This window comes from Nocardioides fonticola (genome assembly GCF_039536805.1).
Classification (GTDB): domain Bacteria; phylum Actinomycetota; class Actinomycetes; order Propionibacteriales; family Nocardioidaceae; genus Nocardioides; species Nocardioides fonticola.
In genome coordinates this window covers 70,598-111,188 of sequence record NZ_BAAAZH010000014.1, presented here as the reverse complement: position 1 = coordinate 111,188, position 40,591 = coordinate 70,598, and the positions used below count along the sequence as shown (strand labels likewise).

At 72.7% G+C, this 40,591-nt stretch carries 40 protein-coding genes and 2 tRNA genes; 8 read left to right on the top strand and 34 right to left on the bottom strand.

Features of this window, described 5'->3' with window-relative positions; genetic code table 11:
* Positions 1-47: 47 nt before the first annotated feature.
* The 5 genes from ettA to ABD671_RS11160 form a co-directional block, all read right to left on the bottom strand.
* Entirely contained in the window at positions 48-1,730 is a 1,683-nt protein-coding gene (ettA, locus tag ABD671_RS11180) for an energy-dependent translational throttle protein EttA (protein WP_344733442.1), read from the bottom strand.
* A 58-nt stretch (positions 1,731-1,788) separates the two neighbouring features.
* Positions 1,789-2,250: a single-stranded DNA-binding protein gene (locus ABD671_RS11175; protein WP_344733441.1), complete on the bottom strand. Its 462-nt coding sequence runs from the start codon at positions 2,248-2,250 to the stop codon at positions 1,789-1,791.
* A gap of 158 nt (positions 2,251-2,408) precedes the next feature.
* Positions 2,409-4,010: a GTPase gene (locus ABD671_RS11170; protein ID WP_344733440.1), complete on the bottom strand. Its 1,602-nt coding sequence runs from the start codon at positions 4,008-4,010 to the stop codon at positions 2,409-2,411.
* 89 nt (positions 4,011-4,099) lie between these two features.
* Positions 4,100-5,815 carry a dynamin family protein gene (locus tag ABD671_RS11165; RefSeq protein WP_344733439.1) on the bottom strand — a complete coding sequence of 572 codons (1,716 nt, stop codon included), beginning with the start codon at positions 5,813-5,815 and terminating at the stop codon, positions 4,100-4,102.
* Positions 5,812-6,933, bottom strand: coding sequence for a PrsW family intramembrane metalloprotease (locus tag ABD671_RS11160; protein ID WP_344733438.1), 1,122 nt, complete (start codon positions 6,931-6,933; stop codon positions 5,812-5,814). The genes ABD671_RS11165 and ABD671_RS11160 overlap by 4 nt, the downstream gene beginning before the upstream one ends.
* A 105-nt stretch (positions 6,934-7,038) precedes the next feature.
* Between ABD671_RS11160 and ABD671_RS11155 the strand changes: the two genes are divergently transcribed.
* Positions 7,039-8,457, top strand: a complete 1,419-nt coding sequence (locus tag ABD671_RS11155; protein ID WP_344733437.1) for an aminopeptidase P family protein — start codon at positions 7,039-7,041, stop codon at positions 8,455-8,457.
* Positions 8,458-8,513: 56 nt separating this feature from the next.
* Here the strand turns inward: ABD671_RS11155 and ABD671_RS11150 are convergent, their stop codons facing one another.
* Positions 8,514-8,810, bottom strand: a complete 297-nt coding sequence (locus ABD671_RS11150) for a hypothetical protein (protein ID WP_344733436.1) — start codon at positions 8,808-8,810, stop codon at positions 8,514-8,516.
* Positions 8,811-9,072: 262 nt separating this feature from the next.
* Between ABD671_RS11150 and ABD671_RS11145 the strand changes: the two genes are divergently transcribed.
* Positions 9,073-9,146 (top strand) — tRNA-Arg (locus ABD671_RS11145).
* Between the two features lie 93 nt (positions 9,147-9,239).
* On the opposite strand, the gene ABD671_RS11140 is transcribed toward ABD671_RS11145, so the two are convergent.
* From ABD671_RS11140 to ABD671_RS11060, 17 genes are all read right to left on the bottom strand, one after another.
* Positions 9,240-9,395 (bottom strand): hypothetical protein, encoded by a 156-nt coding sequence (locus tag ABD671_RS11140; protein WP_344733435.1) that lies wholly within the window; start codon positions 9,393-9,395, stop codon positions 9,240-9,242.
* A 74-nt stretch (positions 9,396-9,469) separates the two neighbouring features.
* Complete coding sequence (locus tag ABD671_RS11135; RefSeq protein ID WP_344733434.1) at positions 9,470-9,787, bottom strand: hypothetical protein; 318 nt, start codon at positions 9,785-9,787, stop codon at positions 9,470-9,472.
* 333 nt (positions 9,788-10,120) lie between these two features.
* On the bottom strand, positions 10,121-10,873 hold the full coding sequence (locus tag ABD671_RS11130; protein ID WP_344733433.1) for a hypothetical protein: 753 nt from the start codon (positions 10,871-10,873) through the stop codon (positions 10,121-10,123).
* Between the two features lie 166 nt (positions 10,874-11,039).
* Positions 11,040-12,101 (bottom strand): LLM class F420-dependent oxidoreductase, encoded by a 1,062-nt coding sequence (locus tag ABD671_RS11125; RefSeq protein WP_344733432.1) that lies wholly within the window; start codon positions 12,099-12,101, stop codon positions 11,040-11,042.
* Between the two features lie 34 nt (positions 12,102-12,135).
* The gene (locus ABD671_RS11120) at positions 12,136-12,621 is read right to left on the bottom strand and encodes a hypothetical protein (RefSeq protein ID WP_344733431.1); all 486 of its coding nucleotides are present in this window, start codon (positions 12,619-12,621) and stop codon (positions 12,136-12,138) included.
* Positions 12,618-13,145, bottom strand: coding sequence for a hypothetical protein (locus ABD671_RS11115; protein WP_344733430.1), 528 nt, complete (start codon positions 13,143-13,145; stop codon positions 12,618-12,620). Before ABD671_RS11115 ends, ABD671_RS11120 begins: the two co-directional genes overlap by 4 nt.
* Positions 13,106-14,446 (bottom strand): MCE family protein, encoded by a 1,341-nt coding sequence (locus ABD671_RS11110; protein WP_344733429.1) that lies wholly within the window; start codon positions 14,444-14,446, stop codon positions 13,106-13,108. The genes ABD671_RS11115 and ABD671_RS11110 overlap by 40 nt, the downstream gene beginning before the upstream one ends.
* The gene (locus tag ABD671_RS11105) at positions 14,443-15,696 is read right to left on the bottom strand and encodes an MCE family protein (protein ID WP_344733428.1); all 1,254 of its coding nucleotides are present in this window, start codon (positions 15,694-15,696) and stop codon (positions 14,443-14,445) included. The genes ABD671_RS11110 and ABD671_RS11105 overlap by 4 nt, the downstream gene beginning before the upstream one ends.
* Entirely contained in the window at positions 15,696-16,811 is a 1,116-nt protein-coding gene (locus ABD671_RS11100; protein ID WP_344733427.1) for an MCE family protein, read from the bottom strand. The genes ABD671_RS11105 and ABD671_RS11100 overlap by 1 nt, the downstream gene beginning before the upstream one ends.
* The gene (locus ABD671_RS11095) at positions 16,808-17,803 is read right to left on the bottom strand and encodes an MCE family protein (RefSeq protein WP_344733425.1); all 996 of its coding nucleotides are present in this window, start codon (positions 17,801-17,803) and stop codon (positions 16,808-16,810) included. The genes ABD671_RS11100 and ABD671_RS11095 overlap by 4 nt, the downstream gene beginning before the upstream one ends.
* Positions 17,800-18,861 (bottom strand): MCE family protein, encoded by a 1,062-nt coding sequence (locus ABD671_RS11090; RefSeq protein ID WP_344733424.1) that lies wholly within the window; start codon positions 18,859-18,861, stop codon positions 17,800-17,802. The genes ABD671_RS11095 and ABD671_RS11090 overlap by 4 nt, the downstream gene beginning before the upstream one ends.
* Positions 18,858-20,063 (bottom strand): MCE family protein, encoded by a 1,206-nt coding sequence (locus tag ABD671_RS11085; RefSeq protein WP_344733423.1) that lies wholly within the window; start codon positions 20,061-20,063, stop codon positions 18,858-18,860. Before ABD671_RS11085 ends, ABD671_RS11090 begins: the two co-directional genes overlap by 4 nt.
* Before the next feature lie 5 nt (positions 20,064-20,068).
* Complete coding sequence (locus ABD671_RS11080) at positions 20,069-20,908, bottom strand: MlaE family ABC transporter permease (RefSeq protein WP_344733422.1); 840 nt, start codon at positions 20,906-20,908, stop codon at positions 20,069-20,071.
* 1 nt (position 20,909) lies between these two features.
* The gene (locus ABD671_RS11075) at positions 20,910-21,773 is read right to left on the bottom strand and encodes an MlaE family ABC transporter permease (RefSeq protein WP_344733421.1); all 864 of its coding nucleotides are present in this window, start codon (positions 21,771-21,773) and stop codon (positions 20,910-20,912) included.
* Positions 21,774-21,898: 125 nt separating this feature from the next.
* Entirely contained in the window at positions 21,899-23,302 is a 1,404-nt protein-coding gene (locus tag ABD671_RS11070) for an aldehyde dehydrogenase family protein (RefSeq protein ID WP_344733420.1), read from the bottom strand.
* 19 nt (positions 23,303-23,321) lie between these two features.
* Positions 23,322-24,617 carry a cytochrome P450 gene (locus tag ABD671_RS11065; RefSeq protein WP_344733419.1) on the bottom strand — a complete coding sequence of 432 codons (1,296 nt, stop codon included), beginning with the start codon at positions 24,615-24,617 and terminating at the stop codon, positions 23,322-23,324.
* Between the two features lie 10 nt (positions 24,618-24,627).
* Entirely contained in the window at positions 24,628-25,029 is a 402-nt protein-coding gene (locus ABD671_RS11060) for an SCP2 sterol-binding domain-containing protein (protein WP_344733418.1), read from the bottom strand.
* Positions 25,030-25,254: 225 nt separating this feature from the next.
* Here ABD671_RS11060 and ABD671_RS11055 point away from each other — a divergent pair, with 225 nt between their 5' ends.
* Complete coding sequence (locus ABD671_RS11055) at positions 25,255-25,869, top strand: TetR/AcrR family transcriptional regulator (protein ID WP_344733417.1); 615 nt, start codon at positions 25,255-25,257, stop codon at positions 25,867-25,869.
* 62 nt (positions 25,870-25,931) lie between these two features.
* Positions 25,932-26,183, top strand: coding sequence for a DUF3263 domain-containing protein (locus tag ABD671_RS11050; protein WP_344733416.1), 252 nt, complete (start codon positions 25,932-25,934; stop codon positions 26,181-26,183).
* 16 nt (positions 26,184-26,199) lie between these two features.
* On the opposite strand, the gene ABD671_RS11045 is transcribed toward ABD671_RS11050, so the two are convergent.
* Together ABD671_RS11045 and ABD671_RS11040 are read right to left on the bottom strand one after the other, a co-directional pair.
* A complete protein-coding gene (locus ABD671_RS11045) occupies positions 26,200-27,225 on the bottom strand; it encodes an adenosine deaminase (RefSeq protein ID WP_344733415.1) in 1,026 nt (341 codons plus the stop codon).
* 13 nt (positions 27,226-27,238) lie between these two features.
* Positions 27,239-27,916 carry a DsbA family protein gene (locus tag ABD671_RS11040; RefSeq protein WP_344733414.1) on the bottom strand — a complete coding sequence of 226 codons (678 nt, stop codon included), beginning with the start codon at positions 27,914-27,916 and terminating at the stop codon, positions 27,239-27,241.
* 94 nt (positions 27,917-28,010) lie between these two features.
* On the opposite strand from ABD671_RS11040, the gene orn reads away from it, so the two are divergent.
* Together orn and ABD671_RS11030 are read left to right on the top strand one after the other, a co-directional pair.
* Positions 28,011-28,649: an oligoribonuclease gene (gene orn, locus ABD671_RS11035; RefSeq protein WP_344733413.1), complete on the top strand. Its 639-nt coding sequence runs from the start codon at positions 28,011-28,013 to the stop codon at positions 28,647-28,649.
* A 47-nt stretch (positions 28,650-28,696) separates the two neighbouring features.
* Positions 28,697-28,769 (top strand) — tRNA-His (locus ABD671_RS11030).
* Between the two features lie 166 nt (positions 28,770-28,935).
* On the opposite strand, the gene ABD671_RS11025 is transcribed toward ABD671_RS11030, so the two are convergent.
* Together ABD671_RS11025 and ABD671_RS11020 are read right to left on the bottom strand one after the other, a co-directional pair.
* Positions 28,936-30,594 (bottom strand): hypothetical protein, encoded by a 1,659-nt coding sequence (locus tag ABD671_RS11025; protein WP_344733412.1) that lies wholly within the window; start codon positions 30,592-30,594, stop codon positions 28,936-28,938.
* A 656-nt stretch (positions 30,595-31,250) separates the two neighbouring features.
* Positions 31,251-32,243, bottom strand: a complete 993-nt coding sequence (locus tag ABD671_RS11020) for a Rossmann-fold NAD(P)-binding domain-containing protein (RefSeq protein ID WP_344733411.1) — start codon at positions 32,241-32,243, stop codon at positions 31,251-31,253.
* A gap of 43 nt (positions 32,244-32,286) precedes the next feature.
* On the opposite strand from ABD671_RS11020, the gene ABD671_RS11015 reads away from it, so the two are divergent.
* On the top strand, positions 32,287-33,021 hold the full coding sequence (locus ABD671_RS11015) for an SGNH/GDSL hydrolase family protein (RefSeq protein ID WP_344733410.1): 735 nt from the start codon (positions 32,287-32,289) through the stop codon (positions 33,019-33,021).
* A 55-nt stretch (positions 33,022-33,076) separates the two neighbouring features.
* Positions 33,077-33,496, top strand: a complete 420-nt coding sequence (gene msrB, locus ABD671_RS11010) for a peptide-methionine (R)-S-oxide reductase MsrB (RefSeq protein WP_344733409.1) — start codon at positions 33,077-33,079, stop codon at positions 33,494-33,496.
* A 28-nt stretch (positions 33,497-33,524) separates the two neighbouring features.
* Here the strand turns inward: msrB and hemQ are convergent, their stop codons facing one another.
* The 7 genes from hemQ to sfnG form a co-directional block, all read right to left on the bottom strand.
* On the bottom strand, positions 33,525-34,235 hold the full coding sequence (gene hemQ / locus ABD671_RS11005; protein WP_344733408.1) for a hydrogen peroxide-dependent heme synthase: 711 nt from the start codon (positions 34,233-34,235) through the stop codon (positions 33,525-33,527).
* 65 nt (positions 34,236-34,300) lie between these two features.
* Entirely contained in the window at positions 34,301-35,767 is a 1,467-nt protein-coding gene (gene hemG / locus ABD671_RS11000; RefSeq protein WP_344733407.1) for a protoporphyrinogen oxidase, read from the bottom strand.
* Positions 35,768-35,872: 105 nt separating this feature from the next.
* The gene (locus tag ABD671_RS10995) at positions 35,873-36,394 is read right to left on the bottom strand and encodes a flavin reductase family protein (protein WP_344733406.1); all 522 of its coding nucleotides are present in this window, start codon (positions 36,392-36,394) and stop codon (positions 35,873-35,875) included.
* Positions 36,391-36,927: an NAD(P)H-dependent oxidoreductase gene (locus ABD671_RS10990; protein WP_344733405.1), complete on the bottom strand. Its 537-nt coding sequence runs from the start codon at positions 36,925-36,927 to the stop codon at positions 36,391-36,393. Before ABD671_RS10990 ends, ABD671_RS10995 begins: the two co-directional genes overlap by 4 nt.
* Positions 36,924-38,078 carry an LLM class flavin-dependent oxidoreductase gene (locus ABD671_RS10985; protein WP_344733404.1) on the bottom strand — a complete coding sequence of 385 codons (1,155 nt, stop codon included), beginning with the start codon at positions 38,076-38,078 and terminating at the stop codon, positions 36,924-36,926. Before ABD671_RS10985 ends, ABD671_RS10990 begins: the two co-directional genes overlap by 4 nt.
* Positions 38,079-38,089: 11 nt before the next feature.
* The gene (locus ABD671_RS10980) at positions 38,090-39,304 is read right to left on the bottom strand and encodes an SfnB family sulfur acquisition oxidoreductase (protein ID WP_344733403.1); all 1,215 of its coding nucleotides are present in this window, start codon (positions 39,302-39,304) and stop codon (positions 38,090-38,092) included.
* Positions 39,304-40,425: a dimethylsulfone monooxygenase SfnG gene (sfnG, locus tag ABD671_RS10975; protein WP_344733402.1), complete on the bottom strand. Its 1,122-nt coding sequence runs from the start codon at positions 40,423-40,425 to the stop codon at positions 39,304-39,306. Before sfnG ends, ABD671_RS10980 begins: the two co-directional genes overlap by 1 nt.
* Positions 40,426-40,591 lie beyond the last annotated feature (166 nt).

Sequence of the window (40,591 nt, the reverse complement as noted above, 5' to 3'; positions counted from 1 at the left end):
CCGTCGTGCTGTCAGGGGCCGAGCCTGGACAGCCGAGCCCGGACGGATCAGTCGCGGGTGAGCCGGCGGTGCGTGACGCGGTGCGGGCGGGCGGCGTCGGGGCCGAGGCGCTCGATCTTGTTCTCCTCGTAGGAGGCGAAGTTGCCCTCGAACCAGAACCACTGGCCCTCCTGCTCCTCGGTGCCCTCCCAGGCCAGGATGTGGGTGGCGATGCGGTCGAGGAACCACCGGTCGTGGGAGGTCACGACGGCACAGCCCGGGAAGTCGAGCAGGGCGTCCTCGAGGGAGGACAGGGTCTCGACGTCGAGGTCGTTGGTGGGCTCGTCGAGCAGCAGCACGTTGCCACCCTGCTTGAGAGTCAGGGCGAGGTTGAGACGGTTGCGCTCACCGCCGGAGAGGACGCCGGCCTTCTTCTGCTGGTCGGGCCCCTTGAAGCCGAAGGAGGCGACGTAGGCGCGGGAGTTCATCTCGAAGTTCGCGACCTTGATGAAGTCCAGGCCGTCGGAGACGACCTCCCAGACGTTCTTGTTCGGGTCGATGCCGCCACGGCTCTGGTCGACGTAGGACAGCTTGACCGTCTGGCCCACGGTCAGCGAGCCCGAATCGGGCGTCTCGCCGCCGGTGATCATGCGGAACAGAGTGGTCTTGCCGACGCCGTTGGGACCGACGACGCCGACGATGCCGGCGCGCGGCAGCGTGAAGGAGATGTCGTTCCACAGCACGCGGTCCTCGAACCCCTTGGTGAGGTGGGAGGCCTCGAGGACGACGTCGCCCAGCCGCGGGCCCGGCGGGATGTTGATGTCGGCGGTGTCGATCTTGCGGGCCTTGTCGGCCTCGGCCGCGAGCTCCTCGTAGCGGGCCAGACGCGACTTGCTCTTGGTCTGGCGCGCCTTGGCGTTCGAGCGCACCCACTCGAGTTCCTTCTCGAGCATCTTGGCGCGCTTGGCGTCCTTCTGACCCTCGATCTTGAGGCGTTCCTTCTTGGTCTCCAGGTAGGTGGAGTAGTTGCCCTCGTAGGGGTGGGTCTTGCCCCGGTCGAGCTCGAGGATCCACTCGGCGACGTTGTCGAGGAAGTACCGGTCGTGGGTGATCGCCAGGACGGCGCCCGGGTAGGTCTTCAGGTGGCCCTCCAGCCACTGCACCGACTCGGCGTCGAGGTGGTTGGTGGGCTCGTCGAGGAGCAGCAGGTCGGGCTGCTGGAGCAGCAGCTTGCACAGCGCGACCCGCCGGCGCTCACCACCGGAGAGGTTGTCGACCAGGGTGTCGGGGGGCGGGCAGCGCAGGGCGTCCATGGCCTGGTCGAGCCGGCTGTCGAGATCCCACGCGTTGGCGTTGTCGAGATCGGTCTGCAGGTCGCCCATCTCGGCCATGAGGGCGTCGAAGTCGGCGTCGGGGTCGCCCATCGCCTCGGAGACCTCGTTGAAGCGCTTCAGCTTGGCCACGATGTCGCCGACGGCCTCCTGGACGTTCTCCAGAACCGTCTTCCCCTCGGTCAGCGGCGGCTCCTGCTGGAGCATGCCGACGGTGGCCTCGGGGTCGAGGATCGCATCGCCGTTGTTGGCCTGGTCGATCCCGGCCATGATCTTCAGCAGCGAGGACTTGCCGGTGCCGTTGGGGCCGACCACGCCGATCTTCGCCCCGTGCAGGAACGAGAGGGTGACGTTGTCGAGGACGACCTTGTCGCCGTGGGCCTTGCGCACGTTGCGCAGGGTGAAGACATATTCCGCCATGGCACCCGAGCCTAGTCGGCGACACCCCCGATGACCTGATCGGGGCGGCGCCGCGACCTCAGGCGACGCCGGCGCGCTGCTCGGGTTCCGACACCTCGCCCGTGGCCGTCTCCCCCGGGGCGGATCCGGACTCCGGGGCCGCGGCCTCGACGCGCTCGGGGCGCGGAGCGCGGGAGAAGGCGCTGCGGCCGCGGGTGAGGTCGTGGCCCAGGTGCAGCGCGTCGACCTCGAGGGTGGTGGTCTCGACGCCGGCGTTGGTGGTCCAGGTGCGCACCGACAGGCGGCCGTGCACGAGCACGGGGTCGCCGCGGCGCAGCGAGAGCGCCGCGTTCTCGGCCAGCCCGCGCCAGGCCTGCACGGTGTACCACTGCGTCTCGCCGTCGACCCACTCCTCCGAGCGCCTCGAGAAGCGCCGCGGCGCGGTCGCGACCCGGAAGGAGGCGACGGGGACGCCGCCCGCCTGCCGCATCGTCACATCGCTTCCCAGCCATCCGGTGAAGGTCACCGTGGTCTCGTTCATCTCACTGTTCCTCCTCACTCGCCGGCACCGCGCCGGCGACGTGAGCAGCCTTCCGCGGACGGCGGATGCCCGACAGGCACCATCGAGGATCTGGGGACGACGCGGCCGTGGCCCGCCCTGTGGAGGATCCGCGGCCGGGACCACCCGGCCAGGAGGAGTCAGCGGCGGGCGCGTTCGAGCCCCGCGCGGACGCCGGCCCGCACCTCGAGCTCGGCCTGGAGGGGCGCCACCACCCGGGCGTGGGCCACCTCGCGCACCGCGGCCCGCAGCGCCCGGTCGGCGGTCTCGGCGGTCTCGGTGGCCGCGGACGCCGCGCGTCCGCGGGCGATGATCGCCAGGAGGACGCCGAGCACCAGCCCGGCTCCGGCCAGCGCATAGCCGAGCGGCTCGGACGCCGCGACGGCCCAGGCGATACCGCCGACGGCGGCGAGCAGGAGCAGCCACTGGAGCAGCATCACGCCGCGCGCCCAGCCCGGCACCGTGCGGGCCCCGAGGTCGACGCCGGCGACAGCACGATCGAGCTGCTCGCCCAACGTGTCGAGCGGGGCCAGGCCGATGCGGCGCAGCGACTCCTGCCAGCCGGTGCCCAGACCACGGCCGGCGTCGTCGACGAGCGCGCGGACCTCGGCGTCGAGGCGTCCGCGCTCGAGGCCGACGGCGCTCGGCGCGGACCGGTCGGCCCCGGCCAGGGCACGGCCCGCCGAGCCGAGGTCGAGGTCGAGTCCCTTGAGCGGGTCGGGACGCAGCCGCCCCAGCCAGGCCAGGGGCGGCCAGCCCACGGCGCGGCGGATGCGGCCCAGCGAGGACCGCTCGACGGCGTCGACGATGACCGGGATGCCCGCGGCGTCGGCGAGCGCGGCGTCGAAGGTCGTGATGCGGGCGGTGTTGAGCCCGGCCGCGTCGGCAGCGCCGTCGAGGGCGACGAGGTCGTCGGCGAGCGCGCGCAGATCGGCCTCGACGCGGTCGCGGGTGAGCTGCTTGTCGGCGACACGCCGCTCGATGCGGGCCCGCAGCTCGTCGAGTCCGAGGCCGTGACGGGCGCTGACCCCGAGCACCGGCACCTCGGTCAGGCCGTCGGCGTCGAGGAGCCGGCGGACGTCGTCGAGCATCGACTGGCGGCGGTCCTCGGCGACGGTGTCGATGTGGTTGAGCACCACGAGCATGATGTCGGCGTGCGAGCGCATCGGCGCGAGATAGCGGTCGTGGATCGCCGCGTCGGCGTACTTCTGCGGGTCGAGCACCCAGATGATCATGTCGGCGAGCCCGACGAGCCGGTCGACCTCGAGGTGGTGGGCGACCTCGGTGGAGTCGTGGTCGGGCAGGTCGAGCAGGACGACGCCGTCCATCGAGTTCGACTCCCGGCGGGTATCGAGCATGGAGTCGCGGGTGGTCTGGTGGCGCGGCGGGATGCCGAGCCACTCCAGCAGCTCGGCGGCACCGTCGGCACCCCACACGCAGGCCGTGGCCCACGAGGTGGTCGGACGCCGGACGCCGACGGCGGAGAGCTCGAGCCCGGTGAGGGCGTTGAAGGTCGAGGACTTGCCCGAGCCGGTCGCGCCCGCGATGGCGACGACGGTGTGGTCGGAGGAGAGCCGCATGCGGCCCGCAGCGCGCGAGACGACCGTCGCGGCCCGGTCGAGGTCGGCGTCGGCGAGCCGGCCGCGGGCGCCGTCGACGGCGGCCGCGAGACCCTCGATGCGACCCGCGAGATCGGTGCCGCGGGTGACCAGGGAGGTGGTCGCCTCCTGCAGGGACGTCATCGCTCTCTTCCTTCACCGACGGGCACGGGCAGGGCCACCATAGTGGGCGCGCACCGCGGGCCCCATGCCGGCAGGCCCGGCCGACCGGCTCAGGCGCCGCGCTGGGATTCGGCGAAGCGGGCGTCGTCGACGCGTCGGGCGGCCTCGCGCAGCGCCTCGGCCGCACCGTCGGGGACGGCGTCGGCGCCGAGCAGGCCCGTGAAGCGCTCGCTCTCGGCGTCGAGCAGGCCGAGCACGTGCTCGTGGAGGGACGCGGTGGCCGAGCGCACCATGGCGGTGACCTCGGCCTCGCCGAAGACGGCGTCGAGCAGCTGGCGACCGAGCGCCGCGCTCTCGTGCTGGGAGGCCCCGGCGATCACCTGGACCATGAGGGAGACCGCGAGACCGCCGGCGCCGAAGGCGAGGTAGCGGGCCGAGCGCTTGTCGGCGCCGTCGGCGCGCACCAGCGCCCCGACCTCCTCCTGCCAGGCGCGGACGGCGCGCTCGGCGCGTCGCCGCAGGTCGCGGGAGGCGCGGCCGAGGTCGGGGCCGGCCTGGGCGAGCAGCGCGGGGCCGCCGGGCAGCTCGGCCCAGCGGGTCGCCACGGCACCGGCGGCGCGTTCGGCGTGCTCGAGGACCAGCAGTTCGATGGCGGACTCGACGGCGACGACGACCCGCTCGGCCTGCTGCGGCTTGCCCTTGACGGCGTTGACGACGCGATCGCGCAGCCAGCTGACCTTCTGGTCGAGGCTGCGCAGGAGGTCGCCGGTGCCGACGAAGTCCTGCCAGCGGGCGAGCACCTCGCCGCGTAGGAGCCGTCCGTCGACCAGCCCGGCGGCGGTGTCGTCGCGGTCGGCGGCGTACCCCTCGACGACGGCCTCGCGCAGCCCGGCCGCGACCCGCTGCTGGGCGCCGAGCGCCTCGACGAGCGGGTAGGTGTGATGGGTCATCGACCGGATGGCGCCGTCGAGGGTCTGCTTGACGACGACCGCGCGGCCGCCGCTGTCGGCGGCGAGGGAGTCGATCCACCCGCGCACGTCGGCGACGTGGCCCGGCGGGAGCAGCCCGTCGTCGTCGATGGGGCCCTCGTGGACCACGAAGATCGGGGAGTCCTTCAGGCCGCGGGAGGCCAGCATGCGGGCCAAGTGGGTGGAGACGGTCTCGACCGCCTCAGCCGGGGTGCGGTCGAGGATGACCGCCACCGCGGTGGCCCGGTCGGCGGCGCCCCGCAGGTGCTGCCAGGGCACCTGGTCGGCGTAGCGGGCCGCGGAGGTGACGAAGAGCCACAGGTCGGCCGCGGCCAGCAGCTGGGCGGCGAGCTCGCGGTTGCGCTGCTCGACGGAGTCGACGTCGGGCGCGTCGACGAGCGCCAGCCCCTGCGGCATCCGCTCGGAGGCGACCAGCTGGAGCGCGGTGGGGTCGTCGGTGGCCTCCTCCACGCGACGCAGGTCGGGCAGGAGGCGGTCCTGGCCGAACCAGTGGGCGTCGTCGGGGTGGTGCACGAGGACGGCGGAGCGGGTGGTCGGACGCAGGACGCCGGGCGTGGTCACCCGCTCCCCCACCAGCGAGTTCACCAGGGTGGACTTGCCGGCGCCGGTGGACCCGCCGACGACGGCCACCAGCGGCGCCTCGATCGTCATGACCCGCGGGATGACGTAGTCCTCGAGCTGGTCGATCATCTGGCGGCGCGAGGCCCGCAGGTCCTCCACGCCCTCGACGTCGAAGGGCAGGTCGGCGGCCTGGAGCGCGCCGCGCAGGCGCACCAGGGCGGTGAGCATCTGGGCGTCCTGGGCGCTCGAGGACCCGCCGTCGTTGCTGGCTGTCATCGAGTGGGGACCACCTGTCCGGGAAAGGCGATGGAGGGCCGGACGACGCCGATCCGGGCGACGTACTCCTGGCCCCGTCGGGCGAAGTCGGGCGGGGGCGTGCCGCGCAGGTAGCGATGATGCAGGAATCCGAGCTCGATCGCAGCTTGTTGGTAGTTCCGCATGGCGCGTTCAGCGGCCGGGCCGCCTGCGAGGCGGGCGTGGCGCCGAGCCAGACGGCGGGCTCGCAGGTCGACGACCCAGCCGATGTCGGTGGCCGGGATGAGGCCGCGCGCGGCGGCGTCCTGGAGGGCCGCGGCGAGCATCCGGCGCTCGGAGCGGCGCGCCCAGAGGCCGAGCGCGGCCATCCCGACCAGGGCGGGCGCCATCAGCACGAGGTAGACCGCGACGAAGCCGCCGGTGCCGAAGATCGTCGACCCGTTCCACAGGCCGTGCGCGAGGACGGCGAGCAGGTACCCGCCGAGGGGTGCGACGGCGCGCACGAGCGGGGAGCGCGACCCGACCGCGAGACCGACCCCCACGCCGGTGAACGCGGTGAAGAGGGGATGGGCGAAGGGGCTGAAGAGGCACCGCATGACGAAGGTCGCCGTCAGGGCGTCGGTGCCGCCGGGGCCTGTGCCGTCGGTGCCGTTGTAGGCCGCGGCCAGGTAGAGGATGTTCTCCACGAAGGCGAAGCCGACGCCCACCATGCCCGCGTAGACGATGCCGTCGAGGACGCCGTCCAGCTCGGCGCGGCGCCACCACAGCAGCAGGACGAGGAAGAGACCCTTGGAGGCCTCCTCGGTGATCGGGGCGACGATCGCGAGCGACTGGTCATCGGTGAAGCGCAGCACCATGCCGCCGACGCCCTGGATGAGCAGCGCGGCGGCGGTGGCGACGAAGCCGCCCCACAGCAGCGCCGCGGCCAGCAGGCCGCGAGGCTCGGGTTCGTAGCGGTCGAGCCACAGGTAGCAGGCGACGACGGGTCCGACGGGCAGCGCGGCCAGCGCGGTGGCCAGCACCAGCGATCCAGGAGCGCCCGAGAGGGCGATGATGAGCAGGATCGGCAGGGCCCCGAGGACGACGGCGACCGTCACCGTGACCGTGAAGGCACGGCTGGAGAGACGGCCTGCGGACATGCCCCGACCCTAGCGGGGGATGCGCTCCCAGCCGTGCATCGCGGCCGCGACGCCGACCCCGACAGGGGAGGCGCCAGCGCCCGGTCGCGCGCGTAAGGTGGCGCCATGAGCGAGCAGACCGCAGCCGACCAGCCGCGCACCGAGTCCCACGACCCGGCCGTCCCGGCCGCCTACGCCGCCTTCATGCGCGAGGGCTGGGGCGATCGCGAGCTCGACCTGCCGCGCAGCAGCGTGGCCGAGCCGGCCGCCCGGCGCCGGGCCGCGCTGGCCGCCCTGTTCCCCGGTGAGCGCCTCGTGCTGCCCGCCGGCGGATTCAAGGTGCGCGCCAACGACACCGACTACCGGTTCCGGCCCGACACCGCCCACACCTACTACGCGGGCAACCAGACCTCCGACGCCGTCCTCGTCGTCCACGACGACCAGCACGTGCTCTACGCGCGTCCGCGCGCCTCGCGGGAAACCGACGAGTTCTTCCGCGACCGCCAGTACGGCGAGCTGTGGGCCGGACGCCGTCCCAGCGCCCACGAGATCTCCTCCGCGCTCGGGCTCGAGGTGCGCCACATCGACCAGTTGGCCGACGACCTGCGGGCGTCGTCCCCGAAGACGCGGGTGCACCGCGGTGTCTCGGCGGCCGTCGACGCGCTCGTCGAGGGCGACGCCAGCCTCGATGCCGATCTCGCCCGGGTGGTGTCCGAGCAGCGGCTGATCAAGGACGCCTGGGAGATCGCCCAGTTGGAGGAGGCGTGCGCGATCACCGCGGCCGGTTTCGAGGACTGCGTGCGCGAGTGGCCGCGGGTGCTCGAGTACGGCGAGCGCTGGATCGAGGGCACGTTCTTCCGCCGCGCCCGCACCCAGGGCAACGACATCGGCTACGACTCCATCGTCGCGGGCGGGGCCCACGCCACCACCCTGCACTGGATCGAGAACTCCGGTCCGATCACGCCCGGCCAGCTCGTGCTGCTCGACATGGGCGTGGAGAACCGGCAGCTCTACACCGCCGACATCACCCGCACCATCCCGGTCGACGGCCGCTTCACCGACCTCCAGCGGCGTCTCTACGAGCTGGTGCTCGCCGCGCAGGAGGCCGGCATCGCGGCGGTGCGGCCCGGCGTCCCGTTCGCCTCGGTGCACGAGGCGTCGATGACGGTGCTCGCGCACGGGCTCGAGGACATGGGCCTGCTGCCCGTCTCGGCGGAGGAGGCGCTCGACCCCGAGAGCAAGGTCTACGCCCGCTGGACCCTGCACGGCACGAGCCACATGCTCGGCATGGACGTGCACGACTGCGGGCAGGCCGCACCGGAGTCCTACGCCAAGGGCGAGCTCGCCGAGGGCATGGTGCTCACGGTCGAGCCGGGCCTGTACTTCCAGGCCGACGACCTGCTCGTGCCGGAGGAGCTGCGGGGCATCGGCATCCGCATCGAGGACGACGTGCAGGTCACCGCCGACGGTGCCCGCAACCTCTCCGCCGCCCTCCCGCGCACGGTCGCGGACATCGAGGAGTGGATGGGGCGCCTGATCGGCTGAGCCGCCTGTCGCGTGCGACTGCGCGCGCCGCCTGACGGGTGGGCAGGCCGGTCGACTCAGTCGACCCGGCGGACCGCCTCGGTCGTGCCTGCGAGCTTCTCGATCGCCGCGAGCTCGCGGAGCATGTCGACGACGTCGCCGGTGCGGATGCGCTCCCCCGGGCCGGCCGGCGGCAGGTCGGCGCGCGGTGCGGCGGGATCGCGGCGCCCGGCCCCGAGGGCACTGAGCAGGTCGATCAGTTCGCCCTGCACCTCGTCGACCACATCGGCGGCGAGGGCGGCGAACTCGGCGTCCCGCGCGGCTGCGGCCGCCGAGACGTCCGCCCCGGCGAGGGGTGCGGCAGCTGAATCCATGACTGAATCTCCTCCCGTCGACCGCTCTCCCCAGCGGTCGACCGCGGGCCGGACCCACCGGGGGGCGGTGTCTGGTGACCCGCTGTCGAGAGTACGGGCGTGAACCGTTACCGACCAGTACTCCGTGACCCAGGTCACGGCGGAGTCCAGACCAGCACCGATCGGTGCTTGCGCGAGAACCATTTCATCTGCTGGGCCCGACGCCGATCCCACCCCTGGGATACCGGGCCGATATCCTGCCTGCGGCCCTCCGGGGCCGCCCGCCTCCGTAGCTCAGCTGGATAGAGCAGCGGCCTTCTAATCCGCCGGTCGCAGGTTCGAATCCTGCCGGGGGCGCCCTCCGCGAGGCCCACGTGGGCCTCCGCGGCAGCCCTACGGCGACTCCACGGCGACTCCGCGGCGAGGTCCGCCGAAGGGCCGTGCTCGACGTCAGCTCAGCGACGTGACGATGTCCCGGGGCGCCGGCTCGAGGAGCATCGGGCCGTCGTCGTCACGACCGGCGCCCATGATCATCCCGAGCAGGAGCCCGAGGGGCAGTTGCGCGGCCAGCCAGCCGACCAGCGCCGTCTCCCATCCGTTGCTCATGCCTCCAGGGTGCACCGCTGCTCCCCGGTCCAGACAAGCCCGGAGGCAGGATTCTCATCGAACTCACCGAGTGTTCAGCGATGGGACGCCCGGCGGGCCACCGCCAGCCACGCGAGCCACACCAACGGTTGGCCCACGAAGATCGCCACGAGTCCGGCGGGCACCGAGCCCTCGAATCCCGCCACCCCGAAGGCGTCGAGGCCGAGGAAGGCCACCACGACCAGGGCGATCGAGGCGCCGACGGCCAGTGCCATCGTCACCAGGGTGAGCAGGGCCGCGCCCGTGGACGGGACGGCGGCGTCATCGAGGACGTCGTGGACGTCGCGCCGTCCGGCCGGGGGGGCGACGTGACGGTCGGCGTGCTCGGGGGTGGGTCGCGGGGAGCCGCTCATGAGCAGGTTCACGACCGGGCCGCCCGGCGTCGGGCCGCGCAGCGCAGGGGGAGGGACGACATGCGGATCTCATCTCGTGTCGGGGGGTCGAGTGAGGCTCTACCACCGTGACACCCCTGTGACCGGGACGAAATGCCCTGGTCGTAAGTTGAGGCGCCCGCTGGCGATCTTGCGTGTTCCTTGAGGTTAACTTGAGGTGGAGGGAGGGTGGTACGGACCACCCGGACGCCCGTCCGGATGCCTCCCGAGGGCACCCGGACGGACGGCCGAGAAGGCGGTCGGCCCGCGATCGATGGCTCGATCGACCAGTCGACCAGGCTCGACCAGGGTCGATCAGGGGGCGACGTAGTCCGAGGAGTCGCCGGTGATGACCACGTAGAAGGCCTTGCGCGTGGTCGACGTGGTGACGCTGCCGTCGCTGTTGCGCGGGCTCACCACGAAGTGGGTCGCGGTGTTGGTGCCGGTCGGGGCGCAGTTGGTCGGGATGGTGACCGGAGCGCCGGTGTAGTTGCAGCGGCTGGCGGTGATCTCGCCGGAGAACTCCGGGTTGGCGTCGGCACCGGCGGCGCGGCCGTTGGTGATGCCGTCGCCGTTGAGGTCGATCGTGTTCTCCAGCACCAGCTGCGTGAGGATGCCGTTGTTGGAGAGGTCCTCGTTCGCGTTGATGTAGACGTTGCCGTTGGCGCGCAGCGAGTTGTCGGCGGCCGGCGGGGTCGCGGTGTTGGCCAGGGTCGGGTACGCCGCGGTCACCGTGAAGCCGCCGGACTGGGCGATGATCGAGCCGTCGGTGCCGATGAGGGCCCAGCGGCCGACGCCGGCCGGACCACGGTCGCCGGCGGGTCCCGCCGGGCCGGCCGGGCCGGTCTCGCCCTGGGGGCCCTGCTCGCCGGCCGGGATTTCGCCCTTGGCGAAGTCCTTGGCCAGCAGCGAACGGTTCTTGACGTCCTCGGAGGTGATGGAGTTGTTGCGGATGTCCTCGCCGCCGATGAGGCCGGCGGCGTAGGAGGTGCCGGTCGAGGCGACGACGAGCGCGAGCACCGAGACCGCGAGGGCGGGGCTGGGGCGTCGGACGGAGGGGAGCTTCATCTGGGGAATCCTTTTCGCAGTGGTCCCCCCTGCTCCGATGCGGGTGGCTGTGGTTCGACACCGCCCGCCGATCGGATGGCGCAATCCTTGGTCGAATCTCAGATTGCCCTCAGATTCGATCCCCGCCCCGGCCTCACTCCGGCCTCACTCCGGCCTCACCCCGGCCTCACCCGAGCTCGGCGGCGAGCTCCGCGAGGGTCGCGACGTCGCGCACCCGGCCCTCGTGGCTCGAGGCGAGCAGGACGGCGTTGACGGTGGTCACCCCGGCCTTCGCGAAGGCGGCGAGCCGCTGCGCCACGTGCTCGCGCGAGCCGACCAGCGAGACCCCCTGCACCAGTTCGGCCGGCAGCGCGGCCGCCGCCTGCGCCTTCTCCCCCGCCAGGTAGAGGTCCTGCACGCGGGCCGCCTCCTCGGGGAAGCCGAAGCGCACCGCGAGGTCGTTGTAGAAGTTCTTCCCCCGCGCACCCATGCCGCCGATGTAGAGGGCCAGCTGATCGCGCATGAGCGCATCGGCGGCCGCGAGCTCCTCGGCGTCCTCGCTGATGAGCACCTTGATGTCGGCCATGATGTCGAGCGGCCCGAGCTCGGGCGCCCGCTTCGCGGCGCCGGCGGCGAGCGCCTCACCGAAGGCCTCCTCGGCGCGCTCGGGGAAGAAGAAGATCGGCTCCCAGCCCTCGAAGAGCTCGGCGGCCAGCTCGACGTTCTTGGGTCCGAGGGCGGCCAACTGCATCGGGATGCGGTCGCGCACCGGGTGGTTGATGAGCTTCAGCGGCTTGCCCAGGCCCGAACCGCCACGCTCGGGGGTGAGCGGGACGTCGAAGAAGCGGCCGTGGAAGTCGACCTTCTCCCGGCGCCACACCTGACGGCAGATCTCGACGACCTCGCGGGTGCGCGCGAGCGGCGCCTGGTAGGGCAGACCGTGGAACCCCTCGACCACCTGCGGCCCCGACGCACCGACCCCGAGCACGAACCGGCCCTCGGAGACGTAGTCGAGACCGGCGGCGGTCATGGCGAGCAGCGCGGGTGTGCGCGAGTAGATGTTGAGGATCGAGGTGCACAGCTCGACGCGCGAGGTGCGGGCCGCGATGAAGCCGAGCTGGGAGACGGCGTCGAAGGAGTAGGCCTCCGGTAGCAGGACGATCCCGAGACCCGCGGCCTCGAACTCCTGCAACTGGGCGACGGTGTCGCGGAAGCCGCCGGCGTAGGCGAGCTGCATGCCGATCTTCATGGGTGCCCTTCCTGGAACGGTCTGGTGGGGTGCCTCAGACCGGATCGAGACCGGCGATCAGCCAGTCGTCGCCGACCCGCTGCATCGTGGCCTCCACCCGCGACTGCGAGGTGTCGGGCTCGCGACCGCGTGCGGTGGTGGTCTGGGTGAGGAACGCGAGGACGACGACGCGGTCGGCGTCCCCCCGGACCACCGCGAGCGCATCGACCACGGCGGTCGTGCTCACCTTGCCCGACCGAGCGTTCGGTCGGACGACCGTCTCAAGAACGCGACGGTAGTCGTCGCGGAAGGGACCGGTGGCCGAGGCGACCGCCGCGGCCAGATCGGCGTCGAGGTCGTCGGCGGCGTAGCTGAGCAGCACCGGCAGCCGCTTCGCCGCCTGCGCCATGGCCGCGGCCCGCGCGTCCTCGACGCGGTCGCGCTCGCGCGACCGCAGGGTCCACACGACGTCGCCCGCCACCACACCGAGCAGGAGGACGACCAGGAGCGCCGCCAGGAGACGACCGCCGCGGCCCCTCACGCGACGAACTCCAGATGCGAGACCAGCCATCGACCGCCGACCCGCTCGACATCGACCCGTACCCGGTACTGCCGCGGCTCGGCGCCGTCGGTGCGGTCGTTGTGGACCGTGCCCTCGGCGGCCACGAGCACCCGGGCGCGGTCGCCCGCGAAGGAGACGACCCCGGCCGAGGTGATCTCCCCGGTGGTGGTCACTCCCCCGCTGCGCAGCGCCGAGCGGAAGGTGTCGGCCTGCGACTGGAGGTCGGCGCGGAACCCGCGCGTCGCGCCGTCGAGCAGCCGGTCGAGGTCGTCCTGGGAGGAGTCGGCGCTCACCGTGATCAGCGCCTCCACCTCCGCCGAGGCCGCCCGCATCGCCGCCGCCCGGTCGGCGTCCCGCGTGTCGGCGTCCTGGAGGTGGCGCCACTCGCGCACGCCGTAGCCGAGGGCGAGCACCAGGACGAGGCCGAGGACGGCGAGCAGCGGACCGCCCCGGCGGGGCGAGCTCAGGACAGACCCAGCGGGTGCGTCAGGAGCATGGTCCACGGGTCCCCCTTCCGCGGCGCGTCGTCGTCGGAGCTGCCCAGCAGGCCGGCGGCGTCGAGGAAGGAGCCGTCGAGGGCCTGCACCAGCGCGTCGAGCCCGGCCCCGCCCGCCTCCGTGCCGCCCAGGCGGACGGCGCGGCCGTAGCTCAGTCCGCAGGAGGCCGGCGACGGCCCCCGGGCGGAGCTGTTCGGGCACGGGCTGTTGCGGGCACCGCGCACGCCCTCGGGGGCGTCGGGTGCGAGCTCGCAGTAGGCCGGGCCGGTGGCCGTCGGCGAGAGGTCGGTCGGGGCGCGCCGCTGGTCGACCGGCCGGAAGCCCGCGATGCAGCTGCCGGGGTTGTTGAACTGTGCGCGCAGGTCGAGGCGGGCGTCGCCGACGTCACGCCGCGGCCACAACGCCTCCTGCGTCTTGGCCACGAGCGCCGGATAGGTGACCAGCAGCTGGCGCACGTTGACCGAGTAGTCGTCGAGCGCCTTCGTGGTGGTCGAGAGGTTGGCCAGCAGCACCGGAAGCGTCGGTTGGACGCCGCGCAGTGCGCCGTCGAGGGAGTCGACCGAGCCCGCGCCGGTCGTGAGCAACGCCGAGAGATCGCCGTTGCGGGCCGCCAGCTCGCGGGTGAAGGACGCCAGCGCCCGCGCATAGGCCCGGGTGTTGCCGGCCAACGCCTGCTGGGTCGCCAGCGCCGGCTCGGCGGCCGCGATGAGGCTGCGGGTCTGCTCGATGCGCTGCGCGGCGGCGTCGAGGAAGGTGCCGGAGGCGTCGACCAGCCGGGTGACGTCGTCGGAGGAGCCGCCCAGACCCGCATCGACCTGGTCGAGCACCCGGCGGGTGGCACCGGTGGGCACCGAGTCCAGCAGCCGGTCGAGCCGGCCCAGCAGCGGCGTGATCTGGGGCATCTCGACGGTCTGCGCGCGCGGGACGACGGCGCCGTCGCCGAGGTAGGGACCCTGGTCGTCGGAGGGCACGAGGTCGATGTACTGCTCGCCGATCGCGCTGGTGCTGTGCAGCTGCACCGAGACGTCGCGCGGCACGCGGGCGTCGTCCTCCAGCTGCATGCGCACCCGGACGCCGTCCGGGGAGAGGTCGAGGGCGGTGACCCGGCCGACCGTGACGCCGCGGTAGGTGACGTTCGCCTGCGGATAGAGCCCGCTGGCGTCGGCGAAGTCGGCGCTGATGTCGTAGTGGCCGATGCCGACGCGCGCCGGCAGCCGCCCGTAGACGACGCCGACGAACGCCAGCGCCACGAGCGAGAGCACGGTGAAGACGGCCAGCTGCACGCGGACCATGCGGGTGAGGATCATCGGCAGCCTCCCAGGAGCGAGCCGAGCAGGCCGCAGGTCCCGGTGCCCGAGCCGGATCCCGAGCCGGACCCCGAGCCCTTGCCCGAGCCGCCACCAGGGGTCGAGCCGCCCAGCAGCGAGCCGAGGGCTCCGAGCAGCGTGGAGAGCACCGGCGGGTCGGGCGGCGTCGTGGCCTCGGGGACGCCGGAGAGCTGCGGCGTGGTGTCGCCGCGATCGGGGTCGTGGGAGCCGAGGAACTCCTCGGCCAGCGCCTTGCTCGAGATGTCGATCGTGGCGAACAGGTTGGCGTAGTCGCCCTTGAGCGCCTCCCCCGAGGTCATGATCGGGAACGGCACCGAGACCAGCAGCTTCAGGGCGTCGGGCAGCTGGTCGGCCACGGTGCTGAGCTGGGCGACCGCCGGGCGCAGGTCGGCCAGCTCGCCGACGAGGGCGTCCTGGTTGACCGCGATGAGGCGCGAGGCCTGCACGCTCGCCTCGCCGGTGCGGGTGATGGCCTCGACGAGCCGGTCGCGCTGCCGGTTGAGCGTGCGCAGGCCGGGCGTGACCCGGTCGACCGCGCGGGCGAGCTCGGTGCTGCCGTCGGCCAGCCGCGAGGAGAGCGCGTCGAGCGACTCCAGGGTCGCGATCAGCTGGTCGCGGTTGTCGTCGAGGGTGCCGAGCAGCTCGTTCAGCTGGGCGACGACGTCGCGGGTGTCGGGCACCCGCTGGTCGAGGGTGCGGTTGAGCTCGGTGGTGATGGTGCTCAGCTGCGAGAGGCCGCCGTTGTTGAGCAGCAGCGACGCCGCGCCCAGCACCTGCTCGGTCTCGGGGTAGTCGCCGGTCTGCGAGACCGGGACGACGGCGTCGGCGGCGAGCCGACCCTGCGGACGGGCCGGATCGTCGACCTCGACGTACTGGGCGCCCAGCAGGGTCTTCTGGCCGATCGCGAAGGTGGCGTTGGCCGGGATCGGGACGTCCTTCTTCAACCGCAGCGTGACCACGGCCTGCCAGTCCCTCACCTCGATCGCGGCGACCGTGCCGACGGTGACGTCGTCGTAGAGCACCGTGGAGTTCGGCACCAGGTTCTCGACCTGGTCGAAGGTGACGGTGACGCTGTAGCCGTCGGAGCCCACCGCGGTCTGACCGGGCAGCGTGTTGTCGTTGGGCTGGAGACGGCAGCCGGCGAGGCCCGTGGCGAGACTCGTGGCGAGCACCGTGGCCAGGGCGGCCGATCGGACGCCGCCGCCCGCGCGTCGTGCGGAGGTGCGCATCAGCTCCCGCCTCCCTGCTTGCTGGCCGCCGAGCCGGGCACGGAGCCCAGGCCCAGCACCTCCAGGAGCGGCCGGATGGCCTTCGAGCACATCGCGCTGCTGCCCCCCGCGCCGAGGATGAGACCGCACACGAGGTCGGCGGTGCTGTCGATGTTGCCGAGCGCCAACCGCCCGGTCAGGGCGTGGTTGTCGACCGCGAGGAACAGGTCGATGACCGCGCCCGGCCCGAGGTGGAGGATCTGGGCGATCGTGTAGACCTTCTCGGCCAGCGTCGTCGACAGCCCGGCCGCGTCGCGCACCGTGCGGGCCAGCCGTTCGTCGTGGCGCTCGGCGAGGTCGCCGACCGACCGCAGGGCCGAGCCGAGTTCGCGGACGGCGGCGGTTAGCTGCGTGCGGTTGTCGTCGAGCAGCCGGGAGGCGGAGTCGAGGGTCGTGGTGAACCCCCGGACGGCGCCGTCGTAATGCACGAGGTTGCGGGTGAAGCTGTCGAGGCTGTCGATGGTGGTGAACAGGTCGCTCGAGCCGTCCGAGAGCGTGGCGGCCGCGGCCTGGAGCTGGCGGATCGAGGACCGCAGCTGCTCGGCACCGCCGCGCCCGAGGTTGGCGTCGACCGTGCGGATCGCCTCGGCCAGCGCGCCCTTGCGGCCCACGGGCCCGTCGGGGCCGAGCGCCGTGCTGAGGTCGGTGAGCTCCTTCTTGACCTCGTCGAAGGAGACCGGGACGGCGGTGCGGTCGGTGTCGAGCGTCGCCCCGTCGGCCAGGCGGTCGCCGCCGGTGTAGGCGGGTGCCAGCTGGACGAAACGGCCCGAGACCAGGCTGGGCGCGACGATCGCGGCCTTCACATCGGCCGGGATCGGCCGGTCGCCGTCGACCGACAGTTCGACGCGCACCTTGTCGCCCTCGGGCTCGACGGCGGTGACGTCGCCGACCTTCACCCCGAGCACCCGCACCTGGTCGCCGACGTAGAGGCCGGTGGTGCCGGTGAAGTACGCGGTGATGCGGGTGCGGTCGTCGTGCTGCCACCAGGCGAGGCCGGCGGCGAGCACGGCCAGCACGAGGGCGGGCACCAGGAGGCGGCGCAGACCGGCCGCGGGCCGGGTCAGGATGCGGTTCATCGGGCACCTCCGTCCTGGAGCGCCGAGAGGTAGGGCGTGAGGCTCGAGGGCGCCGTCAGGTTCTGGATGTAGGCGTCGAAGTACGGACCGGTCGAGACCGCCTCGCCGAAGGCGGTGGCGTAGTTGCGGACGCCGTCCAGCGCCGCCTGGAGGTCGGCCTTGTTGCGTTGCAGCACGGTGATCACCCGATCGAGGTTGTCGAGGGCCGGGCCCAGCACGTCGGTGTTCTCCTCGGCCAGCGAGCGGACCGAGCGCGAGACCCGGGTCGCGTCGACGAGCAGGGACTCGACGACCTGGCGACGGGCGGTGAGCTCGCCCAGCAGCTGCTGACCCGACTGGAGCAGGTCGGCCACCTGGCCGTTGCGGCTCGCGAGCACCTCCGAGACCCGGCTCGCCCGCGCCAGCAGGCGGCGCAGCGTGGTGTCGTTCTCGGCCAGGACGGCGGAGAGCCGGCTCACGCCCTCGAGGGCCGGACGCACCTCGGCGGGGGTGTCGGCGAAGGTGTCGGAGACCTGCTGGAGGGAGGCCGCGAGCTGGTCGACGTCGATGTCGGCCGTGGTGGTCGTCAGCTGGTTCAGCGCGCTGGTGACGTCGTAGGGGGACGACGTCCGCTCGCGCGGGATGACGCCCCCGACGTCACCGGAGCCCGCCGGCACGAGTTCGAGCGCGGCCTGGCCGAGCAGGGTGACGGTGACGATGCGGGCGCGGGTGCGGTCGCCGAGCTTCAGCCCCTCGTCGTGCAGGGTCAGGCCGATGTGCACGGTGTCGCCCACGATGCGCAGGTCGTCGACCTTCCCGACGGTCGCGCCGGAGACGACGACGTCGTCGCCGGCCTGGAGGCCGCCCGCCTCGGGGAAGACGGCCTCGAGGTGCCGGCCGCCGTTGATGAGCGGCAGGGAACCGACGTTGATGCTCGCGAGCACCACGAGCACGATCACCAGGGTGCCGACGAGGCCGAGCACCGGGGTCGGGAGTCGGAAGCGGGGCCTCATCGCTGACACCTCTCGAGCGAGCTCTTCACCCAGGGGGTCTCGACGGTCAGGCCGCTGAGGTCGACGACCCGCAGCTTCACCCCGCAGATGAAGAAGTTGAAGAAGTTGCCGTAGGCGGCGGTCTGCATGACGCGGCGGAAGTGCACCGGCAGCGTCTTGAGCACCGTCTGGAGCTCCGCGGACTCACCGGCCAGGCGTCCGGCGCCGACGCCGAGGTCCTTCAGCACCGGCGCCAGGTTCGGCCGGACGCCGTCGACGAGGGTGGTGCCGCGCTTGGCCAGCACGTCGATGCGATCGGCGGCGTCGAGCAGGTCGGTGTCGCGCTTCGCCAGGCCGGAGACGAGCTCGTCGAGCTGGTCGATGAGCGCCCCGACGGCGTCCCGACGGCTATCGAGAGTGCCGAGCACCGTGTCGAGGTTGGTGACGACGTCGGTGATGAGCTGCTCGCGGTCGGCGAGGGCCGGGGTCACCGAGGCGATGGTGCCGACCAGCTGGGTGACGGCGCTGCGCTGGCCCTGGAGCACCTCGACGAGCTGACCCGAGAGCCGGTTGATCTGGTCGGGGTTGAGGCCCGCGAAGAGGGGCTTGAAGCCGTTGAGCAGGGTGTCGAGGTCGAGCGCGGACGCCGTCCGGTCGACGGGGATGGTGCCGCCGGGCTTCAGGGCCGGCGCGTCCGCGTCGGGCCGGTCGAGCTCGACGTACCGGTCGCCGATGAGGTTGCGGTACCGCACGGCGGCGGTGGTGGAGGTGTTGAGGTCGATGTCGTCGTCGAGGTCGAAGGTGACCCGCACGGTGGCGTCGGGCTGCACCTCGACGTCGGTCACCTCCCCCACCGGCACCGAGGCCACCCGCACCTGGTCGCCGGTCTGGAGGCCGGAGACGTTGGCGAACGTGGCGTGGTACTCCCGGCGGGCGCCGGGACGGATGTCGCCGACGACCACCACGAGGTAGGCGGTGACGACCCCGGCGAGCACGAGGAAGACGAGGAGCTTGACCAGGTCGGCCCGCTGCCGGCGCACCACCGGCGAGGGCCCCACCGGCGTCCCCCGGCGCTTCATCGGCCCGCCCCCGAGGGCAGGAAGTTCAGCACGCCGTCGAGGGCGCCGAACAGGGTCGTCGCGAGATCGCCGGTCGGGGTCTGGGGGCCGTCGGCGTACGGGTCGGTGCCCGACACGAAGTGGGGGTTGGGCGGGTCCTGCTCGTCGGCGCCGAGAACCGGGAGGCCGTAGCAGTTGGGACCGCGGTCGTCGCCCATGATCGGGAGGTCCTTGGCGTAGGAGTAGGCCGGCATGCCGGGCTGGATGCGGGTGAAGGTGGTGACGCCCGGGTTGAGGCCGCCGACGACCTTCTCCAGCTTCTCGTTGTTGAACACCACGCCCTTGATCACGCACGGCAGCTCGGGTGAGTACCGGTTGAGCAGCGCGGCGGTGGAGGAGAACTGGTCGAGGGCCGTGCGCAGGTCGCGGGCGTTCACCCGCACCGTCTGCTCGGCGGTGCCGGAGAACGAGCGCAGGTTCACCAGGAACGCCTGGAGGGAGGCCTCCTGGGCCGAGAGGGTGTCGGCGGTCGTGGCGGCGGCATCGCCGGCGTCGAGCAGGTCGGGGACGGCGTCGGCGTAGACGTCGGCGACCTGCTGGGCACGCGGCAGGTCGCGGGCCAGGGTCGGCAGCGCCGGGTTGAACGCCTTGAGGTAGCGGTCGAGCTGGGTGACCAGATCGCCGATCGCCTCGCCGCGCCCGTTGAGGGTGGTGGCGAGGGCCGAGAGCGCCGCGCTCACCTGCGCGGGCCGCGCGGCGTCGAGCACCTCGGTCAGGTGGGTGAAGGTCTGGTTGATCTCGACGGTGACCTTGTCGGCGCGGATCACGTCGCCGCCGGTGAGCCGGGCGGCGTCCGCACGGGCCGGCGCGGTCAGCTGGACGTACTTGGCCCCGAAGGCCGTCGGCGGCACGATCTGGGCGGTGACGTCGGCCGGCACGTTCGCGAGCTGGTCGCGGTCGATCGCCACCTCGATGCGGGCGCCGTCGCCGACCTTGCGGATGCTCTCGACGGTGCCGATCTCGACGCCGCGGAGCTTGACCGGCGTCCCGGAGTCGAGGGTCAGGCCGGCGCGATCGGATTCGATCGTCACCGCGACGGTGTCGGCGAAGGACCGCCGGTAGAGCGCGACGGTGAGCGCCACCAGCAGCGCGAGGATCAGCAGGAAGGTCAGCCCGTAGGCGAACTCGCGGCCGGCGCGGGATCGGGAGGAGAGCGCGGACACCGGCGTCACCCCGAGATGTGCACCGACGGCCCGCCCCACACGGCGAGTCCGAAGGCGAGGTCGAGGAGCATGATCGCGATGAGCGAGGTGCGCACGGCGCTGCCGACGGCGCGGCCGACGCCGGCGGGTCCGCCGGAGGCGTGGAAGCCGCGGTAGCAGCACACCGAGGTGACGACGAGCGCCATCAGCACCGTCTTCAGCAGGGCGAGCAGGAGGTCGCCGGGGATGAGGAACGTCGAGAAGTAGTGCTCGTAGATGCCCGGCGCCTGGCCGTAGCCGACGGTGACGACCAGCTTGGTGGCCAGGAAGCACATGATGACGGCGACCGCGAACAACGGGACGACGGCGATCAGCCCGGCCAGCACCCGGGTGCTGACGAGGTAGGCCACCGGCGGCACGGCCATCACCTCGAGCGCGTCGATCTCCTCGGCCACGCGCATCGCGCCGATCTGGGCGGTGAAGCCGGCGCCGACGGTGGCGGTGAGCGCGATACCGGCGACGATCGGCGCGACCTCGCGGGTGTTGAAGTAGGCGGAGAAGAAGCCCGAGAGCGAGGAGACGCCGATGTTGCCGAAGGTCGTGTAGGCCTGGAGGCCGACCTCGATGCCGGAGGCCGCGGTGAGGAACCCGATGACCAGCACGGTGCCGCCGATGAGGGCGAGGGCGCCGGAGCCGAGGCTCACCTCGGCCAGCAGCCGCACGACCTCCTTGGGGTAGCGGCGGACGACCCGCGGGAACTCCGCGTAGGAGCGGGCGTGGAAGACCAGTTGGCCGCCGAGGCGGCTGATCGCTCGGACCGGGCTGGTGAGGGCCGACGCGACAGCGCCGGGGCTGACCGCGGCCATGTCAGTTGCCTGCCTTGAGGTTGAGGAACACGGTCGAGATGACGCTGTTGGCCGCGAAGAGCAGCATGAAGGCGAAGACGACGGTCTGGTTGACCGCCTCCCCCACGCCCTTGGGGCCGCCCTTCGCGTTGAGGCCGAGGTAGCAGGCGGTGAGTCCGGCGAGCATGCCGAAGACGGCTGCCTTGACCTCGGAGGCCAGGAAGTCGCTGAGGCCGACCAGGAGGGTCAGGTCGGAGAGGAACAGGCCGGGCGTCGCGCCCTGGAGGACGACGGAGAAGAAGTAGCCGCCCGCCAGTCCCACGATCGAGACGACGCCGTTGAGGGCGACCGCGACGACCGTGGAGGCCACCACCCGCGGGACGACGAGGCGCTCGATGGGGTCGATGCCGAGGGTGACCATGGCGTCGATCTCCTCGCGGATCTTGCGCGAACCGAGGTCGGCGCAGATCGCGGTCGCCCCGGCACCCGCCACGACGAGCACGCTGACGATGGGCCCGATCTCGCGGACGACGGCGACGGCCGCCCCGGCTCCGGCGAGGTCGATCGCGCCGATCTGGATGAGCAGCTGGTTGACCTGGAAGATGATGATCACGCACAGCGGGATCGAGACCAGCATGGCGGGCAGCAGCGAGACCGTGGTGATGAACCACGCCTGCTCGATGAACTCCCGCATGCGGAAGCGGCGGGTGACCATGCGCGCGAAGGTCTGACCGCTGAAGCGGTAGAACTCCCCGAGCACGGTCAGGGTGCGGGTCAGCCCCTTGCCGGCCCTGCCGGGCAGCAGCGGGTTGCCCTGTCGCATCGCCTCCTGGGCGATCTCCTGGGCCTGCGGGGTCATGCCCGCAGGTGCTTGCACGCTGGCCATCACGCCTCCCTCTCGGCGTGACCCCGGCGCCGTGTCCCCGCACGGCACCGTGTCCTGATCGTCTGCTTCGGCTGGGGCCCGGGCCGGTCGGGGGGGATGACCGGCCCGGGGGTCGGGGGCGTCGTCTAGAAGAAGCGGCGCATGAGGCGCAGGGCCTTGTCGGTGTAGGGCGGGTACACGAACCGCGGGTCGGGCCAGACGGTCTTGGCCAGCACGGACTTGCGGTGGCTGAAGGTCTGGAAGCCCCACTCGCCGTGGTAGGCGCCCATGCCGCTGTCGCCGACGCCGCCGAAGGGCAGCTGGGGCACCAGCACGTGCATGGCGATGTGGTTGAAGACCACTCCCCCGGCGCTGACCTGCGCCACCCGGTCGCGGACGGCGCGGTCGGAGGTGAAGCAGTAGAGCGCCAGCGGCTTGGGTCGCTCCTCGATGTAGTCGATCGCGTCGGCCAACGCCGCGTAGGTGATGACCGGCAGGATCGGCCCGAACAGCTCCTCGACCATCACCGCGTCGTCCGGCGCCGGGTCGAGCACCACGGTCGGCGCGATCTCGAGGCGCTCGGCGTCGACGGTGCCGCCCAGTGCGACGGTGCCGCCCGTTCGGTCGAGGTAGGAGGCGAGCCGGTCGAACTGGCGACGGTTGACGATGCGCAGGCCCGCGCCGTCCCGGTCGGCGGTGAACTCCGTCAGGGTGGTGCGCAGGATCTCGACGAACCGTTCGCGCACCGAGCGGTGCACGAGCACGAAGTCGGGGGCGATGCAGGTCTGGCCGGAGTTCATCAGCTTCAGCCAGGCGATGCGTCGGGCGGCGACCTCCAGGTCGGCGTCCTCGTGCACGATGACCGGGCTCTTGCCGCCGAGCTCGAGGGTGACCGGGGTGAGCGTGGGCGCTGCGCCGGCCATGATCTTGCGGCCGATCTCGGTGCCGCCGGTGAACAGGGCGTGGTCGAAGCCGAGGGAGAGCAGCTCCTGTGTGACGGCGCCGTCACCCTCGACGACCGCCACGGCCTGGGGGTCGACGTAGCGCGGCAGCAGTTCGGCCATGAGGCTCGAGCAGGCCGGTGCGAGCTCGGAGGGCTTGACGACGACGCAGTCACCGGCGGCCAGCGCCGCGACGAGCGGGCTGAGCACGAGGTAGACCGGGTAGTTCCACGGCCCGATGATCAGCACGGTGCCGAGCGGGTCGTACTGGATCCAGGCGGACGCCGGCCGCTGGTTGAGCGGCAGCGGCGAGCGGCGCTTGCGCATCCACCGACGCAGGTGCTTGCGGGCGTAGGCGATCTCGCCGGTCGTCGAGCTGATGTCGCCGAGCCAGGCCTCGGCGCGGGTGCGCCCGAGGTCGGCGTGCAGCGCCTCGGCGATGCGGTCCTCGTTCTCCTCCACCAGCCGGGCCAGCCCGGCGAGCTGCTCCTCGCGCCACTCGTAGGAGCGGGTGCGGCCGGTGCGGAAGGTGCGCCGCAGCCGCTCGACGGTCGCCCGGGGATCGTCGGCCGCCGTCGTCGTCGGACGCGGGATGGTTCGCTCGCTCACGGTGTCTCCTCAGGCCGGTTCAGCGGATCTCGCAGGGAAGGGCGGTGACCGCCCGGACGAAGTTGCCGGCGAGGTACGTCGGCTCACCGAGGTGCAGGGACGGCGCCCGCGTGAGCAGCTCGCGGAAGACGTCGCGCAGCTGCTGGCGGGCGACGAAGTGCCCCAGGCAGAAGTGCGGACCCCCGCCGCCGAAGCCCTGGTGGGGGTTGTGGGTGCGACCGAGGTCGAAGCGGTGCGGCTCGTCGAAGACCCGCTCGTCGCGGTTGCCCGAGGCGTACACGACGCCGACCCAGTCGCCGGCGGAGATCGGCTGACCGGCGAGCACCGTGTCGCGGGTGGCGGTGCGGCGGAAGGTCATCACCGGCGAGGCCCACCGGATGAACTCCTCGACGGCGCCGGGCAGGCGGCCCTCGAGGTCGCCGAGCAGCCAGTCCCGCTGGTCGGGGTGTTGCTGGAGGGCGTGCGCGGCCAGGCTGATGGTGTTGCGGGTGGTGTCGTTGCCGGCCACCGACATCAGCACGAAGAACGCCGCGATCTCGTCGTCGGTGAGCCGTTCGCCGTCGACCTCGGCCTGCACGAGGTTCGTCATGAGGTCGTCGGCGGGTTCGCGACGACGCAGGTCGGCGAACTCCAGGCCCATGCTCAGTAGGCCGACCAACGCGCCGTTGAGGACGTCGCCGGCCTCGCGGTCGCCGCACACGTCGGGGTCGTTGAACCCGACCATCTCGTCGGCGAGGTGGGCGGCCTCCTCGCGCAGCGCGGGGTCGAGGCCCATCATCTCGTAGACGGTCCAGGTGGGCATCCGCTGCGAGACCAGGCGCACGAAGTCGCCGCCGCCCGCCTCGAGGAGCCCGTCGACGATCGCGGTGGCCTGCTGCCGGATCTGGACGCCGATGCGCTCGACCTGGCGTCGGGTGAAGGCGGCGCTGACGAGGCGGCGCAACTGCCGGTGCCGCGGGTTGTCCATCGCCAGGAACGAGTGGGAGGCCTCGAGGAGATCCTCGGGGACGTCCTCGAACTGCACGCCCTGTCCCGAGCAGTAGGTCTCGGGCTCCTGGGAGACCTGCGCGATGTGCTCGTGCCGGGTGACGACCCACATGCCGGGCAGCTCCGAGCCCATGATCGCGCCGTCCATCATCGGCTGCCAGCTGACCGGGGCCTCCTCGCGGAGGCGGGCGAAGACGCGCTCACGCTCGTCGAAGGGCAGGCTCCAGAAGGCGCGCGAGGTGACCTCGAGGTCGTGGAAGGGGCGGGCAGTCGCCCGCTCGGCCGCGGGGTGCGCGGGCCGGATGGCCGCGTCGGTACCGGGATGCATCGGGCCCTCCTCAGACCAGCAGGTCGGTGCGGCCGTCGGCGGTGAGCCGCTCGATGTAGACGGGGTAGAGCTTGCGCGAGAGCGGCGCGAGCTTGAGCAGGGGCGCGACCCGACCGTCGACCTTGATGGCGCCCTTGGCCATCGCCAGCGGGAGGTTGACCTTGCCCTGCCAGTAGCCGTTGCCGGTGTCGGCGCTCATCGACATCGTGGCGCCGACCTCGGCACCCGGCGCGGCCCCGCCGACGGTGCCCTCGCCGAAGTCGACGATCAGCTCGGTGTCGGGATCGGTGAAGGCGAAGCGGAGGACGACGCCGGTGGCCTTGAGGCGCGGCGCGAGGTCGGCATCGGAGAACGCGGTCTCGAAGATGCCGCCGATGTAGGTGACGACCTCCTCGGAGGTGGCGAACGGCATCGGGGGTCCTTCCGGTGGGATGCGGGGCGGAAGCGGGGCGGGAGGCGGGGTGGCGGCGGGACGGGGGCGGGATGGGAGCCGGGCTGGGGACGCTGGGCGCGGCCGGGTGAGCGGGGTCACACCGGCGGCTCAACATAAACTGAGTTACGGAGCCTGGCAAGGGGCTGTCCGCCGTCCCGCGATCCGGGGTACGGCCGAGCCCGCCGACCTCTACGCTTGCGCGTCATGACCCGGCCGGCCCCGCTCCCGGCCGCCGCGAGCGACGTCAGCGAGTCGCACCGGCGGTTCTACGACGCCGCTCTCGACCTCCTCGCCGAGGAGGGCTACGGCGCGCTGAAGCTCAGCCGCCTGTGCGAGCGGCTGGGCCTGACGACCGGCGCGTTCTACCACGCCTTCGACGGGTGGGCCGACTTCACCGACCGGCTCCTCGACTTCTGGTACCAGGAGCGCACCGCCGACATCGGCGCGCGCGCCCACGCCGAGCCCGATCCCGCCCGCCGCCTCGATCTGCTCATCGAATCGGCCCTCGGCCTGCGGCACCGCGCCGAGAGCGCGATCCGCATCTGGGCCGGGATCGACCCGCGCGTGCGGGCCATCCAGGATCGGGCCGACCGCGACCGCATCGAGGTCGTCGCCGAGGCCTTCGTCGCCCTCACCGGCGACCCCGACTTCTCGCTGCGCGCGGCGCGCGCCGCCTTCTACGTGCTCATCGGCTACGAGCAGGTCAGTGCCGAGCAGGACGTCAGCGCCCTCCAGTGGGCACTGCGGTCGATCCGGGCGCTCATCGACGCCCCGCCCGTGATCCCCGTCGAGGCGCCCGACACCGGCCGGAGTGGCTGACGCCACCGGCTCGTCACCTCCCCGATGCGGCGCTCACCGCGCCGCATCGGCATCATGGGAGCGTGACCACACCGGCCCTCGACGAGCGCGACCTCGCGATCCTCGCCTTCGAGCAGCGGTGGTGGCGCTACGGCGGCGAGCGTGACGCCGCCGTCCGCGAGCGGTTCGGCCTCTCGGCCGCCGAGTACCACCGCGTGCTGAGCGACCTCATCGACCGCCCCGAGGCCGAGGCGGCCGAGCCCCTGCTGGTGCGCCGCCTGCGGCGCCAGCGGGCCGCGCGTCAGCGCGCTCGCGCCGAGGCGCGCCGAGGCTGAGCTCCTGCCGGGCGGATCAGCCTGCGTAGGCGTCGATCTCCGCCAACACGCGGGCAGCGACGTCCGCTGGTGCGAACGAGCATCGCACCGCCTCGCGGGCCAGCTCCCGAACGCCTTCGGCCTCGAGCCCGAGGAGATCGGCGGCGATGGCGTACTCGCGGTTGAGCGTGGTGCCGAACATCGGCGGATCGTCGGAGTTGACCGTGAAGCGCACCCCGGCGTCACGGAAGGCGACGATCGGGTGCTCCTCGAGCCGGGTGACGGCCCGCGTGGCGATGTTGGACGACGGACACACCTCGAGCGGGACGCCGGTGGCGGCCAGGTGGGCGAGCAGCTCGGGGTCCTGGGCGGACGACGTCCCGTGCCCGATCCGCTCAGCGCCCAGCAGGGTCAGGGCGTCCCACACGGTCTGGGGGCCGGTGGTCTCGCCGGCGTGCGGCACGCTGCGCAGTCCGGCGGCGCGGGCGGCCTCGAAGTGCGGCTGGAACTGCGGCCGGGGGACGCCGATCTCCGGCCCGCCGAGGCCGAAGCCGACCAGCCCGTCGCACGGGTGGTCGAGGGCGTAGGCGAGGGTGGCGTCGGCCGCCGGCAGGCCGGACTCGCCGGGGATGTCGTAGATCCAGCGCAGCACCAGGCCGAAGTCGCGCTCGGCGGCGAGCCGGGCGTCCTCGATCGCCTCGACGTAGGCCTCGATGGGCATGCCGCGGTCGTCGCGGTCGGGCCGCACCGAGGTGTAGGGCGTGCAGGTGAGCTCGGCGTAGCGCAGCTGCTGCACCTGCGCCATCTCGCGGGCGATCTCGTAGGTGAGGTAGCGGATGTCGGCCGGGGTGCGCACGAGGTCGACGACCGCGAGATAGACGTCGACGAAGTGCGCGAAGTCGCGGAACTCGAAGAAGCCGCGCAGCTCGTCGGGGTCGCTGGGCACGGTGCCCGGATGACGCTCCGCGAGCTCGGCGACGATCCGCGGGGACGCCGAGCCGACGTGGTGCACGTGCAGCTCGGCCTTGGGCAGGCCGGCGATGAAGTCCTCGAGGGTGCTCACATCGCCGATGGTGTCAGCCGATGGCGGCGAGCACCGACTTCGCGATGTCGGTGACGTTGTCGGCCGTCTGCTGCTCACCGTCGAGGATGATCGTCGGGGTGCCGCCGACGCCGGCGTCGGCGGCCCCCTTGGTGGCCGCCTCGGCCCAGGCCTTCTCGCTCAGCCCCTCGATGCCGGGCCGGACGGCGTCCTCCTCGGCGCCGGCGGCCACGGCCTTCTCGACCAGCCAGTCGTCGTCGGGGAAGGGACCGGTCTCCTCGGGCTGGTCGGCGTAGAGGAGGTCGTGGAACTTCTTGGCGACCTCCGGGCCGCTGGCCTTCAGCACGACGGCGAAGGCGTTCGTGGAGCGCAGCGAGTAGTCGCCGGCGCGGCTGAGCAGCACGAAGGGCCGGTACTCGACGTAGACCTTGCCCGCGGCCGCCGCTGCGGCCAGCTGCTCGTTCGAGGCGTCCTCGAAGGCCCGGCAGAAGGGGCAGAGGAAGTCCTCGTAGACGATCAGCTCGTGGGGCGCGTCGGGGTCGCCGATCGCAAGCCCGTAGTCGCTCGCACCGGCTGCGGGCGCGTCGACCGGCCCGGCGTCCTGGGAGCGTTGGAAGAGGTAGGCGCCCACCAGCAGCGCCAGCACGAGCACGACGACGGCGGCGATGTTGGCGCGGGCGCGGCGCTGCTGGGCGACGGCGGGATCGGCCACGAGGTCTCCTCTGCTCCTGCGACACCCGACGACGCGCCGGGTCGATCTCACCCGCAAACTACCGTCCCGGACCTGACGCGTAGGGTTCAGCCCCATGAGTGAGCGCCTCGTCTGGATCGACTGCGAGATGACCGGCCTCGACCTCGGAGCCGACGCCCTCATCGAGGTCGCGGCGCTGGTCACCGACTTCGAGCTCAACGTGCTCGGCGAGGGAGTCGACCTGCTCATCGCCCCTCCGGCCGAGGCGTTGGCCCAGATGGGCGACTTCGTGCGCGGCATGCACGAGAAGTCCGGGCTGCTCGCCGAGCTGGAGTCCGACGCCGTCCTCACGATGGCCGAGGCCGAGGAGCGCGTGCTCGCCTACATCCGCGAGCACTGCCCCGACGGCAGCCGCCCCCCGTTGGCCGGCAACACCGTGGCCACCGACCGCTCCTTCCTCGCCCGCGACATGCCCACGCTCGAGGCCTTCCTGCACTACCGCATCGTCGACGTCTCCTCCATCAAGGAGCTCGCCCGCAGGTGGTACCCGCGGGCCTACTACGCGGCCCCGGAGAAGCGCGGCAACCACCGTGCGCTCGCCGACATCCAGGAGAGCATCGAGGAGCTGCGCTACTACCGCGACGCGATCTTCGTGCCCCTGCCCGGACCCGACTCCGACGCCGCCCGCGCGCTCGCCCAACGCCACGGCGGCTCGATCACCGGGGCCGGGCTCCCCGATTCCGCGCACGACTGATCGATCCCCTACACTTCCATCCGGTCCGCCGCAGTGCGGGCCCGATGGTGGGTGTAGCTCAGCTGGTAGAGCACCTGGTTGTGGTCCAGGTGGTCGCGGGTTCGAGTCCCGTCACTCACCCCGATGAACGCCCTGGTCGGAGCACCTGCTCCGACCAGGGCGTTTCAGCGTTCCGACTCGCTGACAGCACCAGCGACGGTTCCGACCGACCCACGCCGCGTCTCCAGGTCCGCGGACCGGGGAGGCACCGGTCACCCGAGGGCGGGGCCCGACCGCTGCGAGCCTCTCAGTCGAGCTTGACGATGGTGAGGTTGCTGCCGGCGTCGGTCGAGATCGGTTGAGCCGTGCTGTTGCTGTTCGTCGAGGTGCAGAGGACCTTGACGGTGTCGCCGACAGCGAGCGGGATCGCCGCGACCACCTCACCCCTTGCCTTGGTGCCTGCCGGCGTGTAAGTGGTCTGGAGCACGAAGGGGCCGTACACGTTCCCGGGGGAGCCGTACGGGATGTTGTTGATCTGGAGGGTGAGGGAGACTCCGACGGTGCTCGTCGCCGGGCTGGTGTCGGGGGTGTGCACCCGGGCCTGGACGAGGTAGGTCCCGGCCGCTCCGACCGTGAAGGTGGTCTTGTCGGCCGACCAGGTGTTGGGGGCGCCGGGAGCCGTCTTGACGTTGTTGAACGCGAGGGTCGCGGCCGTGGTACTCGTCGAGACCGGGCAGGTCTCGCCGCTGCCGCCAACCTTGTCGGCGACCAACTCGGTCGACGCGCCCCCGCCGCTGGACATCGCAGGCGTGTACGCGGTGGCCCACGTGCCGGCATTCTTCGTGGAGACGGCACCGGTGGCGGTGTTGAGGTAGAAGTCGCCGTTGTTGCCCAGGGTGTCGGCGGGCGCGGTCGTTCCGGTGCGCCAGGTCGAGCCGGTGCCGGGTGTTCCCTGCGGGCCGACGAGCGAGACGCCTGTGGCGGGCCAGCCGCCTGCGGTCTTGGGGCCGAAGAGGGTGGACGTGGCGGTGTTGAGGTAGAAGTCGCCGACGGCACCGGTCGACGAGGTCGGGTCGCTGGTGCCGTTGAGGACGGTGTTCCCGTTGGTCCCGTTGGTCCCGTTGGTCCCGTTGGTCCCGTTGGTCCCGGGGATGCCTTGGGCGCCGCGGATGTTGGCGATCTTCGTCCAGGTGCCGCTGCTGTAGCGGTAGACGTCTCCGAGGCCGGTACCGGTGGCGGTGTCGAGGTAGAGGTCGCCGCTGAAGGCGGCGGTGGTCGGGGTGCCGGTCCCGACGGTCCAGGTGGCGCCGTTGATCCCGTTCGCGCCGTTGATCCCGTTGATCCCGTTGGTGCCGTTGGTGCCGTTGGTGCCGTTGGCACCGCGGAGGTTGACGGTCAGACCCCAGGTGCCGGCGGTCTTCTGGTAGGCGTTGGAGGTGGCGGTATCGAGGTACCAGTCACCGTCAGCGCCCACGGTCGAGAGGGGGGCGCCGCTTCCGGAGAGCCAGGTGGCGCCCTTGTCTCCCTTCGCGCCGGCAGTACCGGCGGCTCCCGTGGCGCCGGGAGCGCCGGCCGGACCAGCAGGGCCGGCCGGCCCGGTGGCACCTGCGACCCCTTGAACGCCGCGGATGTTGACGACCAGGCTCCAGGCCTGGTCGGTGCGGGTGTAGATGTCCTGGGTGGCGGTATCGAGGTACCAGTCGCCGGCAGCGCCCGACGTCGGGTCGGGGGCGCCCGAACCCTGATACCACCGGCTGCCCGGTGCGCCGGGCTGGCCCGCGAGGGCCTCCAGGGTGGCCTTCGACAGCTTCTTCGCGGTGACGGAGCCAGCCTTGATCGTGCGGGCCGTGACGGCGTTGGACGCCAGGTCGCGAGAACCGATCGTCCGGTCCTGGATGTCCGCGCCCGTGAGCAGACCGCCCGCCGTCGCACCGCCCGCACCGGCGGCAGCGATGAGCACGCCCATCAGTGCGACCTGAGCCAGCTTCCCCCGGTGCTCACTCCAGCGGGATCTTCCAGCGTCGGCGGGAAGGGTGGATGCATCGGTCGGGGCGACGGTCGGGTTCACGGGGACACGGGGGGTACGGGGCGTGGACATGCGGGAATTCCTTGCTCGCTCGGGGGGCGACGTGGACCGGATCGCACATCCGGCCCGGGGCGTCGGGGGGAACGGGCACGCTGTCACGCCCACGAAGCGAAGGCGGCCACATCTCCCTTCGGCTGGAGGAACTCCAACCGACCCGACGAGCATGTCCCGCGGCAGAACGGGTGCGATCCGGATCGATCGATACCCGCGCGGCGCCACACGCGGATGGAAGCAGGATCACGAGGCCATGGCAGCGCCAGGCGGTGCAAAGTTCAACGAACGACTCTTTACCATTCTGGTCACGCTCGATTCTCGATAGGCGGGATCGGTCTGGACCCACCGGTGTCGATGGTTGGGGAATCGCGCCCGGCTGGCTAGGTTCCTTGATGCGACCGTGGCCGCGACGCGCTGATGGCTCCAGCGCCGACCGGCACACCCCTCCCCGGAAGTCGCCGCGTGGGGTCGGTGGCGGTGCGGCCCGTGGCAGGTCTGCGCCGCCCCGACCCCCGATGAGGCGTCGAGCCCCCCGGGCACGGTCAGCGGGCGCCCAGCACCTCGACCTCCTCGGCCCGCGTCAGCCCCGTCCGGACGACGTCCGCTCCACGCTCGCGCGCCCAGGCCAGCACGTCGGCCGCCGTCGCCGCGATCGGGCGCACCTCCAGGCCGGCCGCCCGGGCGGGCGCGTGGTCGCGGGCGAGCATGCCGTCGTAGGCCGGGCGCGGCAGCCACAGCGGCAGCGACCGGGTCCCGGCCCAGGGTTCGACGCCGCGGCCGGCGAGGTCGGCGTGGTCGAGCCAGGCCCAGTCGATGCGCGCAGGGTCGACGCCGACGCCACGGGCGACATCGGCGAGCAGGTCGCCGAACGGCGTCACCGGCCCCACGGCGTCCAGGACGCCGGTGAGGCCGGCCTGGAGGCCGTGCACGATCCAGGCCGCGAGGTCGCGCGCGTCGATCACCTGCACGGCGTCCGTCGGCGCACCGCCGACGAGCACGGGCGCTCCGTCACCGGCCTCGGCCAGCCGCAGCGGCCAGTAGGTGAACCGGCCGCTCGGGTCGCCGGGACCGACGATGAGCCCGGGGCGCAGCACGAGCGCCCGGCCGGTGCCCGCGAGGACGATCTCCTCGCACGCGACCTTCATCGGCCCGTAGGCCGAGGGATCGACGGCGAGGTCGACGTCATCGTGGCGGGGCGTGTGCAGCGGCGTCACGCCGGGTCGCCCGCCGGGGGTGGCGTCGTCGCTGTAGACGCTGATGGTCGAGACGAACACCCAGTGCGCCTCCGGCCAGGCCGCGACCGCGCGCCGCACCCACGACGGCGTCCGGGCGACGTCGACGACTGCGTCGAAGCTCTCGGCGACGAGGGCCGCCGGCAGCTCGGCGTCGCGATCGAGGACGACGTGCCGGGCGCCTCTCGGCACCGATCCGGAGCGGCCCCGTGAGGTGACCGTGACCTCGTGCCCGGCCTCGAGCGCCGCCACCGCCACGGCACGGGAGAGGAACACGGTGCCACCGAGCACGAGCAGGCGCATGCGGAGAGCCTGCCCGCTGGGGCGGCCCGGCACAATCGAGGGCGTGCTCGCCGAGACCGCCTACGCCTACGACAACCGCACCGGCCGCCCGCCCGGCCGGCTGGTGCGCACGCTCGGCCACGTCGTCCCGGGCATCGCGCGGGTGCGCGCGCAGGCAGAGCCCTACGCCGACGTCTGGGTCGCCCGCAACCGGGCGGCGCTGGCCGCGATCGAGCGGGGCGAGGCCGGACGCAGGTGGATCGTGCTCGGCGATTCGATGGCCCAGGGCGTGGGCGCCTCCTCCCCCGACGCCGGCTGGGTCGGCCAGGTCGCCGACCGGCTCGCCGACCTCGGGCCGATGACCCTGCTCAACCTCTCCGCCACCGGCGCGCGGGTGCCCGACGTCCTCGCTCAGCAACTGCCCGTGCTCGAGGCCCTGCCGCCGACCACGGCCGCACCCGACGTCGTCGTGGCCGTGATCGGCTCCAACGACCTCTTCGCCGGACGCCGTTTCCGCGAGGGCCTGCCCGACGCCATGCGCGAGCTCGTCGAGCGGCTCCCCGACGGCTCGGTGATCGCGAGCCTGCCCCAGCCGCAGGGCGCGGCCCAGGAGGCGAACCGCTGGATCGATGCGGCGGTGGCAGCCGGGCGCCTGCACTGCGTCGACCTGCGGGTCAGCGGCCCGTCGTCGTGGCGGGGGCTGGTCGCCGAGGACCGCTTCCACCCCAACGATGCGGGCTACGCCGCCCTCACCGACGCCATCGCACCGGTCGTGCGGCGCGCGCTGCTGGGCGCCTGACCCAGCCCGGATCCACCCCTCCCGCCGGCTACCGCCCCCCGCCTAGGCTGGGGGCGTGGGTTACAACGTGGAGAAGTCCGAGGCCGAGTGGCGCGAGGAGCTGAGCCCCGACGAGTTCGCCGTCCTGCGCAAGGCCGGCACCGAGCGGGCGTTCGTCGGCAAGCTCACCGACACCGAGACCGTCGGCGTGTACCGCTGCAAGGCCTGCCAGGCCGAGCTCTTCCGCTCCGAGACCAAGTTCCACTCGGGCTGCGGCTGGCCGTCGTTCTACCAGCCGATCACCGACACCATCGAGTACCTCGAGGACACCTCGCACGGCATGAAGCGGGTGGAGGTGCGCTGCGCCAACTGCGGCTCCCACCTCGGCCACGTCTTCCCCGACGGCTACGGGACGCCGACCGGCGACCGCTACTGCATCAACAGCCTGAGCCTCACCCTCGAGCCGGCCGACGGGTCGGGCCCGATCGCCGGCTGACGCCGACGACCGGGGCCCGGTCTCGGGATCAGGGCAGGCGGTCGACCAGGTCGCGGATCGGGGCCAGCGAGCCGGTGTAGAAGGGGATCTCCTCGCGCACGTGGCGCCGGGCGCCCGACCCGCGCAGGTGCCGCATGAGGTCGACGATGCGGTAGAGGTCGTCGGCCTCGAAGGCGAGGATCCACTCGTAGTCGCCGAGCGCGAACGAGGCGACCGTGTTGGCCCGCACGTCCTTGTAGTCGCGCGCCATCTGGCCGTGCTCGGCCAGCAGGGCGCGACGCTCCTCGTCGGGCATGAGGTACCACTCGAAGGACCGCACGAACGGGTAGACGCACACGTGGGCCTTGGGCTCCTCGTCGGCGAGGAATGCCGGCACGTGCGACTTGTTGAACTCCGCCGGACGGTGCAGGGCCATCTGCGACCACACCGGCTCCAGCCGCGCACCGAAGGAGGTGCGGCGGAAGCGGTGGTAGGCCGCCTGGAGCTCCTCGGACGTCGCCGCGTGCACCCACAGCATCACGTCGGCGTCGGCGCGCAGACCGGCCACGTCGTAGACGCCGCGGACGACGACGTCGCTCTCGGCCAGCTCGGCGAAGAGCTTCTCGACCTCGGCACCCTCGGCCTCCCGATCGGCGTCGCCGAGGGGGGTGGCCAGCTTGAAGACCGACCACATGGCGTAGCGGATGGAGTCGTTGATCTCGCGGATGCGAGCGGCGTTGGACTGGGTCTCCTCGGACATGCCTCCATTCTGCCGCGCGGGGGGAAGCCGCCGGCAGGGCACCCGGGCCCGCGGACGCCGGGACGTCAGCCCTGGGAGCCCAGCGGCGCCCGGGAGGCGAGGTCGGCGAGCACCTCGGCGGCGGCCCGGTGGGCCGAGGCGATGACGGCGGGGATGCCGACGCCGTCGTAGGCCGCGCCGCAGACGGCCAGGCCGCGCACGTGGCCCACGTCGGCGCGGATGCGCTGCACCCGCTCGAGGTGGCCGACGGCGTACTGCGGGAGGCCGTGCATCCAGCGGTGCACCTCGACGTCGACGGGGCGGGCGTGCACGCCGGCGGCGGCCGCGAGGTCGAGCAGGGAGTCGCTGACCAGCGCGTCGTCGGGTTCGCGCACGACGGCGTCCTCGCGGTGACGCCCGAGCGAGGTGCGCAGCACGAGGAGGTCCTCGCCGTCGGGCCCCGCACCGCGGCCGGCCTCGCGCACCCAGGCCCACTTCGCGAACGACCAGGTGCTGGCCTTGACCCGCTTGTTCTCCACCGGCGGCACGAGGAAGCCGGAGGAGTCGGTGTCGGCGAGGCTCGGGACGTCCTCTGCGCGGAAGGCCATCGTGACCACCGCCATCGAGGCGGCCTCGATCCCGCCGAGCTCGGTGGCGGCCACGCCCGCGATCCCGGCCAGCAGTCGCGACGCCGGCTGGGCCGGCACCGCCACCACGACGGCGTCGGCGCGCAGCAGCTCGGGCCGGCCGAGAGGCCCGGCCTCCACCTCGAACCCGTGGGTGGTGCGCCGCACCGCGCGGACGGCGTCGCCGGCCCGCAGCTCGACACCGCGGGCGCGCAGGTCGGCCTCCAGGGCGTCGGCGAAGCGGCCCATCCCGCCCTCGACGCCGGCGAAGACGGGCCCTGCGTAGGTGTGGTCCTGCGAGTCGGCCGCGGCCGCCGACTGCTCGAGGATGGATCCGCGCTCGGCCATCGCCACCAGCTGCGGCACCGAGGCCCGGGCGGAGAGCTCACGGGCGTGGCCGGCGTAGACCCCGCCGAGGAGCGGTTCGACGAGCAGGTCGGTGACCTCGGATCCGAAGCGTCGGTCGACCAGCGCGCCCACCGAGACGTCGTCGGTCAGCACGGTCGCGGGGATCGTCGCCTCGCGACGCACCGCCGCCAGGCCGGCCTCGGAGAGCAGGCCGGTGGCCTCGAGGCCCTCGAGGTCGAGCGGGACGCCCATGAGCGTGCGCGGGAGCGGCCGCAGCGCGCCGCGACTCCAGATGCGCGAGGAGGCGATGGCGGGGTGGACGACGTCGATCCCGACGGCCGCCGCGAGCGAGACCCCCTCGGGACGCCGGTTGAGCATCGCCTCGGCGCCGACGTCGACCAGCAGGCCGGCGACCTCACGGCGGCGCAGCTTGCCGCCGAACTCGTGGGCCTCCTCCAGGACGACGACCCGGGCACCGGCGATCGCGAGGTCCCGCGCAGCGGCGAGTCCCGCGATGCCGCCGCCGATGACGACCACGGTGCCGTGCACCGGCTCGCTGACGACCGCGCTCTCGGACATGCCTCCAGCGTCTCACTCCGCGGGTCGGAAAGCCCGCGCCGCCGGGCGACGGGTGACCTTCGACCCGGCGAATGGTGACCTTCCCGGCTCAGCCTGGCCCCAGGCTCAGCCCGCGAGTCGCCCGAAGGAGCTGCGGTGGAAGACCAGCGGGTTGGTGGCGCCGGCGTGCCGGGCGGCGTGCAGGCGCAGCAGGACGATGGTGTGGTCGCCGGCCTCGACCTCACGGTGGATCGTGCAGTCGAACCAGGCGATGGCGTCGTCGAGGGTGATCGCGCCGTCCTCGGTGTGCGTGGTCGCCAGGCCGGTGAAGCGGTCGTCGACCGGTCCGGCGAGCTGGCGGCAGACGTCGCCGTGGTGGTCGGCCAGCACGCTGAGCCCGAGGTGGCGGGCGCGACGCAGGTCGGGCCAGGTCTTGGAGGTGTTGGCCACGGAGAAGGAGACCAGCGGCGGGTCGAGGCTCACGGAGGTGAAGGAGCTGGCGGCGAGGCCGATGTCCTGGCCGTCGACCTCGGCGGCCACGGCGACCACGCCGCTGGGGAAGGCCCCGAACGCCTCCCGCAGCCGCACGGGGTCGAGGTCCTGGTTGGTGCTGAGCGAGCCGGTGGTGGCCGGGTGGGTGACGGTCATGCCGGTACTCCTGTCGGTCGGACGTTCGTGGCGGTCAGGGCGGCGACGGTCGGGCGGGCGACCTCGAGCCAGTCGGCGTAGGCCGCCGGGTCGTCATGGGCGGCGTCGAGCACGTAGAGCGCCCGCACGGGCACCCGGGCACCGAGTTCGGTGAGCACCGGGCGCAGCGTCAGCTCGGGCGCGAGAGCGTGCGCGGGTCCGGCGCCCAGCATGAGCGGGACGGCGATGCCCCGCAGCCCGGTGCCACCGGGGAAGCGGTCGAGGAACAGCTTGAGCAGGCCGGTGTAGGTGGCCTTGTAGGTGGGGCAGGCGACGACGACGAGGTCGGCGGCGCCCACCTGCTCCACGAGGCGCCCGACCTCGGGGTCGGACCAGTCGAGCAGGGCGGCGCCCAGCGTGGCGAGGTCGACGACGAGCGGCTCGGCACCCGGCGTCAGCTCGCCCGCGACGTACTGCGCCGCGGCGAGGGTGCGCGAGGCCGGCTTGGGGTTGCCGACCACGACGGCCACGCTCGGGGCGCCGCTCGCGCTCACTGCGCGGCCCGCCCGGCGTACTGGAACGGGATGCGGGTCTCGACGGCGGTCGGTGCGGGGTGCTTCCACACGCCGCGCTCGGCGAGGATCGGCAGCACGCCCTCGCCGAACCAGTAGGCGCCCTCGAGGTGCGGATAGGCCGAGAGCACGAACTCGGAGATGCCGAGGTCGGCGTACTCCTGGATGCGGTCGGCGACCTCCTCGTGGCTGCCGACGAGCGCGGTGCCGGCTCCTCCGCGGACCAGGCCGACCCCGGCCCAGACGTTGGGGTGGATGACCAGGTCGTCCTTCGAGCCGCCGTTGAGGGCGAGCATGCGCTGCTGGCCCACCGACTCGCTGCGCTTGAGACCCTCCTGCACCTGCTTGATGGTCTCGGGGTCGATGTTGGCCAGCAGCCGGTCGGCCTCGGCCCACGCCTCGGCGGAGGTGTCGCGGTTGATGACGTGCATGCGGATGCCGAAGCGGATCTCGCGGCCCTCCTCGGCGGCGAGCTCGCGGATCCAGGCGATCTTCTCCGCGACCGCGGCCGGCGGCTCGCCCCAGGTCAGGTAGACGTCGGCGTGCTTGGCCGCGACCCGGCCGGCGGCCGGGGAGGAGCCGCCGAAGTAGATCTCCGGCGCCGGGGAGGGGATCTGGTTGAGGCGCGCGGCCTCGACCTGGAGGTGCTTGCCGTCGAGGTCGACCTCCTCGCCGCGCCACAGGGCACGCACGATGGTGAGGAACTCGTCGCAGCGCTCGTAGCGGGCGTCCTTGTCGAGGAAGTCGCCGTACATGCGCTGCTCGGCGCTCTCGCCGCCGGTGACGACGTTGAGGAGCAGGCGCTGGCCGGTGAGGTTCTGGAACGTGCCGGCCATCTGCGCGGCCACGAACGGCGAGACCAGGCCGGGGCGGAAGGCGACGAGGAACTTCAGGCGATCGGAGACCTGGCTGAGCATCGCGGTGGTCAGCCAGGCGTCCTCGCACCAGGCTCCGGTGGGCGTCAGCGCGCCCTCGAAGCCCATCTGCTCGGCCGCGCGGGCCACCTGTCCGAGATAGGGCACGTCCGCCGGCCGCCCCGACGGCCCGGCGGAGACGCCGTGGCCACCGCCGACGACGTGTCGACCGTCGCCGCCGTTGGTCGGGAGGAACCAGTGGAACGTCAGGGAACTCATGGGTGGACCTCTCAGATCTGTCCGTGGTTGGGAGGAAGGGTGCCGTCGACGGCGAAGCGGCCCAGGTGCTGGACCTTCCACGCCGCCGGGTCGTGGAGCGTGTGGGTGCGCGCGTTGCGCCAGTGGCGGTCCAGACGCAGGGACGCGAGCGCCGAGCGGGTGCCGCAGACCTCGAAGAGGCGGGACGCCGCCTCGACCGAGGCGTGGGTCGTGGCGGCCCGCGCGGCGGCCACGGCGAGCGAGGCCGCACCGGCGCTCTCGGCGCTCAGGTGCTCGTTCGCGGCGTCGACGGCGCGGGCCGCCTCGGCCACGAGCGCCTCGGCACCGCGCACGGCCAGCTCCATCTCGCCGAAGGCGTGGACGACGAGCGGGTCGTCGGCGGCCCGCTCGACGCCGGCGTCGGGGTAGGGCCGCGAGGCGGTGGTGACGAAGGCCGCGGCGTCGCGGATCGCGGCGCGAGCGATGCCCGCGTCGAGCGCCGCGTGGAGCACCTGGGCGAAGGAGCCGTAGGTCTGCGGACCGGTGAAGGTCAGGTGGTAGGGGGTGATGCGGTCGTCGCTCACCGCGACGTCGTCCAGCCGCACGGTGCCGGACGCCGTGGTGCGCTGCCCGAGGCCGTCCCAGTCGTCGACCACGGTGACACCGGGCGCCGTCCGCTCGACCCACGCGACGTGCAGCGGGCCGCCCTCGTCGAGGTGGGCCAGCACGGGGATCCAGTCGGCGAACAGGGCGCCGGTGGCGTACCCCTTCTCCCCCGCCAGGCGCCACCGGCCGGGCGCGGCCGGCCACAGGGTGGTGGCGTGGTCGCGCACGTGCTTCGAGCGGATCTCGGACTGGGCGTTGCCGAACCGCTTGCCGGCCAGCACCTCGCCGAACAGGAACTCCTGCTGGGCCGGGGTGGCCTGGTGGTGCACGGCGTTGACGTAGACGAAGTGGCTGTGCGGGATCTGGGCGATGTTGGGGTCGCCCTCAGCGAGGATCCGGAACACCTCGGTGATCGTGGCGACCGGCAGGCCGGCGCCGCCGAACGCCGCGGGCACCGAGATGGCGAGCAGGCCGGAGGCCGACAGCTCGTCGAGCTCGGGCCCGGGGAGGATCCGCTCGGCGTCGCGGCGCGCGGCGCCCTCGGCGAAGACCGCCGAGAGACGCCGCGCGACCGACACGGCCTCCGCGGAGGTGAGCACGGGCACCGTGTCGGTGCCGTGCTCGGAGGCGAGGCTGACCATCAGACGCGCTCCAGCTCCCGCGCCTCGAGCTCGCGGACGATCGGGAGCACCTCGCGACCGAAGTACTCGACGTCCTCGAGGTAGTGCAGGAAGCCGAGCAGGAAGAGATTCACGCCCAGGCGCTTGTACTCGATCATGCGGTGGGCGATCTGCTCGGGCGTGCCGATGAGGCCGGTACGGAAGCCGTCGTTGTACTGCACGAGGTCGGCGAACTCGGAGTCCTGCCACATGCCCTTCTTGTCGCCGGTCGACTGGCCGGCCTGCTTGACCGCCGACCCGAAGCCCTCGACCGCCTCGCGGTCGGCCTTGTCGACGATCTCGCGCAGCACGTCGCGGGCCTCGGACTCGGTGCTGCGGCCGATGAAGAAGCCGTTGACACCGAAGCGGACGGCGCCGGCGCGGCCGTTGACGGCGGCGACGTCGTTGACGTCGCGGATCTGCTCGGCGATGCCCTCGGGCGTGTTGCCGTTGGCGAAGTACCAGTCGGAGACCCGGCCGGCCATGCCACGGGCGTCGCTGGAGTTGCCGCCCTGGAAGATCTCCGGGTGCGGGCGGCCCTCGGAGGCGATCGGCTTCGGCTTGAGGTCGAAGTCGTGGAGTCGGTAGAAGTCGCCGTTGAACTCCGCGTGCTCGGAGGTCCAGATCTCCTTGAGGTAGCGGATGAACTCCTCGGAGCGGCGGTAGCGCTCGCCGTGCTCGAGCCACGGCTCGCCGAGCTTCACGAACTCGTCCTTGAACCAGCCGCTCACGACGTTGGTGGCGACGCGGCCGTTGCTGAGGTGGTCGGCGGTGGCCAGCCACTTGGCGAGGACGCCGGGCTGCCACAGACCGGGGTGGACGGCAGCGATGACCTTGAGCCGCTCGGTGGCGAGCAGCAGCGCGAGGCTGAAGGACGTCGACTCGTGCTGGTAGGCAGCGCCGTAGCTGGCGATGTAGCGGACCTGGGAGAGCGCGTACTCGAAGCCGTTGTTCTCGGCGAGCTGGGCGAGCTCCTTGTTGTACTCGTAGCTCCAGTCGGTGCGCTGCTCGATCTTGCTCACGACCAGGCCGCCGCTGACGTTGGGGACCCAGTAGGCGAACTTGAGCGGCTCGTGGAAGCCGGGCGGCAGGGGTGCGGACATGGTGCTCCTCGGGGGTCGGCGCCGATCACAATGCGGCGTTAGTTGATGACTTTGCTTGACTTTGGGCGGTGGGACAAGCGCGGTGCCTGTCGTTTCCCACGAAGGGGTGATCGGGAGGGCCGATCACCGCAGGCGGGAGGTGCGCAACGGCCACCCGGACACCGCG

What these genes read in the sequence shown, in the direction of transcription:
- ABD671_RS11140 (WP_344733435.1), bottom strand. Translation starts at nt 9,395, where the DNA reads ATGAGCAACGGATGGGAGACGGCGCTGGTCGGCTGGCTGGCCGCGCAA.
- ABD671_RS11065 (WP_344733419.1), bottom strand. Translation starts at nt 24,617, where the DNA reads ATGCATCCCGGTACCGACGCGGCCATCCGGCCCGCGCACCCCGCGGCC.
- ABD671_RS11060 (WP_344733418.1), bottom strand. Translation starts at nt 25,029, where the DNA reads ATGCCGTTCGCCACCTCCGAGGAGGTCGTCACCTACATCGGCGGCATC.
- hemG (WP_344733407.1), bottom strand. Translation starts at nt 35,767, where the DNA reads ATGTCCGAGAGCGCGGTCGTCAGCGAGCCGGTGCACGGCACCGTGGTC.
- ABD671_RS11025 (WP_344733412.1), bottom strand. Translation starts at nt 30,594, where the DNA reads ATGGGCGTGCTCATCGCTGCCGCCGGTGCGGGCGGTGCGACGGCGGGC.
- ABD671_RS11110 (WP_344733429.1), bottom strand. Translation starts at nt 14,446, where the DNA reads ATGATCCTCACCCGCATGGTCCGCGTGCAGCTGGCCGTCTTCACCGTG.
- ABD671_RS10995 (WP_344733406.1), bottom strand. Translation starts at nt 36,394, where the DNA reads ATGACCGTCACCCACCCGGCCACCACCGGCTCGCTCAGCACCAACCAG.
- ettA (WP_344733442.1), bottom strand. Translation starts at nt 1,730, where the DNA reads ATGGCGGAATATGTCTTCACCCTGCGCAACGTGCGCAAGGCCCACGGC.
- ABD671_RS11080 (WP_344733422.1), bottom strand. Translation starts at nt 20,908, where the DNA reads ATGGCCGCGGTCAGCCCCGGCGCTGTCGCGTCGGCCCTCACCAGCCCG.
- sfnG (WP_344733402.1), bottom strand. Translation starts at nt 40,425, where the DNA reads ATGTCCGCACCCCTGCCGCCCGGCTTCCACGAGCCGCTCAAGTTCGCC.
- ABD671_RS11175 (WP_344733441.1), bottom strand. Translation starts at nt 2,250, where the DNA reads ATGAACGAGACCACGGTGACCTTCACCGGATGGCTGGGAAGCGATGTG.
- ABD671_RS11090 (WP_344733424.1), bottom strand. Translation starts at nt 18,861, where the DNA reads ATGAAGCGCCGGGGGACGCCGGTGGGGCCCTCGCCGGTGGTGCGCCGG.
- ABD671_RS11150 (WP_344733436.1), bottom strand. Translation starts at nt 8,810, where the DNA reads ATGGATTCAGCTGCCGCACCCCTCGCCGGGGCGGACGTCTCGGCGGCC.
- ABD671_RS11075 (WP_344733421.1), bottom strand. Translation starts at nt 21,773, where the DNA reads ATGGCCAGCGTGCAAGCACCTGCGGGCATGACCCCGCAGGCCCAGGAG.
- ABD671_RS11165 (WP_344733439.1), bottom strand. Translation starts at nt 5,815, where the DNA reads ATGACAGCCAGCAACGACGGCGGGTCCTCGAGCGCCCAGGACGCCCAG.
- ABD671_RS11125 (WP_344733432.1), bottom strand. Translation starts at nt 12,101, where the DNA reads ATGAAGATCGGCATGCAGCTCGCCTACGCCGGCGGCTTCCGCGACACC.
- ABD671_RS11130 (WP_344733433.1), bottom strand. Translation starts at nt 10,873, where the DNA reads ATGAAGCTCCCCTCCGTCCGACGCCCCAGCCCCGCCCTCGCGGTCTCG.
- ABD671_RS10980 (WP_344733403.1), bottom strand. Translation starts at nt 39,304, where the DNA reads ATGGTCAGCCTCGCCTCCGAGCACGGCACCGACACGGTGCCCGTGCTC.
- ABD671_RS11160 (WP_344733438.1), bottom strand. Translation starts at nt 6,933, where the DNA reads ATGTCCGCAGGCCGTCTCTCCAGCCGTGCCTTCACGGTCACGGTGACG.
- ABD671_RS11155 (WP_344733437.1), top strand. Translation starts at nt 7,039, where the DNA reads ATGAGCGAGCAGACCGCAGCCGACCAGCCGCGCACCGAGTCCCACGAC.
- ABD671_RS11105 (WP_344733428.1), bottom strand. Translation starts at nt 15,696, where the DNA reads ATGCGCACCTCCGCACGACGCGCGGGCGGCGGCGTCCGATCGGCCGCC.
- ABD671_RS10985 (WP_344733404.1), bottom strand. Translation starts at nt 38,078, where the DNA reads ATGAGTTCCCTGACGTTCCACTGGTTCCTCCCGACCAACGGCGGCGAC.
- ABD671_RS11100 (WP_344733427.1), bottom strand. Translation starts at nt 16,811, where the DNA reads ATGAACCGCATCCTGACCCGGCCCGCGGCCGGTCTGCGCCGCCTCCTG.
- ABD671_RS11055 (WP_344733417.1), top strand. Translation starts at nt 25,255, where the DNA reads ATGACCCGGCCGGCCCCGCTCCCGGCCGCCGCGAGCGACGTCAGCGAG.
- orn (WP_344733413.1), top strand. Translation starts at nt 28,011, where the DNA reads ATGAGTGAGCGCCTCGTCTGGATCGACTGCGAGATGACCGGCCTCGAC.
- ABD671_RS11170 (WP_344733440.1), bottom strand. Translation starts at nt 4,010, where the DNA reads ATGACGTCCCTGCAGGAGGCGACCACCTCCCTGGTCACCCGCGGCACC.
- ABD671_RS11135 (WP_344733434.1), bottom strand. Translation starts at nt 9,787, where the DNA reads ATGAGCGGCTCCCCGCGACCCACCCCCGAGCACGCCGACCGTCACGTC.
- hemQ (WP_344733408.1), bottom strand. Translation starts at nt 34,235, where the DNA reads ATGTCCGAGGAGACCCAGTCCAACGCCGCTCGCATCCGCGAGATCAAC.
- ABD671_RS11020 (WP_344733411.1), bottom strand. Translation starts at nt 32,243, where the DNA reads ATGCGCCTGCTCGTGCTCGGTGGCACCGTGTTCCTCTCCCGTGCCGTG.
- ABD671_RS11095 (WP_344733425.1), bottom strand. Translation starts at nt 17,803, where the DNA reads ATGAGGCCCCGCTTCCGACTCCCGACCCCGGTGCTCGGCCTCGTCGGC.